Below are 57,671 nucleotides of genomic sequence, written 5' to 3' on the forward strand. Positions count from 1 at the left end.
TCTTGTTGAACGTTTGCAGTTGCCAGACCGCAAACTGTTTTAACAAATCAAAAGGGGTTTTTATAACTGGCTCAAAGCTGAAAGCTTTACGGAACCTCCAGCCTAGCTGGAGGTTTTCTGTGCATAAGAAAAAGGCCGCCGAAACGGCCTTCCGTTTTCTGCTGTGCTCTGGTGAATCTAAAAATTATTGCATAGTTTACAATAAGAAATAGAACCATCAGCGCGGGGATTTTCATTTACATAATAGCATCTTATACACATTATCACTCCTTTGATAAGGCAGATTAGTCCGCCGTTGCCTCCACACACTCCTCTGGCTGAGCTATCAACTCATCGACTTCGGTCATGTCTTTGATGTCACTGGCTGGCATATTGATACGCAAATCGATCCAGCGGCCGTCCGGGATGTCCATAGGATCGCCAGCCACAATCGCGGCAGTATCGATATCGAAGCGACGCTTACTGACAGACACCGTGATTTTCCCGTCGTGATCAACTTCGGTAGCAACAAAGCACAGACGGTTGCCGTTGACATCCTGCGGGATCTCGACCGTCCAGCCTTCCAGCGAGAAGCCCAGCGAACCGGTTACTTCATACACACCGGTTGCGACTTTAACGGCGGTGACACCTGTCGCTTCCGGGTTCACCGCAACCAAACCAGACAGAGTGAAGCCATCCAGGAAGTCCGACTGCATTTTGTATGGGTGATTGGTCAAACGGGCGATCGGTGAGGCTTTTTTAATAAAGCCATTGGCATCCACCGAGGTATTGCCCGTGTGCCACATCGCGACCCACGAACCCCAGCCACTCGGTGCACGGACACGAGTGCGGAGATCAATGGTGTTAACCCCTTGTCTTGCGCACATTGTCCAACGGGATGCACCATCAAATCCAAATTGGAATCCAGCCCAAGGAGCGGTAGCGTCTGGCCCTCCAGTGGCATTTGTACTTGCACGCCATAACTGGTTAGCACTAACCGCTTCTATATCAGATATCGCCGGTGATGTGGTTCCTAGCCAGCCTCCTGCACCGACCGCAAGAGCGCCAACATCGGCCGCTGTGGGTTTATTCTTTTCGCTATACAGTCTATTCCACGTAGGAGCAGTTATTTCATTAATAGAGACACCAATATAGGCATCACCAGTTCCATAATTTAGCAGGATGCCACCATAGCCACCTTCAGTGTCCCTTTTGCCCAGAACATTCCAGTAAGTGTAGGTATTAGCCAAAGCAGGAGGTTTGTTTGTACTGACGGCGTTGAGTAACGAACTATATCCAACGGGTTTTGACCAATCTTCTATTGCAGTAAACGTTTTACCTCCGGTTGAGGTTTTACCTATATTGGTGGCGTTATCAACAAAGGTATTTGCAGTAAGTTTGGATTCTATGACGACGTTACCAGTATCCAATGCCACCCTAAAAGGTCTAAGACTATTATAGGAGCCGTATTCGTCTTTATTATTAGTGAGCATTAAATACAAATTGTTCGTGTCTTGTCGCCAAAAAGAGCCATACCCACCTTGTACCAGCCTGTAAGTATTTGGGGCGGTTGCCTGGATTTCTCCTGAAACTTTTATCCCTCCCTCTATATTCTGGATTCCTCCAAGCGTCCTCGAAACATAGTCTCCCTGCATTTTTGACATACTCGCTACGGTAACACTCGTGCCATCTGGCGCAGTCAGCGTGACATCGCCGCTACCAGTCAGAATGGACTGCCAGCCATCAAGTTGACTTTGATAATCAGACAGTTGGCTCGCCAGGCGCCGGGCAAAATCGGGCACTGAATCAATATAGGTTGTAATGATTGCATACGCCTGAGCCGTCACCGTAGTCCCAGTGAAGGCATCAACCAGCGTCAGTTGGGTATTGCTCTGCACGGACGCAATTTCATACATCACCACCGTGCCCGCAGCCGGGAGCAACAGCATCTGACCGGGGCCAACACCCTGTTTGGCGTCTGCCCATTTGGTTCCTGTTCCGGTGACAACTTTACTGCTTTTTGTCGCGGCAATCGTGCCTGTTCTATACCACATACGTTTTGCTCCAGATGGCAAAAACCCGCACATGGCGGGTTTGAGTGAGGGGGTGAAATAATTATTTAGATAGCGGGTTCAGGCGGCGTTTCATCAACATCAGTCACCTCTTCAACGTCGTTGACTGGCATATAGATACGCAAATCAATCCAACGACCATCCGGGATATCGATCGGATCGCCGTTCTCATAACCTTCTTTAACGTTCCGTGCAAATACTGGCGCATCAGGATGGGTTCGATGATAGGTTTTAATTAAAATATCCCCTGATGCCTCAACGTCGTAATCCACCCAAATAAGTGGCTGTTTGTTTTTATCTTCCGGGATCGATATACCGCCATCGTTCCCTCCCCAAAGTGCATCTGCGTTAAAGCCGAGCATGCCGCTTAAACGATAAATACCCCGACCAACGCGCGCTGCTACGGTGCCCACTGCGCTCTCGTTATTTTCAATCACACCGTCGCCAAACAGTTTGATAATCGGAGAGGCCGGTTTTATATATCCATTCGTATCGACGGTGGTATTTCTGGTGGAATAAACCACCGATCCATTATGACGGAAACCGTTTATTGCATCGACTAAGCCTGCCCGCGTATTAACAAATACGCAAGGCTTACCGTGTGTAACACCGGAGGCTAATGATGTTGATACGTTTGGAACAAAACCGACGCCATACCATGAAACAAAGTTCATGTTGCACAATTCATTATAATTTGCGCCATCGGCACCGCGAATGATATATGATGCTGTACCGGTGTTAGGAATTGTTCCCGATTGAATATCAGTATATGACAGCGCCACTCGCCCAGGCTGTAAACCAATATGCGCCGCAATGATCCCTGTTTCCGTGAAAATATGTGTATAGGATTTTTTCCCAACACGCAAGTTCATTCTCCCTGATGGCTCAGTATATGCCAACGCTAATTCATCGGCATTGGCATCATTCATAAGAATGCCGCTGCTATTACCATTAAGATTTATTCTTCCATCAGGGGAGAGTGCGGCTAACTTATTTATCTCACCGAGGTTATTAACGATAAAGTAACCAAAGCCACCCGATCCATTTCCCTTATGACATATAAAATCAGTGCGACCAGTTCCAGCCTCATAGCCCCAGGACATGTAGGAACCTTGCGAGGTCGGAATAAAGCCACTTCCTAAACCAGATGCCTTTATTCCTGCTCCGTTAAACAGACGAGCCATTACATCGTTATTAAATGTAAAATGCCCATTTACTGGCTGAGTATCAATCAACGCGTTATGTATTGCCGTCAGTAATGCAAAAGTTGGAGCTGTAGTTTGCGTCTCACTCAGTGTTATGACATTTTTCCATAAAGATTGGAGTTGGCGAGCAGACTGTGTAACGTAAATATTGAATGAATAAGGATCTAACTTAACATAGAGGTCATAACTATTCGCAGTGGTTTCAATAATACCTGCATCAATGACTGCACTTTTACCAAAACGCGTCACTGAAAGATGCGCACGATTAAGCGTATTTACAACAGTATTTGTAGCATTACCCGTTCGCAGAATTAACGTTGCCCAACCATTTTGACCCGCGATACCGTTGTACCCAGCACCGCCATTAACTTCAAAGCGCATTGTCACACCACCTTGAGCCAGCGCTGTGATGCTTGCGATTTTTACCCAATTAGCGACATTAACGTTATTACCAATCATCCATTGAGCACTATCCAATTGAGAATAATAGGGGAGAGTTTCATCGATTGTTGTTTTATCCCCTTTTCCCGAATCTCTACGGAATATTACCTGACTGTTTCTATCAACACCGACGAATTCACTGGCTTTAGTTGCTGAATCTGTTGTGCGCCATATCATGGCATAACCCGACTCACCGCTGAATTGCGCGGAAGATGTTTCTCCGCTTACCGTAGTGCTGCCAGTGATTACACCTTTTGAATTGGGTACCGTAATAGCTTTTGCAAATGTAACCGGCCCCGCCACATTTTGTGCGGTGCTCTTTGTGGTAGAAAGATAGTCACCCTGCATTTTGTTCATTGTTGGCACACTAACAGACGTACCATCCGGCGCAGTCAGCGTGACATCGCCGGTACCGGTCAGAATGGACTGCCAGCCATCGAGTTGGCTTTGATAATCAGACAGTTGACTCGCCAGGCGCCGGGCAAAATCGGGCACTGAATCAATATAGGTTGTAACGATCGCATAAGCCTGAGCCGTCACCGTAGTCCCCGTGATGGCATCGACCAGCGTCAGTTGGGTATTGCTCTGCACAGACGCAATTTCATACATCACCACCGTACCCGCAGCCGGAAGTAACAGCATCTGACCGGGGCCAACACCCTGTTTGGCGTCAGCCCATTTGGTTCCTGTTCCAGTAACTATTTTACTGCTTTTTGTCGCGGCAATTGTGCCTGTTCTATACCACATAGGTTTTTCTCCAAATAAAAAACCCGCACGTGGCGGGCTTGAGTGAGGGTCTTCAATTAATTATTCAAACACCGAATTCAGAATCTTTATAGGGGAATTTAATAATTCTGACTACGCGTGAATTAACAGATTCAGAAATTGATAATACGCCATTGTTTACAATGGTTGTGTTACCATCCATTGTTACTGCCGCGCCAATCGGAATACCTACTATCATTCCTGCACTTACCTTCACATCCATTATAGGCCGCTCTGTAATTACGCCATCCTTAATATAGTGCTCCCATGGTAACGCATGGCCTTTTATAACATTTTTCCAACCATTAGCGTCAGCATCCTTTTGCATCATGCTTTCATCATTGGTAGTACAGGATGTTATTTTTCCTTCATCGTCATAACCAATATAACTGATAATCATCGTTTCATCCCTATAATAGATAATGTTCCAAAATTTAATGTGTAAGGGGTATCGAATGCTGTGAACTCAACCTTGATGTTAAAAGAACCCGATATATTAATAATAGCCGATAGTGTTACCGATGCATCCGCAATAGACTCATCTTGCGAATTCATAGTCAAAATACTCCCATTGACATATAGTCTGATTATTCCGCCTCTGGTTCCCTTGCCATAATGTTTTGCTGCATTATAAATAATTAGTACAGGAATATTTTCACTACCTATCCAAGGAGTCATCTCGAGGCAACTTACAGCAACATTCTTGACGCCATCAATATGGCCATGTGTCGTTCCAACAGGCACCGTTACTGATGCTCCCGCTAGTTTTAATGTCGTTATTTCTGCATCTCTTATTTTTGCAGATGTTATCGCCCCGTCTCTTATCTTGGCACTTTCAATCGAGGCATCGGCAAGAAAACCCGACTTGATAAATACCTGACCATTATCAATGGTAAACGGTGTGGATACCTGACCGTTGTTGGCATTAATTACTGAGAAGCGATCAGCCTGAACAACAAACTGACTTTTCCCATCAGGTTCTATCCCCAAGCCCAACCCGGCAACGTATTTATTTCCTCCCGATGTGGTGTTGACTTTAAGATTCCACGACGCCGAGATTTTGCCCTCCATCGTGGCCTGCGCTTTGCTGACCTGCTGCACCGCAGCGGAGTTCTCGCCCACAGACGCCGTTACGCTATCGATGCGCTGACCCAATGCCGTGTCGCCATTTGCCCGCGCGGTCTGCTCACTGGTGATGGCCGTGCTGGTTTGCCCGACGGTGGTTTGCAGGCCATCGATACGGGTTGCCAATGCACCATCGCCATCCGCCACCGTTTTCTTCAGCGTGGTGATATCAGCTGCTGCCGTGTCGGTTTTTGCCGACACCGTGTCGATACGCTGAGACAAGGCGCTATCGGCGGTGACTCTGGCTGTCTCCTCCGTTTTCAGTGCGGCGACGGTTGTCGCCAGGGACGAAGTGGTGGTGCTGATGCGCTGGGAAAGCGCCTCATCCGCCGATGCGGTGGTTTGCTTCAGGTCGCTGATCTGCCCGGAAGCCGCGTCATATTTCACCTGCAACGTTTGCAGAACGCTGGCCTGCGCCTGCTGCGCGTCGGCCTGGGCTTTCTGCTCGTTGGTGACGCTGGCGAACGACTTACGTGTGGTTTTGTCGCGGTCGGCAAGATTGAGGGCGTTCTCGATCGTGGCCTCTGCGCTCAAATCCACGGACGCACTCAACTGGTCGATGCGGCTCGACTGTACGCTGTCATTGTCCGCCACCACCTGCGTCAACGTGTCGATACTGCCTTGCAGTCGCGTATCCCCGGTGGTTACTGCGGCGGAAATGCTATCGACACGTTTACCCAACGCAGAGTCCGCCTCGGTACGCGCTGTCGTTTCGGACTGAATCGCCACCACGTTACTGTCGGTGGTGGTTTTCAGTGAATCGACGCGTTTACCCAATGCGGTATCGGCATCGGCACGCGCAGTGGTTTCCGACTGGATCGCCACCGTGTTTTGCCCTGTCGTTGCCGACACGCTATCAATGCGCTGACCCAACGCCGTGTCGGCATTCGCCCGCGTCGTCTGCTCGCTGGTGAGAGCCGCGCTGGTCTGCCCGACAGTGGTTTGCAGGCCATCAATGCGGGTAGACAACGCACTGTCGCCATCTGCCACCGTTTTTTTCAGCGTGGTGATATCCGCTGCTGCCGTGTCGGTTTTTGCCGACAGCGTATCGACACGTTGAGACAACGCGCCGTCTGCGTTGGCCCTGGCTGTCTCCTCCGTTTTCAGTGCGGCGACGGTTGTCGCCAAAGACGAAGTAGTGGTGCTGATGCGCAGGGAAAGCGCTTCATCCGCCGACACGGTGGTTTGCTTCAGGTCGCTGATCTGCCCGGAAGCCGCGTCATATTTCACCTGCAACGTTTGCAGAACGCTGGCCTGCGCCTGCTGCGCGTCGGCCTGGGCTTTCTGCTCGTTGGTGACACTGGCGAAGGATTGGCGCAGGGTTTGGTCGCGTTCGGCAAGATTGAGGGCATTCTCGATCATGGCCTCTGCGCTCAAATCCACGGACGCACTCAACTGGTCGATGCGGCTCGACTGTACGCTGTCATTGTCTGCCACCACCTGAGTCAGCGTGTCGATACTGCCTTGCAGTCGCGTATCCCCGGTGGTTACTGCGGCGGAAACGCTATCGACACGTTTACCCAATGCGGAGTCCGCCTCGGTACGCGCTGTCGTTTCGGACTGAATCGCCGCCACGTTACTGTCGGTGGTGGTTTTCAGTGAATCGACGCGTTTACCCAATGCGGTATCGGCATCAGCACGCGCAGTGGTTTCCGACTGGATCGCCACTGTGTTTTGCCCTGTCGTTGCCGACACGCTATCAATGCGCTGACCCAGCGCCGTGTCGGCATTCGCCCGCGTCGTCTGCTCGCTGGTGAGAGCTGCGCTGGTCTGCCCGACAGTGGTTTGCAGGCCATCGATGCGGGTAGACAACGCACTGTCGCCATCTGCCAACGTTTTTTTCAGCGTGGTGATATCCGCTGCTGCCGTGTCGGTTTTTGCCGACAGCGTATCGACACGTTTACCCAGCGCAGAGTCAGCATCCGTGCGTGCCGTAATTTCGGTTTGAATAGCGGCAGAATTGTTGCTGGTATCCGCAGAGACAGCATCAATCCGTTTACCCAGCGCACTGTCGGCATCGGCGCGCGTGGTTTTCTCAGAAAGAATGGATGCCGCGTTCTCAGCGACACTCGCCGAAACGTCGCTGATATCCGCAGCCAACGCCTCATCAACACTGACCATTGTCTGCTGCAAATGGCTTATCTTGCCTTCAGCGTCGGATTTATTGCCATCCACCGTGGATCTCAACTGTTGCAGCGATTGCGCCGTCGCTGCTTTCTCCGTGGCAACCGTCTGGCGAACTTCGGTAATTTGCGCCTGCTGACCATTAAAATCGGCGGTCAGTTGCAGAACATCCTGAGCGATCGCCTGCTGGCCATCCACGATGAGGCTTTGCGCGCGAATAATCTCGGCATCGCAGGTTTTGCGCTCGGTCTTCTCCGTGTTCAAACCCAGCGCGTTTTCAATAATGGCCTCTGCGGCAGAGTCCAGATTGGAATGCGCCAGATTTACCGATGCAATCAGCTCCGTGCGGGCATTGGCAAGATCCGTTTCTACCTGAACAACACTCTCTGCCAATTTTTTATCCGTGGCATCGAGTTGTATTCTGGCATCGGTCAGCGCCTGATTGGCCGCATCGGCACGTTTACCCAACGCCAGCGCCGCGGCTTCTGAGTTCGCAATTTCGGCGCTTAACTTTTTATCTGTTTCAGTCACACGGTCTGACAATGCCTTGTCAGATGCCTCAAGTTGCGTTCTGGCATCGACAAGCGCCTGATTGGCCGCATCAACGCGATCGCCAAGCAGTTTTTCCGCCTGCTCAAGCTCTTTGCGTGCGTCTTCCAACTGTTCCAGCGTGGCGGAGTTGTCGATCTTCTCCAGCAACGCCTTCGCCAGTTCGGTCTCGCCAATCTCTCCCGCCAGATAGTCCAGAATCAGATTGGCATCTGAACTGGCGCTGCCTTGCGTCCATGCCGTCCACGGCCCCTGATTACCCAACCGGTCAACAATGCGGGCTTTGAACCATATCACCCGCCCTGCCGCCAGCCCCGGTACCGTATGGGAATTTTGCGGATAGGCGTAATCGCCGTAATGCACAGCGGCCTCGTCGCTGGCAATGGAATTCGACCAGACTTCGACTTTCTGCGTATCTTCTGCGCCTTGCGGGAACAGCCAATCCAGCGTGATACCAAACACAATCGCGCTGGCGGTAAATGAAGCCAGCGCGGGAGGCGCACCGTTTTTCCCTGACAGGACTTTTTCTGCGGCATTGGCCCACACGGATGAGGCACCGGCAGGGTTAATTGCACGAACGCGAGCCTGATAGCGTCCCGCATAGACGCCGTCGACTTCAAAGCTGGCCGTCGATGAACGTTGGACGGCGATCCAGTTGCCGTTATCCCGACGCCATTCCGCTTCATACGCAATGGCATTCGGCGCGACACGCCAGGAAACGCGCATCGTCGTTACCGTCAACCCCTGGGCGACTTTCGAATTACTGGAAATCACTACATTGGTTGGCGCTTGCTGGGCACCGGGTGGAATGACGGAGATCGGGCGTTCATCGATGCGCGCACCGTTATCGATGCGCGCGTATTTGTCCGGATCGTGCTCAACGGCGCTGACGTCAAAGGTATTGTCATCGTTGTATTTGATGCCGGTAACGCGGTACTGCTGAATGGCCAGATCGTTGGCGTCAACCGACCACGCGGATTCCACCGCCGGAATTTCGCTGTAGGCAACGCTGACCGTCACCACGTTGCCGTTAATGGCCGTCACCGTCCGCGCTTCAGCTTTTCCGCTCGGAAGGTTCAGAATCAGCCGATCGCTCTGTTTCGCATTCGCGACGCGATCCAGCGTAATGTTCTTGCCGTTAACCGCTTTGATTCGACCGCCAATGACTTTACCGGCGACGTCTTCGTTGGCGATGCCGATGATATAGCCGGGCATTGGGATCATGCCGTCCAGGCCGACGCTGAAATTTGTCAGCCCGTCTTTACTGTTGCTCAGTAATGCCCAACGGCCGCGACGGTTGGCTTCAGTCTGACGCGTACAGCCGATCGCGGTTAAATCAACGTTATTGATGCCATAGCGGCGAACCAGAGAGTTATCTGAAACGGCTTCAATTTCATCTTGATAATGATTAATCGGATTTGACCAACTGACCATCGCCGTCGAAAAACGGTTCTTTTGGCTACCGCCAGCGCGGTTAAATTTACCGTTAATCACGTTTGAGCGGTTATAGATGTAATCAACATCCCTTGGCATATCCGCGAGGGCGGATAACTGATTGTTGCCCCAATAGGTCATCCCGCGGAATATCGCGGCGAAGTCCCGCAGTACGGTAAATGCCTGCTCACGCGACTGGACATACATATCACAGAGGAAACGTGGCTCCATGCCTGCGCCACCACGCCCGTCAGGAACCAGTTGATCGCAATACTGGGCGATGCGGTACAGCTCCCATTTATCCACCTGTGTCGAGTCAATTTTCTCGCCGAGACCAAATAGATCATTCAGTACCAGATCGTAAAATACCCACGCCGGGTTATTGGAATAGGCCCATTTAAAGGTGCCATCCCATATTCCCGCATATCCACGCGTTTCTGGATTATAGGTTGTCGGAATGCGGATAATACGGCCACGCGGCTTACAGCTGATCTTTGGAATGTTCTGGAACTGCTTCGCGTCAAATTCAACAAATAACAGCGCGGTATTCGGATAACGCAATTTCGCATCGATCACATCGGTAATCGACTGAATATTCATTTTATCCGTAAGGCGACTGGTCGTTGAATCCTCGGTGATACGTCGGGCGCGGATCTGCCAACCCGTGGTGGCTTTCGGCAGATCGATACGGTGCGAACGCTCGTACAACGAGGACGTTTTACCGTCAACCGCGGTTTTGAGCATTTCCTGATACGCGCCGCCATCTGTTGCCACATCAACGGCATAGTCCACGCGTGCGCCATTGACGTCGCCGTTCTCTTCCTGCATCTGAATTGCAGGCCAGGCAAAACGCAGCCGCACCGCCGACAATTGCGTATTATTGATTGCGCGGATCCACGGACGTTCCTTGGTCAACTCAACGCCAATGTTGACTTCGTTCTCTACACTCGGGATCCCTTGAATATACTCCTGCGCCTGGGTGCCGGCACGAAACTCCCATTTCAGGCCGGGGAAGTTTTCATTGCCGTTCGCATCCAGAATCGCCGTGCCGTCCAGAAGAATATCTTTTCCGGACAAATTTCCGGCGAACTCGCCATTTCCCAGCGCAATCAAGATTTTCGTTCTGGCCGTTGATTGCAGACTGTCCGGCGATTCAACCGGAACGTGTGCGCTTCCACCACCGCCTTTGCGGCCGCCTATAAGTTTCCGTGCCATATTTCACCCATTAAAAAAGGCCGTCCGATGGACGACCTTATTGAAACAAAGAGGTTTTACTGCTGTTCTTCCGCGTAAATCCCCGCTGAAATAACCGCCCCGCCGATTTCCCGTTGCCCATACAGCACGCCAACCGGGTTGCCTTGCGCCGTGGTATTTACCGGGCCACCAAATGCATAGGAGGGTTTGTTATCGGGATCCTGCCCCATGGAGAGCCCTTTGGGTTGCGGTGATAGCATCTGCATGACGCCCCCCATCACCATCGAAACACCCGTCATTAAAGCCATTGAGGCCCATGTACTGGCGGCAATTGCAGCAAAGCTACCCATACTGATTATTGTCGCCGCAATAAGCACAGCTCCCAATACAATTTGAAACATACCGGCGCGCTTGTTACCGGAAATAACTGGCGCAATACGAATGTCTTGCGTGCCTGAATTGTCTTTGAGCTCCTCCAGGCCGATATTTCGCTTGCCTTTAAACACGGCGTAAACCAGTCCACGTTGCTTCGAGGTCATCATGAAATGTTCAAAACCAGGGAGGATAATAGAAAGCGCCCTGATTGCTTCTCTGGGAGAGTTAACCGCCAGACGGTGAACCCGGCCAAACATCGCGCCGAGCTGCCCATATAAGCGAATGGTGTTTAATTCGTTAGTTTTCATAGCCATCAGAATAAATCCTTATGCCGCACGATTTTCAGTGTTCTTTCAAGCCAATAGCCGCCGTAGGGCGTGCGATTGCTAAGATGTCCATACAGATGGTGCAGCAGCATCCCATCTTCCACCAGAATGCCCGCATGATTGGCGACGGGTGCGGAGACCTGCATAATCGCCATATCCCCTTTTTGGGTAGCCCCGGTGAATTCGCGGAATCCGCATTCGAACCAGTTATCCATATAGAAGTTTTTCTTGCCGTCCTCCCACCAGGGATAATCCACGCGATAATCTTTCAGTTCTATGCCATGCGTTTGCCGGAAGTAGCTCATGATCAGTCCCCAGCAATCAGCATAACCGAGCAAGAACTGGCGCCCCACCAGCGGCCGCTCGCCCCGGGGTTGAATAGTGCGCAAATCACCCTCCGGCCAGCTTACGATATGCCAGGGCAAGGCCGAGTCATCGCATTCAGCCATGTCCTTCTCGCTCGGTTGCGTCGTGGCGTCCGGGTGACTATGCACGATGGCGGCGATGGTTCCCCAATCCTCCACGTTGGCATAGTCCTCTGGCGCGATCGTGAAGCCATAGCGCGGGCCACGCTTTTCGTCAGCATTGTCGGGCAGGATATTTCGGCAGGGAAAATAGCGCTCAACGCGGGATTTTTGCGCCACTAACCCACAACACTCCTGCGGATAGCACTGTTTTGCGTGCGCCATGATCGCCTGCAGGGTTTTATTTCTCATGGTGTTACCTCTTGATCAGTGCTGACCCCGGAAATCCGCCGAAGTCGAGTTGCTCATTCTCCCCGAAGCGCCGGTTGCACGACGACAGCAAGCCCGCACAGACATCGCGACTGGGATCGTCCGTTGGCTTGTCATCCAGCGTAAAAGAGCCATTCTGCCCGGCGTAAGCGCAGCCCTTGCCGGTGCGATACCAGCCGCGCATGGCCCAGGTGCAAAGGGAATGAATTTGCCGGGTGGGGATCATCAGACCCTCCAAATCCGCCGGACTTGAAAGCGTGAACTCAACCACTTCGTTGTTTTCACTGCTTTTACTGTCGATGTAGAAGACCTGAATAAACTCCTGATTAGGGTCGGCTTCGGGATTGCCCTCGGGAAAGTTCGCCCCGTCGAGGTAGTGTTTGAACGTTTCATGGATCGTGACTTTCGCCTGAACCATGTCGTTGAAATGAATGCACAGCGCGGTAATCGAGCCGTTCAGATTGGCTACGCTTAATTTTGGCTGCGCACTCTGACCATCGCTGGACATTTCCAGCCCTTCAATCTGGCATGGCCATGCGCTGTATTCTTCCCCTTGCCACCAAATTGATTTTGCCAAAAGCTTGCTGTCATCACCGCCTGCGGCAGCGATTTCTTCAGGCGTATGCGGGATCGTATCGCCATGAAAACGAAGTATTCCGGCATCAAATTTATTGCCGTCAATTTCGTACAGGCGAATGCGATTTCCCGGCTCTAACTTTTGCAGGTCTGCATTCATTGTCATGTTATTTACTCATTACTAGGGGTGGTAGGCTTGTTCGAAGGAGGCTGAAACCGTCATGACACGCCCGCCGTAGGGTGAGGCTTTGATAGAGTCGGGTAAAACCCGATAGAGGCCAGGCTCACCATACGGCGGCGTCCAGATAAATGATTTAATAGTGTGGGTGCGGAAAAACGTCAGGATCGGTAACATCTCCTGCTCTTTCCCGTTGAACATTAACGGCCACGTCTGCGTTTCAGGGTTGATGCCATCGCCAACAACCTGCTTATAGCCATCGCCGAACTGCGCCGTTCTGACGCGCTGATCGTAGGTCCCTTCCGGCATTCCCTGCGTTGGCCAACTGAATGTGTCAAGTGCCATGCTTTTCTCCGGGCATAAAAAAACCGCCGAAGCGGTTTTGATTGACTAGAACTGGTTAACTTTACGCCAATGATTTTATCTGGATATAAAGTCCTGTTTAACTGCGTGTTAAGAACTTATCGCTGGTACTGGAAGTTCCACAGCATACCACCTGGCCGGATCGCGGCAGCGATGCCTTCCCTTATCGAGCTGTCGATGACTTGCTGATAGATAGCGCCCAAGCCGTTATTTTTTGACTCGTCAGATTTCGATTGCGTGTCGCCGTCCTGCTTGACGATGACCGTCGTTTGGAAGGTCTGATTTCCACCCGATCCGCCGCCAAAAGAGGGAACGGAGGCTGCGATGCCGGGATCGGTGACCAGTCCGCCATTGGCGTAACCTTTTGCTGATTCCATCAAGGCATAAAGATTATTGACGCCGATTTTGCTCGTCGCCTCTTTGGTCATGACGAATTCACCGCGGTGCACAATGCCTGCTGGCTGATATTTACCGCCATTACCGGTATAGCCACCTTCATCCCAGAAAGAGTATTGTCCTGACGACCCTGACGATCCGGATAAGAAAGATGAAAAGCCAAATTCACCACCACCGCCACCGCCACCGCCAGATGTACTTGCGCCTCCTGAAGATCCCGAAATCCACTTCATCATGGACTGGATTGCATAAGCAATTAACAACTGGTTGATGATTTGCAGAATCGACTTCAGGAAATTGACCGTAAACTCTTTGACGTTGGCGGTGCCGGTTGTGACCAGATCGTAAGCCATTGTCGAAAGGCCGTTGAATGTTGTTTGCGCTAGCGTAGACGTTGCACTGAACACATCCAGGGACGTCTCGGCAAACTGCCTGATGCCATTTTCCAAGCCGCCGACCCAGTCACCACTCCTCTTATCTTCGGCATCAAAGCCAGCTTGCAGCATTTCACGCGCTTTGGTGTACTCTGCCGTGAGTTCAGTTATGCGCTTGGGATCGGTAATGCCTTCTCTCTTGCTCTCATAATCATTGCGAAGATCTTCTTTCTGCCTCTCGCGCTGCACTCCCCTGGACGTTAAATTAGCGGTTCTTTCAGCAAAATCATTGCGGGAACTAAAATCTTTTGTCTTTTCCTGCATTGCTTTCGTTGCTTGGGTTTCAGCTTTTAATGCGGCTTCGCGTTCCCTGGTGGCTGTATTATCCAGTTGCTTCGGAACTGCATTTGCAGTTGTTGTCGTGGGTTTGCGCTGATTAACTGAATTTTGCTTCGCATAATTTTCGTTTTCGCGGCGGATCGATTCATCTTTCACCTCTTTAGAGGCATTACTATTTCGTATGTCCGCAAGTTTTCGCTGATGTTTTTCCTCGGCAGTCTCGTATCGCTTTTTCAGTTGCTGATCGGCTTGAAACTGTCTTTTCTTGATGGTTTCCTCGTCCTGCGCCTGCTTTTCAAGAGCATTGATCTTATCAAGAGTATACTTCTGCTCCTGAAGCGCTTCGTACTCTGCTCTCGCTTTATTAGCGGTGTTAATCGCTTCATTACGCTGTCTTTCTAAATGTTGATTACCCAATTCATCAATATGTTTGCCTCGGCCATACCCCTTTGTGTCAGGCTGTGGCATGTTATCCACGACTTTCTGGGCGTTCTCCGCCCTTTTCCTTGCTTCTTCGACACGTTCCCCCAAGGGATCGGCACGCCCAATATCAATAAAAGCATCTTTAGCTTCCGCCATGACCTTTTTGGCATCTGCCATAGTTTCAGTAATACTTTTCCAGACGCTCTCCAACGCTCCGAGATTTTCCACGCTCTTTTCTGAGCCACTTTTTATAGATTCAGCGTAAGCATCCATTGCTACGCGCGCCGCGGCGGTAGTATTTCCTGATGCTTCCAATGTCGCAATTTGTTCAAGCTGCGATGCAGTCAGGAAATGGATTTGCTGATCTAACGCCTGAGCCGCTCTTAACGGATCCTGTTGAAGGCGCTGAAAGTTTGCAATAGTCGTATCAACTGATTGACCTGTCGCTTCTTCCATTGTCATCGCTGCAAGAGTGACACTTTGCAATTGAGCGGAATCAAAAGACCCGGTGCCGACAACTTTCGCCAAAACCGCAGACGCTTCACTCTGTGTGCCGATGTTTTCACCGATCTGCCTTGACATTGCTATCAACTGGCTGGCTGATTGACTCGCATAGCCACCTGTCAGTTTTAATTGCTTGCTGAATTCCTCGCTTTCTTTCGACGCCAAAGAATAAGCAGTGCCTAAAAGACCAATTCCAGCAGCAACTGCTGCCACAGGCGCGAAAGCAGCTCCCATAAAGCGAGTCAGCATGCCTGTTGCCTGTCTGATATTGTCAAATCCACCCTTAAGCTCATTGCCCTGCGCAACAAGATCCATAAAGGACGATGAGCCTGAATTAACGGATGCCATCGCCTGAGCAATCTGCGCTGGCAGTTCGCTCATTGCCTGTGAAAATCGATCAATACTTTGTGCCGCTCTTTCAGAGGCTTCCGCTTGCGCCTCCATTCCCGCTGCCAACAGCGATAGTGTTGCTATGTCTGTCATTTCAATCGCTCCGTTTATGAATTATTGCCAAAGCAACGCGTTCCATTATCCGAATGTCTTCAAAAACGGCCGCCGTATTCTCTATATCCATCATGCTCATCACCTGCGGCAAACAGCCGTAATCCAGACCCGTCGGGCCATTCATTCCTATACGCCATTGCGTGGACATGGCACGGAAAAGCAGAAAGGAGGGCCACACGTCGGGTGTTATTTCGATGATCACATCGTCGTAATCGCTGGGAAACATTCCTATGGCGGCAAGTTCATTGACAGTAGGTTCAGGGGTATAGAGAGCAGTGGCGACCTCAGTTAGTTTTTTTCGCGGGCGCCCAACATTTCTTCGTAATAGGCTTCGATTACAGCTTTCTGCGCCTGTGGATAGTTGCTAAATAACAAGCTGAGGTTTTCCTGATTAAATTCATCCGGTAATGCCCAGGCTTCAACAATTTCCATCACCAGCATTTTACCGGTCATGCCCTCTTGTTTTTCCAGATCGGAAAGTTCTTCAAGAGCTTTATGGCGAAAGGAAAACGTAACGATGCCGGGTTCTTGTCCAGCACGCGGAATAGTGACATTCTTTTTGAAAATAGGATTAGGTTTCAGAGCAAACTTGGTAGCCATAATAGATGATTCCATTTTAAAATGTTATTAAATTGGTGGGTGCCAGTTTATAAAAAAACTATTGGACCAGCAGATGCTGGCCCATAGAAATAAAGTGCAGGCAGGGATTTATTAAGGTGCTGGCACGGTTTCGAGTGGTTTATAGAAAGTCATGCCCGGCGACTGCATATTCAGAATCACAGAAACCGTTTCAATGGCGTTAACCGCAGTCACTGGCGTTTGGTTGAATGAAACGCTGGCACACCAGTAACGATTCTCCTTGGCTTTCGGTACGTACATTTTCGCGGCCAGGAAATCACCACTCTTGTCTGCCGCACGCAGGATAGGATAAATCGGCAAACTCGAATCATGTGCCAACGTGAAGGTCTGAGTTTGCGCTGATTTGAAGGTGTCCAGATTGCGCTGACGGTTGTCAGAGAGGAATTGCACCTGGATATTCTGCTGTTCACCGCCCGCATTCGCCACTTCGGTAATTTGCGGCAGCTCGGCCCAGGAAACAATTTTGCGTAATGAACCGCCACCGGCACCTGGGGCATAAGTGCCGGTATCGGTAGTGTTGATATCTTCCAGCGTCAGCGTGCTGCCTGCCACGACTGAAATTCGCGCCACGATATTATCCAGTGAAGACCAACCAGAAGAGAGTTGAATAATATCGCCGACTTTCAGCGTATGGGCCGCGCTGGTTGTCACCACCGCACTGGCGGCATTGGAAATGCCTGAAACAATCAATTTAGTGTCATATGCAGAGGCGATGTGAACAGTTGCGCCATTAGGTAATGCGTATCCCATGGATAATTCCTTATTTTTGAACAAAAAAAACCGCCGGATGGCGGTATGTATAAATGGATGAGTGATCGACATTTCACGTCAATTCCCGCCCATTCTGAAGTAGTGTCAGCCTGATCATTCAGGCCGACACTGGATTTTGTGAAAATCGCAGACTGCCTGTATGTCTAGCGCACCCTCTCGAACAGCCCCACGCCCATTCCCGGAATAAATGATGCCGCGCGCCATACCCCGTCAGGCGTCGAGCCCGCAGCATTCCCGGCAAGATCGCAAGGCACCAGATAACTGGCGCTCACCGTCGTTCCCGGCAGGAGTGAACTGGTGGTCATGTTTTTCAAGATGGCGACATCACCCGCATCAAAAAGGCTGGTGATATTGGTAAATGAAGCGAGTCCATCGATATCGATTGCACCCGACAATTCGATTCCCCGGACTTTATTGCTGGTATCTACTTGATAAACAAAGGTCTGCGAACCATTGACACCCAAGGTAAATACCTTGACCGATGAGATATCGTTACGTTGTCCTTGCAGCTCAAACGTGGCACCGGGATTGAAAAGTTTAACGGTGCTTGTTGAAAAATCGGTCATCCCCGCGGTTTTGATCGGGTAGACAACCTGTGCATTCCCGTCGGTGATATCGCCCCTGACATCGAAATGGCAGTTGATCGATGCGCCGGTCTGATATTCCCCCGCAATGACATCAATACATGCCGCGCCATCGGCCCTGCTGGGTGAAGTAAACCTCACGCCAGAGAGATAACTGGCATCATTTGATATCCGGATAAAATGTTTATGCGCTGCCCACTGATCCAGTACGCACAGCCCGCCGAACATCACGAAATTCCTGAAGGAGTCCGCGACATCAATGACATGCACCGCCGGGAATACATTTGATGAAGTACAGGATTCAAATTTATTATTCATCAGGAAAAACGAATGGTTAAAATCTTGCGATTTTATTGCCCCACGTTGGAGATCTTCGAAGTGGCAATGGGTAATTCTGACGGCGTTACAGTTATCTGCATCACGGACAAAACATAATGCATGCTGATAAACCGTCTCCGTCCAACTGGGATCGTTGCCGCCAGACTGTATTTTGCAATTCAGGAAATCACCGTCCCATAAATCAACCGCATAAACAGCCCGCCGACCAAAGCGATAGAACCAGACATTACTGACGTGGAAATCAAACCCCACGCCGTAGAGGTGCATTAAATCGCGTTTGGACCAGGTCGTTGAAGAGACGTCAGACGCCGATCCAGAGAGAGTCAGATCCCTGAGTGTAAAATTTTGGGTGCGCGTTTTATGGCTATCGTAGTCTGATTTTTTAACCACAATACCCGGATCATTGGTTGTGGCGTCAAAGTAGAGGTGCGTATTCCCCATCCCCTGCCCGGTAATGAATAAATCGTCACCTTGATTTATGACCCAGGTACCGGAAACCTTTATTGTGCCGTTCGGAAGTGTGATTGAAGATTTACGATTTGCGGCGGCGGTTGAGAGCAAGTTTAATTTTTGTGTCGCATCGCCAGAAAGAATATTGCCAGCCCACAACCCTTGTATCCCTGACGATAAATCGCGGGACCAACCGCCGGAACTGTTTACCCGGAAAAACGTCACGCTGTCATCAATTAATGAAGAGCTGTTTAACCAAAAGAGTTCCCCGCCCCCGGTTCCCTCTCCCACCTGATACTCGTTGAGCAGTATTTTTTGATTTACCGTCCCGACGATCTGTCTCAATGCATTGATGTCAGGGCATTGACCAATATATTTAAACCCGTCTGATGATTGAATATCCTCTATTAACACCATAACACCCTCGATTCTTAATATTATCTGATGAGCTTTTTGTATTATCTTTTCATTGATGAGCGGAATGACGAGAGGCTTCTATCGACCGGATGGCCTGTTTGTCCAAATTACAATTCTCTATTGTTTCAAGAAGCCGATCGTTCCAGATAACACTGGCGCCATACGTAAATGGCTGCTCGGGAAGTGGCGGAATACAGTTAGCGGTCAGGTTGGCCGGAATAGGCACCACTGGCAATGGAACGTATTTGATTCGCTCGGTTGAACAACCCATCAGCGATATTCCTATCAATAACGTCATCATTGCAGGCAGATTTTGCCAGAACGGTTTTATAGACCACGCGCACCTTATCGCTGGTTGTGGCATTTTGTTGCTTTGCATTCTGGGTGCTCCGCGCAATATCGTTGAACAGGTCGATAGAGGTGATAACGTTACTGGTGATGTTTTCCGCACTTTCCCGGTCGGCCTTTGCCTGCTCCGCAAGCCGGGATGCATCGGCAGCCTGACCCTGGTAGTAAATCGCCACCATCGCCAGCAGCGTCGCTACCACCAGCAAAGAGGTTACCGTTTTCATGGATAATCCTTTGCCCGCAGTTGGAAGTGCGGCCCATCTTTTAGCGTCGTCCAGTTACCGCCCCATTCCGTTGCGATATTCAATTCTTCCGACGCCTGTTTAAATGCCTCGGCGATTTGCCGGTAATATTTCATCTCCCAACTGCCCGCTGGCGTTGGGTAAGCGAAAACGTCAATCGCATGGCCGGTAATATGTCGGCTATTCATCGTCTGACTTTTACCTGCCTCAACGAGTAATGTCTGTCTTTCCCTGGTGCGAAGTCCTTCAGTAATGCCAAAATCAACGGTTGAAATCTGCAATGCCCGGCGTACCACCTTCTCTAAATGAGGATGAATACCGCTAAGATTCTTCTCACTCCGCTGACTGAATTTAAATGTGCTCATGTGTTATCCCGGATTGATTATTTTCATGACGTTGCCCTGCGCACGAACGACCGCAATACACAGGGCAACGTTAATAAATGTCTCTGACCAGTCGGTGTTTAAATATTCCCCGGAGAGAATACGTATCGGCACAGCCACAGACGCGACGATTAGCGCCCATGCAAAACACGATGCCAGGGGCCTGTAAGTTAACGAGCCGCGCTGGAAAACCATTAATTGCATCGCCATAACGGCGCAGGCCATTGCATCAATAAGAAGTAGAACGTTATTTTCCGCCATCCCCGTGTCCTCTCAGTTTTTTGATCAACTTAACGGGGTCACCTGATTCCTTACTTATGAACATCAATAAACGCACGGCGACGGCGGAAGCAACCACCGCCCCCAAGGGGGCCTCAGCGACGATAACGTCAGGCGTGAAATAATTGATAATTGATGTGACGAAATCCGCTGAGACTATCCCTACGAGAAAAGAAATCAGAAAGAGGCATACGCGCCGAAGGATCGATATATCCGCAGATGAAAGGACATAAATCACGGCGCCACCAAACGCCCCGATAACGATGCCTGAATTGATCCCGGGTGCGAGGCCGATTATGGTTACCCCACCTAATATATATGTCGCTGCGCCGGTACCCGTAGATACAGGTTCACCCATTTGCGTACTCCTTTGCTCGCTCAGCGAACGCCGGGCGTTGATTGTAAAAAAGATAAAGGGTTAGCGCTCAGCCACTGAGAAATAAGGGTTGAGTTTCAGATGATTGGCTGGCGCTAAAAACGGAAAAGGCCGCCCGAAGGCAGCCTTTTATAAAGATGCGAAAAATGAGTTAAGTCGATGTGATATTACCCGGCAGTCGTAAGGAACCGCCCGGTTATATGTCGAAATGCCGTCAAGCCGCTGGGCTAATAGAAGCCAGGAGGAATACTCGAGGCAATAAAAAACCCGCTCATGTTGGCGGGTTTTTTGAATTTAGTTGTTTCGCAGATAACTGGATGACTGCTTTCGAATACAGAAAAGCTATCTTATACGCTCATCTTATATTTTTCGGTCAAATTGTCAAAGTTTTTTTCTCTGTTTTCGAAATATTTTTTTTACAGGCATCATTGAGTGCCGGATAAAGCATTAATTCAGCGGTTGTCAGCCAGGTATCTATCCGCCGCTGGCACGTACTGAGTGACAGTTCTGGATGAGCGAATTGCATATCCACAGCCATTGGAGTTTTCTTTTTCCCGGTGATATACCGCACCTTAATGATGTCGATCAGACCCGGCGTATCAGCGAACACCTTACCAATCACCGAATCGATCAGTAGAGCTTCCGCATCGGTACAGTAGAACAGGCTACTGTGGGTTTTTTGGTTATTGAGATCGCCGAAATAGCTGAATAGCTCTTCACGCGAGATGCCCGCTTTCTCCAAATCCCTTATCGCCGCATTCAGTGCGGTTTTACTGAGCGTTTCTTGCGCGAGTAACCGCGCGAATACGCCGCGAACGGTGCCGGACTTGCTGATGCGCGACCAGCGCCCCCACATTTTTAATTTGCCCTGAAGCCAGATGGATTCCAGAGTTTTAAGCCGAAGCTCACCAGGTTTGCTGCAGGTGGTTGGATAAATCATAGTGCCCCCTCTGATTTCACTCTTTCTGCTATGCAAAGCACACTCCCGGCGTGGTAAAGCCCGGCAGTATCCGAATCTGGGTTGTGGATTTGGCGATCGCGCTCGTTGTCCGGCTGCGAAGCGCGAAAACCAAGAGTAGGAGGGGAAAAATGATGACGGTGACATGCCGGAATGCGCGCCAACGTGAAGTCGGGGCATAACGCGCTGACAGGCGGCAATGTCGTCGATAAATTTTCGCTGGCAACTGAAGTTGCCAGTACCCGTATTTCAGTGGGTTTACGTACAAATAAATACTGCGCCATGGGGATTTTTCCTGTTAGCGCAGCAGTTGTTCAGGTATTGGCTGTTCAGACCAATGCGGGGATTATATCCTGCTTTCCTGTGGGGCGACAACTGTATAACCCGCTGATTTTGCTAATTCTATAAACCCTTTCAGTGTTGCGATATGGTCTTCCGGCTTCAGCATTTGCATACTAATCACCTGCCCCTCTTCATACCGAATGACTACACTTCCGGTTACTGGGAGATGGCTTTTTAAATCATCGGGTTCCATTGCGTCAGCACTCCTAAATCAAGTCTTACAACTTCAAGGTGACGAGCACGAAGCTGTAGATGGAAGCCTTAAATTTTCAGTAAAAACTCTTCATGACTGCTATCCGTGCCATAAAAAGCCCCAAAAATACTGTATGTATAAACAGTAATTCAATGAGACATAATTTGCAATAATACTTATCAAGGCTACCGATGAAGATTCAGTAAGTAACCTTAAGGTTACCGTGGTATGACCGTACACATTAATAGGGATTTGCTAGAAATAGCTCTGAATACCTTCTGGTTTTCTTCTCTTTTACAGGTTCGGTTTTGCTCAGTCGTTCCGCGTGCGCCTGATCGACAGGCATGAAGTGCCCCTCCTGGAAACTGCGGTAAACCGTGCCAAGTGGGCCATTCCTGTTTTTGGTGATGATGATTTCCGTGATGCCTTTCGCCGGGGTGTCAGGGTTATAAACCTCATCGCGGTAAAGCATGGCGATAATGTCGGCGTCAGCTTCGATCTCGCCGGAGTTTTTCAGATCGGCATTCATCGGCCTTTTATTCATTCGCGTTTCTACTGTACGTGACAGTTGGCTGAGTACGATTGAGGGAACGCGGATTCGTTTTGAAAGCGATTTCAATTTTTTCGTTACGCTACCGACTTTCAAGTCATAACGTTCGTCACCCGGCAAGTTCACCAGTCCCAGATAATCCACGAACACCGCAGCCAGCTCTGGATGCTCGCGCTTATGGTTTTCAGTGGTCATACATATTTGATCGGCGGTCAAGTTACTGGCATCCACGATCCAGATGGGGCGCCCGGCGATTTCCCTAATCCCCGAGTCAAACCGCCCCCAGTCTTCATCAGTGAATTCCTGCGGGTATTTCAATTTGCTGACGGAGATTGATCCGGCGTTGGCCACCTGGCGCTCAGCAATCTGGATGGCAGCCATTTCCATGCTGAACAGCAAAACGCCACCGTTGCGGTCGGTGATTTTCTCCATCAGATGCAGTGCCAACGCGGTTTTGCCCATGGACGGACGCGCGCCAATGAACATCAAATCCGTGTGATCAATACCGCCTGTTATGCTATCCAGTTCCGCAATGCCGGTTTGCAACGTGCGATATGATCCATCACCGTTCAGGCGCTGTTGCAGGCGATCCACGATGTCCGGCAGCAATGCATCAATATGGACAGGACTGAGCGCCGACGCTGATGTCTCAAGGGATTGCAACCCATCACGCAGCGTGGCGATGGACTTGAGGGCGTCGTCCTGATTACGCGAGGAAACAACGCACTTCAGCGCGTCAGCGGCCATCTGCTGGAAATTGCGGATAACCTGTGCACGTTTCACCATTTGCACATAGCTAACCAGCCCTGCTTTCGCCCAAACGTAACGAGGCGCGCTCAAGATCACCGCTTCGTAGTCGTTGCCAAGGCGTTCAATCAGCACCAGGCCATCCAGATTTCCAGCACCATGCGCGAGCTGTTTCATTTCACGCCAGATATTGCGGTAGACCCCAATCGAAAAGGCATTCTCTGGCAGATCAATCAGCGCCTCAAAAGTGTCGGCATCCAGACCGCGAAGCAGGACCGCACCAATTACCGCGCCCTCCAGTTCTTCAGTCGTCATTGCGCCACCCGCTGACTTTCCCAATCGAACGCCAGCACCACCGCGCTTTCCATCACACGATCCATCGCCCGGTAGCCGATAAATCCTTCAATTTCCTGCACCGTGAAGTTACTTATCAGGATAATCGGCTTCATCTGTTCGTACCGTATATTTATGATTTCAGAGACAATCAGTCGCTCTGAGTCGGTGCCGGACTGCATGCCAACTTCATCGATCACCAGCAAATCCACATCACTGTAAAAACCCAGTACGTCGTATTCTGTTCGTGCCGCATTGGGCCGCCAGGTATCCCGCACAGCCCGGATGATCCGCTGGGCGGTGGTCAGGTAGACATCAGCGTCGTAACGTTCAAAAAGCGCCCGCATAATGCCGACTGACAAGTGTGTTTTCCCGGTTCCGACCTGCCCACAAAACAACAGATTTGACCCCGTAGCCTGGAGTGCGGGCCATTCATCCACAAAACGCTGGCAGATGGCCAGATTGTCTTTCGCGTGCTGATTAACCGTTTTGAAATTTACCAATGACGATTCACTGAACCGTTTGGCGACACCGCTGTAGGTGGTAAGGATCTCGGTTACGGTTTTGGGATCATCCATCGGCAGATTCTCCCTTGGGGGTTTTCCAGCCAATCAGCGTTTCGAAATTCCGTCCGCGCAGGTCATCGACAGTATCTTTCGGTCTCCCAGGGGATTGAGAAACTGCAATCGCCCAGCTATTTTCGTACTCCCTGCGCGTGCCAAAAAAACGGCTCCCCTGCATGACATACACCGTTCCACCCAGTCCCTTGGCCTGGCAATAATCCGCGTAACGAATCATTCCAGACAACAGGTGATCGGCAGGTACGCCTTCTTTGCGCCGGGCATTCCAGCTGTTGAAGGCGGCTTGCTTGGAGTTGTTGCCCTCCCGTTGCGGATAGATTGCCCACAGGGTTTCAAATGCATCGGGGTAACTTTTTTTCTTTCCCTCGCTTTCTTCCGCTGTATCACCATCAGTTCCAGTGACTGGATCAATGACTGGATCTAAAGAGTGATTGGTTCTGGGTGCAGCATTTGCACCCATCGTGGGTGCAGGAGTTACACCAATGGGTGCAGGAGCTACACCAGAGGGTGCAGGAGTTACACCAGCGGATGCAGGAGTTACACCAGGAAATGCAGGGACGACGCCAGAGGGTGCAGGATTTTCACCCCTCTTTTTTAACATAAGATAGTAGATATTTGAGCGATTAAGGCCATTTGCCGCTTTGCGCTCTTCCACGCGCAGCAAGCCATCTTTTACCAATTGTTTAATGTGGTTTTGTACCGATCTTTCGGAGATCTCACACTGTTGCGCGACATAGCGTATTGCTGGCCAGCACTCGCCCTGATCGCTGGCGTTATCAGCCAGTTTGACCAGTACCAATTTGCGCAGCGGGTTTCCGACTTTGAGTTTCATGGCTTGTACCATCAGATCCATACTCATATTCAGACCCCCAGCAGTTCAGCGAGGGCCGTAATGGCGCGCTGGTATTCTTCGGCTGACATTTCAACGTCATGCAACTGAGCTTTATGCTGTTCGTACAACTCCCAGATACTGAGTGACGCTGAGCGCCGCTCTTCGTAAATGGACACAATATTTTCGATAGTTACAGGCTGTGCATTAAGGTAGAACCCATTCCTGTAAGTAATTCGATCGGGAGAATTAAGCATGATCTTGCCTCTTTCTTGCTATGCGGTGGTCACCCGCAAATATGATGCTTGTACCATAGCCGCCGTTTATGAGTCTTTTTTGGACAACCATAGTGACATGTCGGGGTCATCGGGAAGAATTGCGTTAATTGCTCCGGCAAACTCCCGAATAGCACTGGAAACCCTTTTCATTTGCGTCTCCTATCGCAAGAAGTTGTTTTTTTCATCAGCTTTTGTTCTGACCAGATGTTACGCTGCACCTGATGGATACAGCTCTGTCTTGTCATGTGTTGGCTCGTACCCGAGCATGTTTTTACGCTCCAATCTCTAACATTTGTAGAAAATTATAACTTAACAAAAGCTAAGTCAAATTAATTTATATTAACCGGATGGACATGACATCACTTAGTGACCGCATTAAGTTGCGTAGAACCGAACTGAAGATCTCCCAGCAGAAGCTTGCCGACTCTGTGAAGGTTTCCCACGTCACCGTATACAAGTGGGAGAATGGTGATACCGAGCCAAAAGGTAAAAATCTTTTTCTTTTGAGCAAAGTGCTCAGATGTAGCCCGACGTGGCTGCTGTACGGCGACGAAGATCAAACCCCTCTTCCTGCTGATGAATTGTCAATAGACCTGGATGAAAGGCAAAGAAAATTGTTAGAACTCTTTGATTCCCTTCCAGAATCTGAGAAAGACCGTCATTTGTCAGAACTTGAGGAAAAGGTAAATGGCTTCAACGCTTTGTTCGAAGAGTTACTTTTTGCACGAAAAAACTCAAAGAAAAAACAATAACTTTATCAAACGGTTAAAGTCGCACCTATAGTTAACTTAACTTTTTGGTGCTTTTTTTATTGACCACAAACTTATCTTTAGTTAAGTTTATCTGTGACAACTACTCACTTACACTGCAGCGGTTGTTCAGGTTAAACGTTCTGACAGTTCGGAAAGACGAACAAAAAACAGCATTATGAGACAATCAAACGGCCATTTTGCCAACGCGGTAAATGGCTTAAAGAAAGATTGAGAGGCAGCCCTATGACTATATTTGCATTTGTAGCTGGGATGGTAATCGGAAGTTGCGCTGGCGTTCTCGCCGCATCTTTGAGCTGCACGGCATCGGGTGATGATTAAGGCGGTTGTGGGGCTGAACAAGTACCCAGAATGGAACTTAACCCCATGCAGCTATCAAATTCCAGGCATAAAAAAACCGCCTCTCGGCGGTCACGACATTACTGCTATTGCTTTGATTATTCTTGGTTCTTTTCCGTGGTACCCGGGACGGGACTTGAACCCGTACAGCCATAAGCCGAGGGATTTTAAATCCCTTGTGTCTACCGATTCCACCACCCGGGCTTCGGAAAATTGGAGGCGCGTTCCGGAGTCGAACCGGACTAGGCGGATTTGCAATCCGCTACATAACCGCTTTGTTAACGCGCCTTGAATTCTGTGCCCTTTCAGGCTTAAGCTCGTAAAAATTTACCAACTTACTAATTTGGAGCGGGAAACGAGACTCGAACTCGCGACCCCGACCTTGGCAAGGTCGTGCTCTACCAACTGAGCTATTCCCGCTTTAATCAGAACTGACTGATTCTTTTGCACTCTTTCGGCGATTCATTGCTGCCGTCCGATGCGGTGCATTCTACTTACCTCTGCCACTGAGTCAATAAAATTATCAATGAAAAGGAATCGTTTGACGCTTTTTACGGCACTTTGATCAAGGTTCCAGCAAATCTTTGCGCGCTGCATTCAGATACTGGAACATCGACCAGAATGTCAGCACCGCGGCGATATATAATGCAACCACGCCCGCCCACACCACCATGCTCTCAGGACGCCACAATAATGCTACCAATGACATCATCTGTGCCGTGGTTTTCACCTTGCCAATCCACGATACCGCAACGCTGCTGCGCTTGCCGACTTCCGCCATCCATTCGCGTAATGCGGAAATAATGATCTCGCGGGCGATCATCGTGGCTGCCGGTAAGGTAATCCACCAGGAGTGAAAATGCTCAGACACCAGCACCAGGGCGATCGCAACCAGCACTTTATCCGCCACCGGGTCAAGGAATGCCCCGAAACGCGTTGTTTGTTTCCAACGGCGTGCAAGAAAGCCATCAAACCAGTCAGTTACGGCCGCGACGACAAAAATTAACGCGCACACCATCGGGGCCCAAACGAACGGCAGATAGAACGCCAGAACGAAGAAAGGGATCAGCACTATACGAAACAGGGTGAGGCAAGTCGGTATATTAAATTGCATGGCGCTCGGCTAACTATCTGGCTAGTGTGGTTATTATGAGTATGTTGCTACATTGCCCCTAGTGTTTCAATGCATTGTAGATCTTTTCTGCCAATGCTTGTGAAATACCCGGCACTTTTGCAATTTCCTCGATGCTGGCATTAAGTAAAGGTTGCAGCCCACCCATATATTTCAGCAATACCTGACGCCGCTTAGGCCCAACACCTTCAATAAGTTCAAGCGCACTGGTGTTACGTACTTTTGCCCGTTTCTGACGATGCCCGGTAATTGCATGGTTGTGGGAATCATCGCGGATATGCTGAATCAGATGCAGTGCCGGTGAGTCGGGAGGAAGTGAAATCCCCTCACCTTCCGGCACAAAGAACAACGTCTCCAGTCCGGCTTTACGATCGGCTCCCTTCGCAATGCCGATCAACAGCGGTTTGGTTTTATCCCAACTGACATCAAGCGATTTGAAGACATCGATCGCCATCCCAAGTTGGCCTTTACCGCCATCGATGAAAATAACGTCCGGGATCTTTTTGTCTTCTAAAGCCTTGCCGTAACGGCGTTTCAGCACCTGCGTCATTGCTGCATAATCATCACCTGGAGTGATGCCGGTAATATTATAGCGGCGGTATTCGGATCTCACCGGACCGTTCGCATCAAATACCACGCAAGACGCGACCGTCTGTTCGCCCATGGTGTGGCTGATGTCGAAACACTCCATGCGATTTATTTCTGTCAGATTGAGTGTTTTGGTCAACTCGGCCAAACGCTGATGAATCGTGGACTGCTGAGACAACCTGGTGGCCAGCGCCGTGGTGGCATTGGTTCTTGCGAGCTTGAGGTAGCGGGCACGATCGCCACGCGGTTTGGTCTGGATGGCAATCTTGCGCCCGGCCAACTCGCTCAATGACTCAGCCAACAGATCTTTTTCCTGCAAGGCAAAATCAAGCAGGATTTCACCAGGCAACGTGCGCGCCTGACTGCCTTGCAGATAAAATTGCCCAACAAACGTTTGCACCACTTCGCCTAAATCGGTACCGCCTGGAATTTTTGGGAAATAACTCCGGCTGCCCAATACTTTGCCCTGGCGGATAAACAGAACATGCAGACAGGCCATTCCGGCATCAAACGCAACGCCGATGACGTCCAGATCGTCACTGTCGCCGGTGACGAACTGCCGCTCAGTGACCCGCCTTACGGCCTGGATTTGATCGCGAATCCGCGCAGCCTCTTCAAAATGCAGATTTTTACTGGCTTGTTCCATTCTCTCAATAAGTTGATTGAGCACCTGCTGATCTTTACCAGCAAGAAACAGGCGAACATAGTCGACCTGCTGTTTGTACTCTTCTTCGCTGACCAATCCAGAGACACAAGGTCCCAGACAGCGGCCAATCTGATATTGCAGGCATGGGCGAGAGCGGTTTCTGTAGACACTGTTTTCGCATTGGCGAACAGGAAACAGCTTTTGCAGCAACGCCAGGGTTTCCCGCACGGCATATGAGTTCGGGAAAGGACCGAAATATTCGCCCTTGGCGTGTTTGGCACCGCGATGAATGGCAATGCGCGGATGATTGTCAGCGCTGAGAAAAATCAGCGGGTACGATTTATCATCACGCAACAATACGTTATAGCGCGGCTGATAAAGCTTGATGTAGTTGTGCTCAAGCAGCAACGCCTCTGTCTCGGTATGGGTTACCGTGACATCTATCTGCTCAATATTTTTAACCAGATTTTCAGTCTTGCGACTGCTGACCTGCGTGCGGAAATAGCTCGCCAGCCGCTTCTTGAGATCTTTCGCCTTACCGACGTAAATCACTGTACCGGTGGTATCATACATCCTATACACACCGGGCTGACTGGTAACGGTATTGAGGAATGCTTTTGAATCGAAACGATCAGTCACTGCTAGGTAAATTCTCCGTATTGAACAACCCGTGGCGAATAGCCAGATGGGTCAATTCAACATCACCGCTAATATTTAATTTACTAAACATGCGATAACGATAACTGTTGACGGTCTTGGGGCTGAGATTGAGTTGTTCAGAAATCTCGTTGACTTTCTGCCCCTTCGTAATCATCAACATGATCTGCAGCTCACGTTCCGAAAGGCAACCGAACGGAGTTTCTGCCTGGGGTTCCAACTGACTCAACGCCATCTGCTGGGCGATATCCGAAGCAATATAACGCTGACCCGTGTTAACAACACGGATTGCGTTGATGACTTCCTGGGGCGCAGCACCTTTACTGAGATAGCCAGACGCACCTGCCTGCATGACTTTAGCCGGAAGTGGGTTTTCAGTATAGATCGTCAGCATGATAACTTTGATGTCGGGCGAGTAGCGCACAATTTTGCGCGTGGCTTCCAAACCGCCGATACCCGGCATATTCATGTCCATCAAGACAACATCAACGTCATGGCTTCGGCACCACTTAACGGCATCTTCACCGCATTGCGCCTCGCCTACGACCTTAATACTTCTTGTATCTTCAAGAATGCGTCGTATCCCTGCGCGCACCAGTTCGTGGTCATCAACAAGAAGAACGCTAATCAAAGAGAATTCTCCAAAAAAAGGGAGTAACACAGTCAGCAATTGTTCACTGAGTGAGATCTTACTTGGTTTTAACCAAATAATGAACACAGGTTAGCGTACAAATTACAAAGCTTCTGAGGCAGAGCACGAGAAATTAGCATCTGCTAGCAGCGACAGCATTAAACGTAATAAAGAGGATTGACTGAAGGAATATCTTACCCACAGCACGTATGAATCATATTACTGCAACTCGGAGGGCTTGACCAATAAACCCTGTAAAAAAACTTACTGATTTTTAAAGACGTAATGATACTCATCACACTGTTACTTATAACGTTAACCTATCACGGCACGTTAGTATCTCCGTTACAGGCATGGGAATTTTCGTTGCCCATGGCAAATGCACTTTTTTAAACACGCATATCTCCTCCAAAAATAGATGGGAATTCGGTTATTCCTGCTAATTACTCTCGTTCACGCAAAATCTTTTAGGTAAAAAAACACTTTATTGGCGCAAACATGCCAAATATATACTCTAAATAATTCGAGTTACGAAAAAGTGACAAGACGACGACTCCTCTGACGCAGTGGAAATGGCAGCAACCCGTACCTGGAATGTGAAGTAGAACGCTGATTGATGAAATACAAGACTTTATATTTTTGGCGACGAATATGTTTAGTATGCTTTACAAAGAGCCCATATTGATGAGTTCATTAGCGTGCAGACTAGATCGACAGGCGTCGCAATTACTGTGATATAATCCTTTAACTATCTGATAATGCACCAAAGTGATTGTCTGCTTTATGCACAAATTCGGAAGTTGCGCGCAATGACGACTTCCCTGGGAGAAAAAATGAGCAATATCGATTTTACAACTGCAGCCAACCCTGAAACCCTGGCTACCGAAGTGGCCTGCCTGAAAGCCACAGTTACATTGATGCTAAAGGCGATGGGTCAGGCCGATGCGGGTAAGATCGTCATGAATCTGGAAAAGTTTACTGCCCAGATCGAAGACGAAAAACAGGCTGAAATATTCAAAAACACGCTTCAACAAATCAAGTTCGCTTACCGCCAGTAAGTTGTGCGCGCAGAGATAATCCCAACGGGGTTATCTCTTCCAACCATCATCAACGTTTTCCACAAGCCTTTTCATTTTCCTTCGTCACATCACATTCACTCCAGAACCTCCCCCACACATCCGCTCAAGAAAGAATGCGGGCAAAAATGGGTCTGGCGGATTTATTCTGCTAAGGTCTATTCACACACTTTTCAACCAGAGGTGCGATCATGAGTAATGAAGAAAACCAAGAAGTCAGGGTCAGCGACGGGTTGGCTAAAATGCATGAAGCCGCGAATTTGCTTACCGAAGAAGAGATTAAGCAAAAAGCCGAAGAAGCCAAACAGGCGGTGGAAGACGCCAAACGAGCGCGGAATCACCAATAGCGGCAGGATAGGACAACATTAAGGATGCCGATGCAAGTGAACCTGCTGGTATGGCGTCTATCATGTTACACGTTGACTGTAGAGACTGCGCGCAGCCTCTGCAGAAAGGAGGCGCTACTGCGGTTTATAGATGCTGCGGTAATGCGCTAATCTTCTTTTGAAGAATGCTTTGTGGTCTTCCGGCACTTTGGTTTCAACAGCATCACAATCAATTTTTTTCTTCTGACTTTCCATAAAGGCAACTGTTGAGGCAGCGAAATCGACGCTGGTATGACAATACGCTGAGACAAGTTTTTCTAGGTTTGACATTTCTCCTCTCCTTTTTGCTGGTTGTCCTTCGAGTAAACCTACACGCACAATTCGTATTGATCTGAGGTATGCGTGCTTATTTTTTGTTCTACTGTAAAAATGTACTCACTTTGTGATCAAATACGCATTTCTATGTAATCAACTATGCTAGCTCCGCAGACTTAGGTGATATCTTTTGATCAACACAAATAGGATAGGTAATCCCCGGTCAAAATGCCAAGGAGAGTCCAATTTTTTACTAACAAAATCATTAACCTAATCAATATAATTTCTTTAAGCGCATGTTTATCACGCAGAAATAGGTCCAATCGAATTTTTTAGTAGGTCATTTCCCTTACAGTTTCGTCATAGATATAGGGAAAATAGCGCATAGAGAAGGCAACTGAAAATCATATTCATTACGTTCCTTTCACAATTTAACCACTGAATTTGCGCATAAAATTCTTATATGACCCAAAATGTGACAACGCATGGATGTTGATAAAAACAGTATTGACATACAAATTGAAAGGGGTAAGTTAGATATCAGCACAGACGGCAACGGTAATAACTTTTGATAAGTCTGTGTTGTACCAAGAAATGCGATGAAGGCCACGTAGTTGTTACCAGTAAATTCGCGATTGGGGTTTTGAGAAATTATTGAGTTACAGGTATCGCGACAGTAGTCAGGCCATGAAATAGTCAGTGCAATCGCATAACGGGTGTAATTGAAAATACGCGATGATGTAATGCCTTGTTATTAAAGTGAATATTCGCGATGTGGGTAATCTTGCATTGAATGAGTATATCGCGAAGAAAGTAAGGCCACGTTACAAAAGTATATATCGCGATGGGTGATGTACACGTTAGTTGGTTTCTTAAAACTAACTAATTCAAAAATGTGTTGGGATGTTTCTTAGTTCAGTAAATATATCGGAGGAAATTGTTCGCTATAAATACTTAATGTTTCCCTTTATCAACATGTACATCTTTTGGAGCCAGTAGTAAAAAAGTAAGTTATTAATGTTAAACACGAAAAATGTAAGTCCCTAAAAGCCCTGGCTTAAAACGTCAGGGCTTTTTCATTATGGTACCCATACCTCGCAATACCCACCTTTGAATATTCTATCCTGGAAAATCACCTTATATGGCGCAATAGAAAATACAGAAAGGAGTTATCACTTTGTTGAAATTGACGTTTTCTTGATTTTTTATCGGAAGTTGGAAGAATGGGAACGTAACTTATTGCTTTTGCAGATTTTGTTGGTGGGTCGTGCAGGGTTCGAACCTGCGACCAATTGATTAAGAGTCAACTGCTCTACCAACTGAGCTAACGACCCAACGGCGTGGATTATTCTCCTCTAAGGTCATCATGTCAAACTGTTAGTGTCACTTTTTTTATCACCCCACTCATTTTGAGCTGTGACGTAAATCACATTGTCGCCTTTATCTATTTTTGTTAGCCTTCCCCACTCGCGAAATAATTATCCCGCCGCATGAATGCCATGTAAAAATAAGTATACAAAGCGTCCAGATAAAAAATCGATAATGTTATAAAAACATTACCAATTAACATTAATATTACACTATCTTACTGTAACCCCCACGTTCCGGGGCGGTAAGCAAAAAAGAGCCATATAGAGCTCAACATCACACACCTTAAAAACAGGATGAATGATCACATGGTTGACCAATCAAGAGACGTTACCGGCGTCGAAGATAAAAGTGACGAGAATCTTCGGCGCAATCTGAATAATCGCCATATCCAGCTAATCGCTATCGGTGGTGCCATCGGTACCGGTCTGTTTATGGGGTCGGGAAAAACCATTAGTCTCGCAGGACCCTCAATCATTTTCGTATACATGATCATCGGCTTTATGCTGTTTTTTGTGATGCGCGCAATGGGTGAACTGCTGCTGTCTAATCTTGAATACAAATCTTTCAGCGACTTTGCGGCTGACCTCCTCGGGCCCTGGGCGGGATATTTCACCGGTTGGACGTATTGGTTCTGCTGGGTGGTAACCGGAATTGCCGATGTCGTGGCGATAACCGCTTATGCCCAGTTCTGGTTTCCCGGGCTGTCGCAATGGATCGCCTCCCTGCTCTGCGTTTTAGTGTTGCTAAGCCTGAATCTTGCCACGGTAAAAATGTTTGGTGAGATGGAGTTCTGGTTTGCCATGATCAAAATTGTCGCCATCGTCGCGTTGATTGCGGCAGGCATGGTGCTGGTGATGATCAGTTTTGAGTCACCGTCTGGCAGCGTCGCGTCATTCAGCAATTTGTGGAATAACGGCGGAATGTTCCCCAAAGGGATCGGCGGATTCTTTGCGGGCTTCCAGATAGCGGTGTTCGCCTTTGTCGGCATCGAACTGGTAGGCACCACCGCCGCAGAAACCAAAGACCCGGAGAAAGTGCTGCCACGCGCAATTAACTCCATCCCGATTCGCATCATCATGTTCTACGTTTTCTCGCTGATCATGATCATGTCAGTCACCCCGTGGAGTTCGGTAGTAGCCGACAAGAGCCCGTTCGTTGAGCTGTTTGTTCTGGTTGGCTTACCAGCTGCCGCGAGCGTGATCAACTTTGTGGTGCTGACCTCCGCCGCCTCCTCCGCCAATAGCGGCGTATTTTCTACCAGCCGCATGCTGTTTGGTTTGGCTCAGGAAGGCAATGCCCCGAAAAGTTTTGGCCGCTTGTCGCGTTACGCAGTGCCCTCGACCGGTTTGACCTTCTCGTGTATCTGCCTGCTTGGTGGTGTGGTGCTTATCTACCTGATCCCCAACGTAATGACGGTATTTACGCTGGTGACCACGGTATCGGCCATTCTGTTTATGTTCGTCTGGACCATTATTCTCTGCTCTTATCTGGTCTACCGTAAACAACGCCCACATCTGCACGCAAAATCGATCTACAAAATGCCGTTGGGGATTTTCATGTGCTGGGTATGTATGGCGTTCTTTGTATTTGTATTGGTACTGCTGACCTTGCAGGAAGATACCCGCCAGGCATTGATTGTCACGCCGCTGTGGTTTGTGGTGCTTGGCATCTGCTATATCTTCGTGCGTAGAAACAGAGCCACCGCCTAATGATCTGCGCCGCCGGGTTATCTGCCCGGCGGCTCACTGTTGTTAGCAATACCTGTTTAGCAATATCTGTTAGCAATACCTGTTAGCAATACCTGTTAGCAATACCTTGCCGGATTACCCGGTATACCCGTCCGAGGAAGCCGCCGGTTTTTTTCTTTTCAGTCGCAGTTCACTGACAATGACGCCCATCACAATAAGCGCACCGCCGAACAGCCCGATCGCGGGCAGGATTTCCCCGGCAATACGCCCAACAATCCCCGCCCACACCGGCTCTCCGGCGTAAATCAGCGTCGCCCGGGTCGGCGATATACTTTTCTGAGCCCAGTTCATGGTGACCTGAATCAGGGCGGTGGCGATCCCCAGCCCCAATACAATAATGAGCAGCGTGCCTGAGAACGCAGGCACTGATTCGCCGGTCGGAATCATCATGAAAAATGCCAGAATCGACGCGGATGCCAACTGAATAATGGTCACTCTCCTGACGTTCACTTTTCCGGCATAAGCACTGATAAGAATAATTTCTGCCGCAATCGCCAACGCACTGAACAACGTGATGATTTCACCTGTACTGAATACCAACGAGCTGTCATCCGGCCCGGCCAGCAATACCAACCCAATGAAAGCCAACAGCACGCCAATCATCGACATTATGCCCGGTGGGCGGCGCAGGAAAATCCATTGCAGCAGTGGAACGATGGGGACATACATCGCCGTGATGAATGCCGACTTGCTGCTGCTGATGGTTTGTAATCCCACCGTCTGCAAACCGTAGCCAAGCATAATTGCAATACCGACAAAACACCCGGCTTTGACCTCATACCAGGTCAACCCGCGCAATACGGGCAGCGAAAAGAGCAGCAAAACCAGCGTCGCCATCCCAAAACGCACGCCGACAAAGAAGAAGGGTCCAGTAAATTGCAAAGCGTAATGAACCACCAGAAATGTGCAGCCCCAAACAACGGTAATAAACAGCAGCACGACTTCCTGGATTTTCATACGGAAAAACAGACGGGAGAATAAGGATGTTTTGATCGCAGACACAGGCTAACCTCAAGCAAAAAGTGCCATATGATGCACAGGTCATCCTGTCCGAGTCAAAGTCAGCGGAACAATCCGCAGTATTGCCGACTTTGCCCTTACTATAAATGAGGGAAATTGTGATGCCGGAAAATCGCTTTTCCCGCAAGAGTTTCATAGGGGCACAAGCCCCTCAGGATTTGGTCGTTTTAGGGATTCTTTGTCGTTAAAAATCAATCGTCCGTAGGCACTTCCAGCAGATCTTCAAGCGGCGGCTGTATTCCTTCCGAAATATAATCCTTCGCGTCCATGACTATCTCATTCCCCTGAGCGTCTAGCACCAAAACGTGTTTGATGGAGCCATCAAATAATATTTCACGATGTATTCCTTGCTGCTGACTCATATCGTTTCCTCCTGTTTTTTAAGTCTCTTCAATATAGATCAACATGTTAAGTTTAGTCCGGGCGTGGAAATTTGCATGGCTGGTTAATGACTCTTTTTGCCCGTTAGTATGGAGTGTCTGTTTTGTGGATCGAGACGATACAAATAATTGGCAGATAATCGATAAAAAACACCCCCTCCAATGGCATCCAAATCATGACCAAAAATGTTTCCGAAATGTTACAAAAACATCAATTTGGCTTAAGTGAAATTTCCCCGACGTCATTAGAGAGCGCAGTTTTTGCCCGCCACAAGATGGCTGCATTATGCACACCACGTACAACATCTAGGTGAACTCCCCCGCTCCTCGCTTTTAATCCGACACTTACCTCACTTCGTCGCCTTGCGCCTAAAAAAAGCAGAAACATTTACCTCTAATCAGCGTTTATTTTTTACCAAGTTGGCGTAATTTAATGGTTATTTTTATTTATCAAACCTTTCATTGCGCCTATTTGCATATCAATGGGATTAATCTTAAAAGATGATTTTTATTTTTTTTAATTGGTAATCCCGCTTAAGGCGAAATAATATTCCTCATAACAGATCCCAGTTACGTTCCAACAATGCGGGCTGCTGTTAATCACTGGAGTTAAATTCCATGAATATTGCTTACGTAGTCATCACATTCACCTTGATCGTCATTTCGGCGTTCGCGCTTTATAAACATTTTAAATCGTCAAGGAATCGGACTTTATTTCGCCATCGCAATCGTCGGCACTGATTTTTTATGTTTCCGAACGCTGAGCAATGCACATCATAGCGCGACTATTCTTGTACTTATCTCACTTCCCCCAGCAAAAACCTCTTAGTTTCTAATGGTTACCATTTTGCACCAGACGTGCCTTTTGCACCCTGCGGCTTATTATCTTAAGCCGCTCCTTGACTATTGTTAATTTCCTTTCTTTATCAATAACCTCTTTATCATTTCTCTCATTAATTTAAACTACGCTTTACTGGCAATATGTATTCCATCATTTCGCGCTATTGAAGGAGATCCCACATTGGACGCAAGCACAATCAACACCCTTTTTGTCATTGGTGCCGTGTTGGTCGGGGCTAGCATTCTGCTTAGTTCGCTCTCTTCAAAATTAGGCATACCTATTCTGGTCATATTTTTAGCCATCGGTATGTTGGCTGGCATCGATGGTATTGGTGGTATCGCATTTAATAATTATCCCCTCGCCTATTTGGTCAGCAACCTCGCGCTTGCGGTGATTCTGCTTGATGGCGGCATGCGCACACGGGCCGCCTCATTTCGTGTTGCCCTAGGCCCGGCGTTGTCGCTGGCGACGGTTGGCGTGGTGATTACGGCGGGTCTTACCGGATTGGCGGCGGCCTGGCTTTTCGACGTCAATATCATTGAGGGGTTGCTGATTGGGGCGATTATTGGTTCAACGGATGCCGCGGCGGTATTTTCACTGATTGGCGGCAAAGGTTTGAATGAGCGCGTCAGTGCCACGCTCGAAATCGAGTCCGGTAGCAACGATCCGATGGCGGTGTTTCTGATTGTTACTTTAATAGAGATGATCAGCCAGGGTCAGCACGGCCTGAGCTGGATGTTTATTGTTGATATCATCCGGCAATTTGGGCTCGGTGTTGCTTTTGGTTTATCAGGCGGTTGGCTTCTGCAACAATTGATCAACCGCATTCCGCTCGCCAATGGACTCTATCCCCTGTTGGCGGTCAGCGGTGGAATATTGATATTCGGCCTGACAACGTTGCTTGAGGGTAGCGGTATTCTGGCCGTGTTTCTGTGCGGGTTGATGCTCGGTAATCTGCCTATCCGCAACCGTCACGGCATACTGCAAACCTTTGACGGACTGGCATGGCTGAGTCAAATCGGCATGTTCCTGGTACTCGGTCTGTTGCTTACGCCGAGCGAATTACTGCCGATAGCCGTTGCTGCCTTGATCCTTTCCATGTGGATGATATTTTTTGCCCGCCCGCTGTCGGTTTTTGTTGGCTTGTTGCCTTTTCGCAACTTCACCTTGCGTGAGCGGTTTTTCATTTCCTGGGTTGGGCTTCGCGGGGCAGTTCCGGTGATCCTTGCCGTCTTCCCGATGATGGCGGGCATACCGCACGCCAATCTTTTTTTTAATGTGGCATTCTTTGTTGTGCTGGTCTCACTGCTCTTGCAAGGCACCTCGCTCACCTATGCGGCAAAAAAGGCTCGGGTGATTATCCCACCGCAACCAACTCCAATTTCACGGATTGGCCTGGATATTGATCCCGAGAATCAATGGGAGCAGTTCATCTATAAACTCGGATCGGAGAAGTGGTGCATCGGCGCAGCGGTGCGCGATCTTAAAATGCCGCCCAAAACCCGTATCGCGGCACTATTCCGTGGTAAAGAGATTCTGCACCCCAGTCGCAATACGCGGCTCAGAGAGGGGGATGTTCTGTGTGTCATTGGCCGTGAAGCTGATTTGCCGGAGCTGGGGAAATTGTTCAGCCACATGCCGACCGTTCCGACTGACGAACGTTTCTTTGGTGATTTCATCCTGCAAGCCGATGCAAAAATCGGCGCCATTGCGCAACAGTATGGCCTCAGTCTGGACGACAAGATTGATAGTGAACTGACGTTGGGACACTTTATGATTCAGTTGTTGGGAGGCGAACCGGTGATCGGCGATCATATTGAATGGGAAGGATTAACCTGGACCATCGCTGAAATGGACGGCAGCAAAGTCAATAAAGTGGGTGTACGTATCATGCGTTTTGACAACTGAGGAAATCACCGCGAAATTGCGGCTATCAATGGATCGCGGTCTGCGAATAATGAAAACAGACGGAATTTTACGTTAAATCGTTACCGTAGCGAACACAGACGCGCGAACTACGGTAACGGGGCTCTAGGCCATAATGCGGTTATTTTTCAATAGCCTGTTGCCAATCAAGAACCTATCGGCATTCAAATTGGCATTAAGGCTGTTTGGCCTGCGGATCCTGATCGTATTCTGCACAGGTTTGGAAACCTTTATTCATCACGTGACCGGTTTCATTGAAGCTCACGAAATAGGTTTGAGCTTTACCATCACGCGGCGCTACAGCATAAGTCTCACACGTCCCTTTTGCGTGCACCAACGTCGCGGTAGTTGAAGGTGGTCCCGCAATTTGTCTAACCTGCTCACGCGTCATCCCGACTTTAACGTCACTGACAACGGGTTCAGCCACATAGCTACTGGCACGATCATAAGCGGTACAACCAGATAAAATCGAAATTGAGACCGCGCCCGCAGCCATTAACATCAACATTTTTTTATTCATGACTTCTACCTCTTGAAGTGCTTTATGTCCTTTAAGACTAGAAGAGAACGATTTTTTTGCCAACTTTATGATTATCCTGATGATAGCCCGCCAGGCTTAATATTTTGCGATGCGGTAACCTTTTACAGGCCAGAATACCCCTACCAAAAGAAGGGAAATATCGCTGTGATGCGCTTCACACCTGCTTTGTTTCATTCAGCAGATGTTTCTCCCATGCATGCCGCCAATGAGCGGCTGAGTAGAGGAAAACAGTGAAAATTAATTGAAAGCAATTCATTAAAATGTGATTTGCGTAGCATTTAATTGATGTCTAACTGGAAGGAATCCGCTCTCGTTGCTGAGCTTAATCTTTATGGCGAAACAATGATGTGAGTTGAGGTAATGATGGAAATCGTTCATATACACAAGCCCTGCAAAGGGGTGCCAAACAGCCCTCTCCCGTTGCTGATCTATCGTAAAGTTATTGAAGCTGATACGAAGGATGTCGCAGAAAGCCTTGAACATCTTTTCGCAAAAAATGACTGGCCACCTCATTGGCGTTCCTCGGTCTATCCTTTCACCCATTTTCATACCACAACCCATGAAGTGGTCGGCGTTTATGTCGGTAGCGCCGAGTTACAGCTGGGGGGTGACAATGGGAAAGTGTATCGGGTGGAGGTGGGTGACGTCATTTTGATTCCCGCTGGGGTCGGCCATAAATGCATTTCCGCCACGGATGATTTCATGCTGGTCGGGGCCTATCCGCCGGATTACAATCCAGACATATGTCGTGATCAGCCAGAAAAACTCAGTGAGCGTACAGAAGCGATTAAGCGAATTGAGTTGCCGCAAAGCGATCCGGTTTTGGGGCGGTCAGAGGGGTGCATCAAACAATGGCAAATTGCAGGAGCATAGTACGTTTATGGTGATGGTACGTTTAAAGGGGTAGTACATTTAAGGGTATCGAGCTTTTATGTATACGTACATGCAGAAGTATAAGGCTATAGTTCGGCATCGCGCGGTTTCATAAGAAATACGCACAGGATTTGTCATAGGAAAGACACCGCTACTCTTTGATATAGCAACTCTTTATATCCAAGTGTTGCGGGTTCTGACCTCTGACATCTGAATAGTAGGTCATCCCAAACAAGACCGACACAACAATCAGACAAGAAGCCAGTAACGCAATGAGCGCTATCAACTTGTTGTCATCTACGCGATTACTCTCCATGGCGTTTTCCTCCCTAGCTTATGAACTTACGTTACCCATAACATGATGATAATAGTAAGAATAATTAACATACAAGACAAGACCGCCAGCACCGCAACAGCGAACTGCGCATCGTCAAGCGTCTCGTGATGACCTCTGAATGAGGTACCGCCGGATCGTTTTTTCACAAAATCTCATTTATGGATGACATAACTCCGAGGAGTTATTAAATGTCAGAAACCTATCCTGCTTTCACAGCTAGCCATCCATACGACCTAACTTGACTCTCGCAACTATTGGCATGAACAATGATAGACACTTTGCTCCATGGGATCCAACACACTTAAGATTATTCTCATATCTTAAGTCTATTCCGAGATCTTACGCCAGCACTTCTCACCGCATGTTACGGTAATATATAAGTAATAATTATGGCTAAAAGACGACCTAATGAGAGAACACAAAAAAAACCCTGCTAATTAGCAGGGCCTATATTTTCTGTAAATAAACATTCTTATATTTATCATAGTAACTTGATATGATAATTACCGCACAAACTTCGAACAGCTCCCGGCGCTTATCTCCAGTTGTCATATTGCAAGTCAGCTCTCTGACGAGTTATTCGTATGAAAGAAACCAGGTTTCGTCCAGTGGATTAATCCTAAATTATTGGGATTTTAAATTACGTGATGTCGATCAATATAATGCTTAAATTTTTGCACTCTGCTATTAATCTCGATCTTGATCACACTAAAATGTATAGTTCTTGTTCAAATACTTTAATTTTCGGATATAACTAAAATAAAAGCGTTTAAAGATGTATGGTTGCTGCATTGTGGTGCAATTAATGGTGATGATTTCTACAAAATTTTCAAATTTTTCAAATTTTCTGCAACAATCTATTCTTATTTAACCTCACGGTCCCGCGGGGAAAAGTAAATTCTTCAATTCTTCATCGGCGGACTGCTGTTTATTTTGCTTGTCAGTCAAATTGGCCTGGGCAGAAAGTTCGATGGCCGAGGCTTCATTCAACCATGACGTCGCTCGCTCAACCTGCCTCTCAGCGGCATGCTTTCTCGCCATTGCCTGATCCTCCGCCCGCTGTTGCGCCCTGAGTTCGTCGCTGGCACAGCCACTTAACGAACAGATAATGAGCGTTGCCAAGAGTGTAAATTTGCATTTGTTCATTTTTTTCCCCTGGTGGAAACTAATTCCCCACATAAATTAGCAGGCAATGTGCTGTGTTTTTTAAATGCCCTATGCGTAAAAATGCAAGGTCTCTATAAATATATGGGCAACATCTGCGGGTTGTCGGTCGTCTTTTGCACATCTCTCGGGCATAAAATAATACGAGACCAATCCTCGCAATTAAAAACACATTTCCGGCGTTGAACTTTCTGCCCTCTTTTTAACCAGCACAATGTGTGTAATAAACGTTGCAAACGTTAAGAAATCGTTTAGCTGTGTAAATGCGTATAATTCCTATAGTCGACGGCATTTTTCGGGAATAACGTAGCATTACCTGACTGTCAGGTAGGGAGTCATCATTATGAAAAAAATCCTCATGGTGTTAGTCGTTGCGCTGTCATTCCCGCTATTCAGCCACGCTGAGGTTGAACTCGGCATTAATGTTCCGGGAATTTCATTGCATATTGGCGATCAAGATCGCCGGGGTTATTACTGGGATGGCGATTACTGGCGCGATCCTGGCTGGTGGTCGCATCATAGAAAAGAACGCGGACGTTGGGTCTGGATCGACGAACCCCGTTATTATGATGGTCCGCCACCCCGTCATTGGCGTGAGCCGCCCCGCTATTATCGCGAAGGGCACCCACACTGGCGCCACCATGACGGTCGAGATCGTGGACGTGGACGCGGTCATGACCGTGGCCCTGGACGTGGTCCAGGTTGGTGAGCCGGGTTTTTATTGGTGCAGAAATGACGGCTTGATTAAGAAAAATGGCCCGATGCAGAAACGGCACCGGGTCAAATTGTGATCCGCCCTGCGTTTTTAAGCAGATGATAGCAAAGCTATTGTGCGGCGGTTCGTGCTGTGCTTTATTGGTACCACATTAAATCATCTGACTTATAGGTTTCCCGTGACTCATCATAACCCGTTAACTTCGACTCTACTAAGCTGCCAGCACACTACTGCTGCAGTCGTCGTCGTACGTGTGGTGGTGGTGGTCGGCACCGCGCCGTAACGGGACTGAGTCAATCCAAATTCTCAAACCCCGCCGGCGCAAACCGGCGGGGTTTCTGTATTTATAGACCCCCCGCCTGATGCGCGCCGGCTTCACGAAAGGAAGTTCGTATGCGATACACGGGAGCTCAGTTAATAGTTCATCTGCTGGAGCAGCAAGGTATTACCACCGTCGCCGGTATTCCAGGCGGCGCGGCACTGCCTCTTTATGATGCTTTGGGAGCCAGCAAAAAGATTCATCACGTTCTGGCGCGTCATGAGCAAGGCGCCGGATTTATAGCACAGGGAATGGCACGCGTGACTGGTCGCGCTGCAGTATGTATCTCATCGAGCGGACCGGGCGCCACAAATCTGGTTACCCCTATCGCAGACGCCAAGCTGGATTCAATTCCCCTTGTCTGTCTGACCGGGCAAGTCCCTTCTTCCATGATCGGCACCGACTCTTTCCAGGAAGTGGATACCTACGGCATCTCTATTCCTGTCACCAAGTACAACCATCTGGTGCGGCACGTCAGCGAATTACCCTACATCATTCCGGAAGCGTTCCGAATCGCCGAATCTGGCCGCCCTGGCCCGGTGTGGATCGATATTCCCAAGGATGTACAACTCGCAGAAATCGAGCTGGACGAGTTGCCTGCTGTAGCCTGTGCTGACCAACCCCCTGCGGTCAACAGCGCGTTGGTTGCCCAGGCAGCAGCACTGATCAATCAGGCCAAGCGCCCCATCCTCTATATGGGAGGCGGCATCGTCATGGCGGACGCCCATTTGCAGGCGCTGCAATTGGCTGAGACCGCCAATCTGCCGACGACCATGACCCTGATGGCGTTGGGATGTATGCGCAGCGAGCATCCTTTGTGTTTGGGGATGCTGGGGATGCATGCGACACGCAGCACCAACTTTATTTTGCAGCAGTCAGATTTGCTGGTGGTGCTGGGAGCCCGGTTTGATGACCGTGCGATTGGCAAAACAGAACAATTCTGTCCGAATGCAAAAATCATCCACGTAGATATCGACCCTTCTGAACTCGGTAAAATCAAGCGACCCGATATTTCGATTCACGGCGACGTTGGTCTGGTCTTGCAGCAACTGCTGCCATTGATTGAATCCCAACCGCGTGCCGACTGGTTGCAACAGGTTCGTGATTTGCGGCGCGAATTCCCGGTCATTATGCCGGATGCCAACAATCCTTTATGCCACTACGGTATCGTCCGCGCCTGTGGCGAAATTCTGGGTGAAGAAGCGATTGTCACCACCGATGTGGGCCAGCATCAGATGTGGGTGGCGCAGGCTTATCCGTTCCGCCGTCCGCGACAATGGTTAACCTCAGGCGGCCTGGGCACCATGGGTTTTGGTCTTCCTGCCGCATTGGGTGCCGCGTTGGCGGAACCGCAGCGGAAAGTCGTCTGTTTTTCGGGTGATGGCAGCCTGATGATGAACATTCAGGAAATGGCCACCGCCGTTGAGGAAGGGGTCGATGTCAAAATTGTTGTCCTGAACAACTGCGCATTGGGGCTGGTCCACCAGCAGCAAACCTTGTTCTATAAAGAACGTATTTTTGCTGCGACCTATCAGCGCCAAACGGATTTCCTGAAAATCGCTGCCGGTTTTGGTTTGGATACCTGCGATCTGAACAATGCCGCCGATCCGATGGCTGCGTTACGCGCCGCGTTGCTGCGTCCCGGCCCTTGCCTGATCCATCTGCACATTGACGTGAACGAAAAAGTGTACCCCATTGTACCGCCGGGCTGTGCCAACATCGAAATGATCGGAGAATAAGAGATGCAAGAAATTAACGAAACAAACCAGGTCGTTCTCGAATTATCGGTACGTAACCACCCTGGCCTTATGTCACACGTTTGCGGATTGTTTGCCCGCCGCGCTTTCAACGTTGAAGGGATTCTGTGTATGCCGCTTACCGGTGGCAAGGAGAGCCGCATTTGGTTGCTGGTGCAAAACGACGATCGTCTGGTGCAGATGATTAGCCAGTTGGAGAAGCTTCAGGACGTGCTGCAAGTGCGGCGTCATGGTGCCGATATTGGCGTTTTCGAACAGCTACAGGGCTTTTTCCACTGATTTTTCTGCCCATTACCCTGAGGCGCATTGCGCCTCAGGGTAAGTCAGGAGTAATAATAAGTAATGTTAACGTTGCCGTAGGCCATCTGGATACCTGCGCCGGTGCAGGCATACCTGATCAAATCTTCGTTACGGATCAATGCCTGTCACCGATCACTCGAAAAATATGCGTTAATTTTCCACAGGATAATCCTCCGCCCCAGCGCCGGGCATATGTCGGAAATGATGGCTTGCGCAGTAAAGGCGGATAATATTGTCGCAAAAACAGCTCATCATCCATCATCCTGCTGGAAGCGACTATTAAGTTCTATTGGCTGATGTATTGAATGGCACTCGCCGAAGGGTATAGTGCTGTTTGACCCTACGGAATACTGCACATAATCCGATGTGTATCGCAGAGGAACCAAGCAGCCATGTACGATATCCTGTCCACTGATTTACCTGAATTGACAGCCATCCGCAGAGAAATTCATGCCCATCCGGAAGCGGCCTTCGAAGAGCGCCGCACCGCCAATATCGTTGCCAGTTATCTGCGCGCCTGCAATCTGGATGAAGTGCATGAGAACATCGGGCAGACCGGTGTTGTTGGCGTTATCCGCGGCCAGCGCCCCGGCAGAAGCATCGCCTTCCGTGCCGATATGGACGCGCTGCGCATGCGTGAAGAGAACGATCCTGCCGCCTGTGAGCATATTTCGACCGTCGCCGATCGCTTTCACGGCTGCGGTCACGACGGGCATACCACCATGCTGCTCGGCGCAGCGAAATATCTCGCCAGACACCGTGACTTTGCCGGTACGCTGATTTTGATCTTTCAGCCAGCGGAAGAAGACCTGACCGGGGCCAGGGCAATGCTCAATGACGGGCTGCTGGAGAAATTCCCTTTTGAGGAAATTTACGGCCTGCACAACTTCCCCGGCGTGCCGAAGGGCGAGTTTTACGTCAATCAGGGTGCCACCCTTTCCGCCAGCGATACGTTCAATATCGTGGTTCAGGGCAAAGGCGGACACGGTGCGGTACCTGAACTGACCATCGATCCGATCGTCATGGCCGCACGTCTGATTGCCGATTTCCAGACCATCGTCAGCCGCAACGTCAGTCCGCATCAGGCGGCGACGCTGAGTTTCGGCACGGTGCAAGGCGGCACGGCCCCGAATATTATCCCTGATTCGCTGACCCTCTCCGGTACGGTACGCACCTATGACGCTGGCATCAGGGAAAAGGTTAAAGAGCGGATGCAGACCCTCGCGCAGGCTGTCGCGCTCGGTTTTGGTGGCAAGGTCGACCTGACCTTCTGCAACGGCTGCCCGCCACTGGTCAATGACAAGGCGCTGGCCGCCGAAACCGTGGCCGGATTAAATGCGCTGCTCCCCGGCCATGCCAATCATCTGGTCAATGCCCCGAAAGGCCCTTCCGAGGATTTTGCTTTCTATCTGGCCCACGTCAAGGGCGTTTTCGCGTTCCTCGGTCAGGGCGATACGCCGATGTGCCACCATCCCCAATACGATTTCGACGATAGTATTATTCCGCTTGGGGTCGCCTACTGGATCTCCATTGCGCAGAACCGTCTGGAGTATCGACCCGCATAACCTGTAACAGCGAACCGCAGACAAGGATGACAGCATGAGTGAATCACTCAATGCCCAGAAAGGGGCACGCCGGCGCGCAGTAATCTCGTCGGTATCAGGAAATGCACTTGAGTTTTATGACACCACTGTTTATGCCTTTTTTACCATTTATTTCGCCGGACACTTCTTTCCGGCGGAAGATGCCTTAACGTCGCAGATTTACGCCTACTTCGTGTTTGGCATCAGCTATCTGGTGCGCCCCCTCGGGGGCATTCTGCTCTCGGTCTATGCGGACAGAATCGGTCGCAAGCCGCTGATTGTCTTGCTGATGATTGTGATGGCGCTGACCACCGGTTGTATTGGCCTGCTGCCCACCTATGCGCAAATCGGCATGGCGGCACCCATTCTGCTGATCGCCATCCGCCTGTTGCAGGCCGTCGCCGTGGGAGGACTGTTCTCCAGTACCACCGCGTTTTTGATGGAGTTCGCCCCACCGGATCGACGCGGTTTTTACGCCAGTATGCAGATGATGGCGCAGGCGCTGTCGCCGATTCTCGCCAATCTGGTGGCACTGAGCCTGCTGTATCTGGTCGGCAGGGACGCGGTCATCGACGTCTGGTGGCGCCTGCCTTTCCTGCTGGGTTTCCTGACGCTGCCGCTGGGCTACTACATTCACAAACACGTCAATGAATCACCGGATTTTACCCAGTATGTTGCGCAGGCGGCCAGGCGGAAAACCTCATCGGCCCCGCAACCGCTCTCCATGTCGCAGACGCTGAAACAGTGGACGCTGGTGCGGCAGATCGTTTGCTGTGTGGGGGTCATTACCGTGGGCACGGTTTCGTTCTTCGGCGTGAATATTTATCTGCCGGGTTATGTACAAACGCTGCTGGGGCTGGCTGATACCCAGCGCACCTGGCTGGCGCTGACGGCTCCGGCCTGCGCCGCTGTCAGCGTGCTGATTGGCGGGGGGCTGTCGGATCGGATTGGCCGCAAGAATATGCTACAGCTCGGTATTGTGCTGTACGCGCTGGCGTTCTTTGGCCTGTTCTTCTATTTCTCCGGTGGCAACGCCAGCTACGGCTTCGCGCTGTTCGGCTTTGCGGTTCTCGGCTTCTGCATGGGACTGCACTGGGGAGCGGTGCCGATTTTGCTCGCGGAGTCATTCCCGATCCACGTGCGGGCAACGGCGATCGCCATCCCCTACAACTTGACGGTAGTGCTGTTTGGCGCGTTGACGCCGACCTATCTGAAGCTGTTTGAACGGATGTTCGGCAATACGCCCTACAACGTCCTGCTGTATATCGGCACCAGTATTGTCATCAGTTTGGTCGCCAGCACGTTTTGGCGTCCCGCCGATAAACTGGCATTAAAAACGACGTTGTAATACAGGGGTGGGGTTAACCGGGGGCAGATGTCCCCCGGTTAAAACATGCAAATTTAATTATCGATATCGACCTGGTAAAAGATGTGTTTACCAAAGGGGTCGATTTCATAACCTTTCACTTCTTTGCGTACCGGCTCAAAAATTGTCGAATGGGCAATCATCACCGCAGGCATCTGATCGTGCATCATCTGTTGCGCCTCTTTGTACAACGCCACACGTTCTTCACGGTCGGTGGTACTTTTCGCGTCGGCAATCAGCTTGTCGAACGGCTTGTAGCACCATTTCGCCGAGTTCGAGCCGCCGTTGGCAGAGGTACAGGTAAACAGTGGCCCGAAGAAGTTATCCGGATCGCCAGTTGCGGTAGTCCAGCCCATCAGCGCGGCCTGATGTTCGCCGTTTTTCACCCGCGTCAGGTATTCGCCCCACTCGAAGGTAACGATTTTGGCTTGCACACCAATTTTCGCCCAATCCGCCTGGATCATTTCCGCCATGCGCTTGGCATTCGGGTTATACGGACGCTGTACCGGCATTGCCCACAAGTCGATGCTGATCCCATCAGCAAACCCTGCCTCTTTGAGCAGCGCCCGCGCTTTTTCCAGATCGAAGTCATAGTCTTTCAGATCGCTATCCGCACTCCATACGCCCGGTGGCAGCAGGTTTTTTGCCTCTATTCCGGCGCCATTGAATACGGCTTCAATGATGGCCGGTTTGTTGATCGCCATCGCCAGCGCCTGACGAACCTTGACATTATCCAGCGGCGCTTTCTGCGTATTCAGGGCGAGGAAGCCGATATTCAGTCCCGCTTTGCTCATCAGGTTGATATCAGGATTGGCTTTCATGCGCGGTAAATCGGCCGGATTGGGGAATGGCATAACCTGGCATTCGTTTTTCTCCAGCTTGGCGTAACGTACAGAAGCGTCTGGCGTGATGCTGAATATCAGGCGGTCAATCTTCGACTTGCCGCGCCAGTACTCCGGAAAGGCGGTATATAAAATGCGCGAATCTTTCTGATACTGGGTAAGTTTAAACGGTCCGGTTCCAATCGGGTCCATATCCACGCGTTCCGGCGTGCCTGCTTTCAACATGGCAGTGGCGTATTCATCTGAAAGAATAGAGGCAAAATACCACGCCAGATCGGCGACGAACGGTGTTTCCGGCTGGGAGAGCGTAAAGCGCACCGTGTAATCATCCACCTTATCGATGGCGGTGATCAGGCTACCGAACTCCAGACTTTCAAAGTTGGAATAGGTGCCTTTCGACACATTGTGATAGGGATGATTCGCATCCTTTTGGCGCATAAACGAGAAAATCACATCGTCAGCGTTAAAGTCCCGCGTGGGGGTAAAATATTTATTGCTCTGGAATTTCACGCCCTTGCGCAGATGGAAGGTGTAGGTCTTGCCGTCTTCGCTAATGTCCCAGCTTTCCGCCAGACTCGGTATCAGCTCGGTGGTCCCTACCGTGAAATCAACCAGCCTGTTATAGACCGGGACTGCGCTGGCATCCACGCTGGTACCGGAAGTATAAAGTTGCGGGTTAAAGTTCTCCGGCGATCCCTCTGAGCAGTAGACCAGCGTTTTCGCCGCAACGGTGGAACTGAGAGTCAGCGCGGCGAGTGCCAGAGCCAGTGGTGTGAATTTACTTCCCATAGCGTTTCCTTTGTTTTGCTTATCCTGAGGGATTGAACAATGATACTTGCGCTGTCATAAATAACATTAAATTTGTATTGCAAGCACCTGAAAACACAAATAAAGAAGGATTCACTCCCTCCTCTCCACCAGCCAGTCAATTCACCTGACAATGGTTCGGATGGCATTCTTTAGCGCGGCCTATGGACGAGATTCTGATGGAAAAAATGGGAACCGACATTGCGATCTTGCGGCGTTCGCTCAGTTGCCCAACCCGCGCGTTTCGTCCGCGAGGGTATCCAGCGTGAAATTGACGTGTTGTCAGTAATAAAATATTACTTGATTTATTTATTCGTGGAATTAATTATTCCTGACCAGCAAATACGATCAGAGGCAGTCATGAAAATCGATTTATCTACTCTCGTCACCGAGAGTCGCAACGCGGCCAGCGAAAATATAGATACCTTGCCCACACTTGATATGCTTAAAGTTATTAATAATGAAGATCAAAAGGTAGCCCTCGCCGTTGAGCGTGTTCTGCCACAGGTGGCGCAGGCAGTAGACAGCATCAGTGCGGCCTTTACCCGTGGTGGCCGGTTAATCTATTGCGGGGCTGGCACCTCTGGACGGCTGGGTATTCTGGATGCCAGCGAGTGCCCGCCTACGTTTGGCACACCGCGCGGGCAGGTGATCGGCCTGATTGCGGGCGGGCACACGGCCATTTTGCAGGCCGTGGAAAATGCCGAAGACAACGTGGCGCAAGGGGAACAGGATCTGCGTGATCTTGCTTTCAATGCCAACGATGTGCTGGTTGGCATCGCTGCCAGCGGACGGACGCCTTACGTCATCGGGGCGATGAATTATGCCCGCTCTCAAGGTGCCACGGTGGTGTCCCTCACCTGTAACCAGAACAGTGCAATGAGCCAAATCGCCGATATTGCCATCGCACCCGTGGTTGGCGGTGAAGTGGTGACCGGTTCATCGCGTCTGAAAGCCGCAACGGCACAAAAACTGGTACTCAATATGCTGACCACCGGTTCGATGATTCGCATCGGCAAAGTTTACGGCAACCTGATGGTGGACGTTGAAGCCACCAATGCCAAACTGGTCCAACGGCAAATTAATATTGTCATGCAAGCGACAGGGTGCAGCCACCCGCGCGCCGTCGAAGCCCTGAATGCCTGCGGGAAACACTGTAAAACGGCGATCGTCATGATCCTGGCCAATCTTTCAGCTGATGAGGCCAGCACGCTTCTCAAACACCATAATGGTTTTATCCGCGCAGCCTTGGCAGAAACAGGACGGCAATCCGATGGCGAAAATCACTGAAGCAATGATCGAACAGATTCTGGGGTATGTCGGCGGTAGCGCTAATATCGCTGTTTGCGGCAACTGCATGACGCGGCTGCGGCTAACCCTGAGAGACCGCGAGCAGGTCGAACTCGATGCGCTGAAAAGGATCGCGGGCGTGATGGGGGTGATTGAGGGGGACGATCAGTTGCAAATCGTTCTCGGTCCCGGCAAGGCACAGACCGCAGCAGAGATGATGAATGCTATGCTGAACCGCGCCGAACCAGGCAGTGCGAGTGTTGGTGCGGATGCGGGCGCGGGTACGGCCAGGGATCTTGGCACGATTTCGTCAGAGAATAAGAAACAGCTTAAATCGAAGCAGAACAGCGCCGTTCATCACTTTTTTACCAAATTTGCCACCATCTTCACCCCACTTATCCCCGGATTTATCGCCGCAGGATTACTGTTGGGGATCGCGACCCTGCTCGAGCAGAGTCTGGTTCTCGGTGCCGAATCCCCCAGTGCCTGGCTAGTCAGCCTCATTGGCTACATGAAAGTATTCAGCAAAGGTCTGTTTGCCTTCCTGAGTATTCTCATTGGTCATAATGCGCAAAAAGCGTTTGGCGGCACCGGGGTGAACGGGGCCATTATTGCCTCGCTGTTTGTGCTCGGCTACGTACCTGACGCCAAGGTAGGGTATTACTCGGGTATTGATAATTTCTTTGGTCTACCCATCGATCCCCGGGGCAGCATTATTGGCGTGCTGATCTCTACCATTTTGGGAGCCTGGGTCGAACGGACGGTACGCAAATTCATTCCCGACAATCTGGATATGATACTGACCTCGGTCATTACCCTGCTGATTATGGGAGCGGTGACGTTTGTGGTGATTATGCCGATCGGGGGGGAGCTGTTTAAAGGCATGTCGTGGCTGTTTTTACACCTGAATGGCAATCCGTTCGGCAGCGCCATTCTGGCTGGTTTGTTCCTGTTGGCGGTCATGTTTGGTATTCATCAGGGATTTGTACCGGTCTATTTCGCCTTGATGGATGCGCAGGGATTTAACTCCCTGTTCCCGATTCTCGCCATGGCTGGCGGAGGCCAGGTGGGAGCCGCCATGGCACTTTACGCCAGGGCGAAAGCCGATTCCGTGTTACGCATCCAGATTAAGGGAGCCATTATTCCGGGCATCCTTGGGATTGGTGAACCGCTGATTTACGGCGTCACCCTACCGAGAGTAAAACCCTTCATCACCGCCTGTTTCGGCGGTGCCGTTGGCGGGTTCTTCATCGGGCTGATTGCTTATCTCGGATTACCCGTTGGTCTGAATACGGTCTTTGGCCCCTCTGGCATCGTATCTATTCCGCTGATGACCTCGGCACAGGGCATCTACGCCGGGATCGCGGTCTATGTTGGCGGGTTATTGGTGTCCTATACTGCTGGTTTCATTATAACCTGGCTCTTCGGCAGCAAAGACGTCGATTTGAGTTGATGTCTATATAGGCCATCAGGAAAGGCAAAGGATGGGGTTGTGAAAAATACCGCGATCGTGATCTACGGTCGCTAAAAGAAATGAACCCCACGAAAAAGTGGGGTTTATCAGTAGCCTGAAACCAGAGGTGGTTTCTCCTATCTACTTTCCAAGTTATCTACTTTCCAAGTTTTCTGCGATTCGCCTAAGGTATTCGTTATTCTTGAAAGCAATCATAATGCACTCAAAGAAAACTCTCGACACTACAGCGAAGAAAATCAGGGCGAATGCCTCCCCTACTTTGCCTTGAAATAAACAATAGATTGCCGCACCGAGAAAAAGCAATAAGTTAATAATATATAAGACATTTATTATTTTGGGTGTTATAAGGCGGTCGAAATTGAACATGCTGGATTTCCTATCCAAAAAGTAAGAGGAGCCATTTTAAAATTATTCATCTTTAACAACAAGACTCATTCACACCCGTGATGCTGGCAGGATGTGGAGCAACGACATGTCGGCAATGGAAAGGGTTCATATACTACTTCTGCAGCAAAAGCAGAACCCTGGCTTACTATCACTGGCTATTTGCAACAGTGCCCTCAATTTACGTTCAGATAGGCTCCATGCCGTTGTTGATTTTTGCCTCTGTAGCCGCAGGCGATGCAAGGAAGTTCAGTAATACCTCCACGGCGGCTTGCTGATTGGTGTTAAGGGGGACTCCTGCTGAAAAACGCGTCATTATCTGGATATCAGCGGGCAAAGGCCCAAGTATGGTAATCCCTTTTAGAGGAAGCAGTTCACTGAGTTGCTGGAATCCAAGTTCCACTTCCCCCTTGGCAACCAGAGAACCGACAGGGACTCCAGGTGGAATCTTTACAATCCGACCTTTGATTTGATCCGCAATTCCCCAGCGCTCGAAAAGCCCAGCCAGGTATACGCCACTCGGGCCCGTCGAATAACCGATCGTTTTGGCCGCCAAAACGGCCTGTTTTACCGCAGCCTCACTGCTAACATCAATAATCTGCGCCCCTTCTTTCACCGCAATAGCCACGCCTGACTTAACCAGATCAATGCGGCTATCGGGTAAAATTTTGCCTGAGTCAATCAGCTTATCGATCGCAGTGGCAGACAGGATCACCACGTCAAAAGCTTCACCAGCCTCTACACGTTTGGCGGCATCCACTCCCCCCACCGACTCGAGCTTGATCTTGTATTTTGATTGTTGCTCAAATTGCTCAATAAGTTCGGCCAAGAGTTGTCGAGTGGCCATCGAAGAAATGATCCGTAGGGTTACAGGCTCGTCGGACGGAACATCTGTTGGTGCCGCAATTACCTGGCTGACCATACTCATACAGAGGCCCGATACAATCACGTTAGAATATTTCATGACGAAGTCTCCACGACTAAATTGCCCAAAGGGCCTGCCACCAAAAACAGGATGACCTTGTCTCCAGTGGCGAATGACGTTTAAATTGGCAGAATAAATAGGTTGGCAAACACGATTACTTAACAAAACCCAGTAATTCCCACCAAACATAACCGACAGTCATTGTCACAATAAAACATACCATCGCGATGACCGCCCCAGATACCCACCACTGTTTTACGTTGTTATAGCCAGCACCAAAGATGATCGGGGCTGAACCACCGCCATAATGTGTCAACGCACCACCGTAAGAGTTCGTTGCCGCCAGGACGAGTGCCAGAGCCATAGGATCGGCACCCGCAACTTTCCCTACGGTAAGGAACACGGGAAGCATGGCAATGGCATATGAACTGGCAGAGGCAAAGAAATAACGAATAATAATACTGAGTAAGCCAATGATTGTTAAAGCAATGTAGGGATTGTGGCCAAAGTCGACACTGTTCTGTATCAAATCCGCCAGCCAATCAAACACTTTTTCTTTACTCAGCGCACTTGCCAGCCCAATGATACCGCCAAACCAAAGCAACGTATTCCAAGCCCCCTTGTTTTGAAGAACATCATCCCACTTGATAACACCTAGCAAAATACACAGTGCCATCGCCATGATTGCAACCGCAGTCGCATCGATTTTGAGCGTGATGCCAAACAATTGCCCAAGGATGGAAGGCAGCGCCCAACCAAGAAGAGCTGAAATAAAGATACCCACTAAAAGCTTTTCATTGCGCGTTATCGGCCCCAGTTCGGCCAAACCTTCATCCGCAATTTTTTTGTTATCTACTTTGGTTAACTCTGGCTTATCAAGATAATAGCCAACAGCGGGAACAATAAGCAGTAATACCAAGCCTGGAACTACCATGGCCAGAGCCCAAACGCCCCAGTCAAGATGAATGTCCAGAATTTTGGCGGCGAAATCAGCAGCCAATAGGTTTGGCGCCATCGCAGTTATAAACATAAAACTGCTGACCTTCATGACAAAGTAGATATTGGACATCAAATACGAGCCCGCTTTCTTTGCCGACTCACCGGGTTCTGACCCCAGAGCTTTTACTACCGACAGGATGATAGGAAATACAATCCCCCCGCTTCTCGCCGTATTCGAAGGTGTCACAGGAGAAATAACAAACTCTAAAAATGCGGTCACATACCCGAGCCTAAGCGTGGTGCCGCCACAGAAACGGATCATGTGAAATGCAATACGCCGCCCTAATCCAGTTTTAACAAATGAGATACTAATGCCAAATGCAGCAAATACTAACCAGACCGTTGATGTAGCATATCCGACCAGGATTTGACCGGTGTTATTAAGGAAAAAACCCGCAAACCCTACGACGCCCAATAAAACTACCGCTTCAGAATACGGCTTTAAAATAAGGCCACAAATAGCAGCCAGATAAAATCCGGTCAGACGCCATGATGACTCTGTCAACCCTTCAGGTGGTGGAATAAACCAGATGACCAGCGGTATCATTACTAAGACACACAACTTCCATATCTTATTTTTCATGCTGTAGCTTCCCCTTTTCGAGGTGTTGGAATACTTAAACTTACTGGCATTCGATAGACGTAAATATCATTATTGGTGGTAGGTTTAATAAACCGCTTAGCCTTTACCTTTCGAATAGGCACGCCATCCGCTAACGGATAAAAAGTATATTTATGCTTATGGCTTTAAATCGTTAAGGCTATTAAAATAACGCAGCCCTTTTTGCGCCAATGACTCACGCATTTGATAAATATCCAGCCCGAGTTCACCGTTAGCCAGACGCTGGCGCTTGCCTATTTCCAGATCCACCCGTGTCTGCGCGGCATCTGCGATCGTAGTGGCCTGTTCCCCTGGCACAATTACAACACCATCATCGTCTGCCACGACAATATCGCCGGGGTTGACCAACTGACCAGCGCAGATCACCGGGACATTAACCGAGCCAAGCGTGGCTTTCACCGTACCTTGTGCCCAAACCGCACTCGACCAGACAGGGAAATTCATTTCACGCAGCGTCTGGCTATCACGTATGCCGATATCGCCAACCAATGCCACCACACCGCGTGCCTGTAATGAGGTGGCGAGCAGGTCACCAAAAAAGCCGTCATGGCAACCGGAGGTGGGTGCCACCAGCAGTACATCGCCAGGTTGACACTGCTCTACGGCCACATGGAACATCCAGTTATCGCCCGGCGTAACCAATACCGTAACCGCATTGCCAGCAATACTGCGCCCTTGCTGGATAGGTTTAATACGCACATCAAGTAATCCCTGGCGCAGTTGTGCTTCATGCACTGTCGCCACACCATATTCAGCGAAGCGTTGTAATAAAGCGTGTTCCGCTCGTTCAATATGTGTGACTACCACCCCTTTCATGTTAACCAGGTTCATGACATATCCTCCGTTACGCGAGGAAAGAGGCTTTGATAACCTTCCCCATGGATGATGTTCTGGGTACTGGCAATACCGATGTTACGCTTAGCTTGCACCCCGCGTTGTAACGCCACGCGCGTGTAGTATTCCCACAAATGCTCCTGACCAGCCATGCATTGAATGGCGGCATATTTTTTATCCCATACTGACGTGATATCCAGCAATACGTCAGGTTTCCAGCCGCACTGTTCCGGCTGATGCGGCTCGAAGCAGTACACCGGTGGGGCACCGATGATGGGCTCACCTGGCCGATACCCTTCCGCCTGAGCGATAATGCGAGCTTCTTGAGTCAGGCTGGCCGCCAGAGGATGGTCGTAGTTGTAGGGATCTGCCAGCGAATGGGTGAGGACAAAATGGGGTTGTATTCGACGGAATACGTCCGCCAGACGGAACAGGCTTTCTTTATCCGCGCGTAGCGGATAGTCACCCATATCGAAAAATTCAATGCTGGCACCAAGCACATTTGCCGCCGCTTCAGCTTCAGTGTGGCGGCTTGCCTTTACTATTTCTTCCGTCATGTTGCCTTTACGCCATAATTTGGCGGACTCACCACGTTCGCCGTAAGAGAGGCAGACAATATGAACTTGATAACCTCGTTCGACATGCAAAGCGATAGCCCCACCGGCACGCCAGACAAAATCTGCCGAATGGGCGCTGACCACCAGGGCGGTTTTTTGTGGAATAATTGCCATATCGTTTTCCTTTTTTTGACTGTTTTAACTGCTTGGGATTCTGGCATGGCTTAATTAAGGGCAAATAGTGAGTTTTATTGCCCGAGCGACAAATTTTATTTATGCTGAAAAAATAAAATAAAATAACGCGGTGAAATATGCGAAAGAAGGATGAGCATAACTCAATAAAAATTATGCAAATAAGGGCATTTTGCATGACGGCTGAACAGGGGGCGGCGTCCTTGGCGGCGCTCAATTTATTTCGCACTCAGTCAGCCATCACTCGTTCTATTCGTGATCTTGAACACACATTAGCCATCTCGTTATTTGAACGTCACGCAAAAGGAATGCTGTTAACCGATTTGGGAAAACTCATTCTCCCACGAGCCCGTTCTGCCATGGCGGAGTTGACTCGGGTCCCGGCACTTCTGCGCCGGTTGCAAC

General features: G+C 49.6%; 54 protein-coding genes, 4 tRNA genes and 1 pseudogene (1 of these 59 running past the window's edge). 14 read left to right on the forward strand and 45 right to left on the reverse strand.

Translation table 11 applies throughout. The features are described from left to right. Positions 1–284: 284 nt before the first annotated feature. The 26 genes and pseudogenes from DRI82_RS18950 to DRI82_RS19060 form a co-directional block, all read right to left on the reverse strand. On the reverse strand, positions 285–2,033 hold the full coding sequence (locus DRI82_RS18950; protein WP_114195477.1) for a phage tail fiber protein: 1,749 nt from the start codon (positions 2,031–2,033) through the stop codon (positions 285–287). 65 nt (positions 2,034–2,098) lie between these two features. Further along, on the reverse strand, positions 2,099–3,235 hold the full coding sequence (locus DRI82_RS24860; protein ID WP_484068169.1) for a phage tail fiber protein: 1,137 nt from the start codon (positions 3,233–3,235) through the stop codon (positions 2,099–2,101). A 1,273-nt stretch (positions 3,236–4,508) separates the two neighbouring features. After that, a complete protein-coding gene (locus DRI82_RS18960; RefSeq protein ID WP_114195479.1) occupies positions 4,509–4,862 on the reverse strand; it encodes a hypothetical protein in 354 nt (117 codons plus the stop codon). Next, on the reverse strand, positions 4,859–7,708 hold the full coding sequence (locus tag DRI82_RS24575) for a phage tail tip fiber protein (protein ID WP_342768549.1): 2,850 nt from the start codon (positions 7,706–7,708) through the stop codon (positions 4,859–4,861). The genes DRI82_RS18960 and DRI82_RS24575 overlap by 4 nt, the downstream gene beginning before the upstream one ends. Before the next feature lie 468 nt (positions 7,709–8,176). After that, positions 8,177–10,909, reverse strand: a pseudogene (locus DRI82_RS24415) (TipJ family phage tail tip protein); the annotation flags it as partial. 56 nt (positions 10,910–10,965) lie between these two features. Then, positions 10,966–11,577, reverse strand: a complete 612-nt coding sequence (locus DRI82_RS18970) for a tail assembly protein (protein ID WP_114195481.1) — start codon at positions 11,575–11,577, stop codon at positions 10,966–10,968. After that, positions 11,577–12,305, reverse strand: coding sequence for a C40 family peptidase (locus DRI82_RS18975; RefSeq protein WP_114195482.1), 729 nt, complete (start codon positions 12,303–12,305; stop codon positions 11,577–11,579). Before DRI82_RS18975 ends, DRI82_RS18970 begins: the two co-directional genes overlap by 1 nt. Before the next feature lie 4 nt (positions 12,306–12,309). After that, the gene (locus tag DRI82_RS18980) at positions 12,310–13,065 is read right to left on the reverse strand and encodes a phage minor tail protein L (protein ID WP_114195483.1); all 756 of its coding nucleotides are present in this window, start codon (positions 13,063–13,065) and stop codon (positions 12,310–12,312) included. 15 nt (positions 13,066–13,080) lie between these two features. Continuing rightward, positions 13,081–13,422: a phage tail protein gene (locus DRI82_RS18985; RefSeq protein ID WP_114195484.1), complete on the reverse strand. Its 342-nt coding sequence runs from the start codon at positions 13,420–13,422 to the stop codon at positions 13,081–13,083. 116 nt (positions 13,423–13,538) lie between these two features. Beyond that, entirely contained in the window at positions 13,539–15,959 is a 2,421-nt protein-coding gene (locus DRI82_RS18990; RefSeq protein ID WP_114195485.1) for a phage tail tape measure protein, read from the reverse strand. 1 nt (position 15,960) lies between these two features. Further along, positions 15,961–16,206 (reverse strand): DUF1799 domain-containing protein, encoded by a 246-nt coding sequence (locus DRI82_RS18995; RefSeq protein ID WP_114195486.1) that lies wholly within the window; start codon positions 16,204–16,206, stop codon positions 15,961–15,963. Positions 16,207–16,268: 62 nt separating this feature from the next. Further along, complete coding sequence (locus tag DRI82_RS19000; protein WP_114195487.1) at positions 16,269–16,580, reverse strand: phage tail assembly chaperone; 312 nt, start codon at positions 16,578–16,580, stop codon at positions 16,269–16,271. 111 nt (positions 16,581–16,691) lie between these two features. After that, positions 16,692–17,369, reverse strand: a complete 678-nt coding sequence (locus DRI82_RS19005; RefSeq protein WP_114195488.1) for a phage tail protein — start codon at positions 17,367–17,369, stop codon at positions 16,692–16,694. Between the two features lie 164 nt (positions 17,370–17,533). Beyond that, positions 17,534–19,180, reverse strand: a complete 1,647-nt coding sequence (locus DRI82_RS19010; protein WP_114195489.1) for a hypothetical protein — start codon at positions 19,178–19,180, stop codon at positions 17,534–17,536. A gap of 49 nt (positions 19,181–19,229) precedes the next feature. Then, entirely contained in the window at positions 19,230–19,481 is a 252-nt protein-coding gene (lysC, locus tag DRI82_RS24780; RefSeq protein ID WP_114195540.1) for an Rz1-like lysis system protein LysC, read from the reverse strand. Continuing rightward, entirely contained in the window at positions 19,378–19,752 is a 375-nt protein-coding gene (locus DRI82_RS23900; RefSeq protein ID WP_157968100.1) for a hypothetical protein, read from the reverse strand. Before DRI82_RS23900 ends, lysC begins: the two co-directional genes overlap by 104 nt. Continuing rightward, positions 19,749–20,135, reverse strand: a complete 387-nt coding sequence (locus DRI82_RS19020; RefSeq protein WP_114195490.1) for a M15 family metallopeptidase — start codon at positions 20,133–20,135, stop codon at positions 19,749–19,751. Before DRI82_RS19020 ends, DRI82_RS23900 begins: the two co-directional genes overlap by 4 nt. A 3-nt stretch (positions 20,136–20,138) precedes the next feature. Continuing rightward, positions 20,139–20,414 (reverse strand): phage holin family protein, encoded by a 276-nt coding sequence (locus DRI82_RS19025; RefSeq protein ID WP_114195491.1) that lies wholly within the window; start codon positions 20,412–20,414, stop codon positions 20,139–20,141. Continuing rightward, complete coding sequence (locus tag DRI82_RS19030) at positions 20,401–20,790, reverse strand: putative holin (protein WP_114195492.1); 390 nt, start codon at positions 20,788–20,790, stop codon at positions 20,401–20,403. The genes DRI82_RS19025 and DRI82_RS19030 overlap by 14 nt, the downstream gene beginning before the upstream one ends. A 391-nt stretch (positions 20,791–21,181) precedes the next feature. Next, positions 21,182–21,748: a DUF1133 family protein gene (locus DRI82_RS19035; RefSeq protein WP_114195493.1), complete on the reverse strand. Its 567-nt coding sequence runs from the start codon at positions 21,746–21,748 to the stop codon at positions 21,182–21,184. Beyond that, positions 21,745–22,050: a hypothetical protein gene (locus DRI82_RS23905; RefSeq protein WP_157968101.1), complete on the reverse strand. Its 306-nt coding sequence runs from the start codon at positions 22,048–22,050 to the stop codon at positions 21,745–21,747. Before DRI82_RS23905 ends, DRI82_RS19035 begins: the two co-directional genes overlap by 4 nt. Before the next feature lie 62 nt (positions 22,051–22,112). Then, a complete protein-coding gene (locus DRI82_RS19040; protein ID WP_114195494.1) occupies positions 22,113–22,301 on the reverse strand; it encodes a hypothetical protein in 189 nt (62 codons plus the stop codon). 241 nt (positions 22,302–22,542) lie between these two features. Continuing rightward, positions 22,543–23,913, reverse strand: a complete 1,371-nt coding sequence (locus DRI82_RS19045; protein ID WP_114195495.1) for a replicative DNA helicase — start codon at positions 23,911–23,913, stop codon at positions 22,543–22,545. Continuing rightward, positions 23,910–24,509: an ATP-binding protein gene (locus DRI82_RS19050; protein ID WP_114195496.1), complete on the reverse strand. Its 600-nt coding sequence runs from the start codon at positions 24,507–24,509 to the stop codon at positions 23,910–23,912. Before DRI82_RS19050 ends, DRI82_RS19045 begins: the two co-directional genes overlap by 4 nt. Continuing rightward, on the reverse strand, positions 24,502–25,371 hold the full coding sequence (locus DRI82_RS19055) for a helix-turn-helix domain-containing protein (protein ID WP_114195497.1): 870 nt from the start codon (positions 25,369–25,371) through the stop codon (positions 24,502–24,504). Before DRI82_RS19055 ends, DRI82_RS19050 begins: the two co-directional genes overlap by 8 nt. Positions 25,372–25,373: 2 nt before the next feature. Beyond that, on the reverse strand, positions 25,374–25,598 hold the full coding sequence (locus tag DRI82_RS19060; protein WP_114195498.1) for a hypothetical protein: 225 nt from the start codon (positions 25,596–25,598) through the stop codon (positions 25,374–25,376). A gap of 368 nt (positions 25,599–25,966) precedes the next feature. Between DRI82_RS19060 and DRI82_RS19065 the strand changes: the two genes are divergently transcribed. Beyond that, positions 25,967–26,371: a helix-turn-helix domain-containing protein gene (locus tag DRI82_RS19065; RefSeq protein WP_114195499.1), complete on the forward strand. Its 405-nt coding sequence runs from the start codon at positions 25,967–25,969 to the stop codon at positions 26,369–26,371. A 475-nt stretch (positions 26,372–26,846) separates the two neighbouring features. Here DRI82_RS19065 and DRI82_RS19070 read toward each other — a convergent pair. The 6 genes from DRI82_RS19070 to uvrY all read right to left on the reverse strand — a co-directional run bounded on the left by DRI82_RS19070 (position 26,847) and on the right by uvrY (position 30,382). After that, positions 26,847–26,932: transfer RNA gene (locus DRI82_RS19070), tRNA-Leu, on the reverse strand. 10 nt (positions 26,933–26,942) lie between these two features. Next, positions 26,943–27,016, reverse strand: a tRNA-Cys gene (locus tag DRI82_RS19075). Between the two features lie 56 nt (positions 27,017–27,072). Further along, positions 27,073–27,148: transfer RNA gene (locus DRI82_RS19080), tRNA-Gly, on the reverse strand. A 145-nt stretch (positions 27,149–27,293) separates the two neighbouring features. Then, the gene (gene pgsA, locus DRI82_RS19085) at positions 27,294–27,842 is read right to left on the reverse strand and encodes a CDP-diacylglycerol--glycerol-3-phosphate 3-phosphatidyltransferase (protein ID WP_114195500.1); all 549 of its coding nucleotides are present in this window, start codon (positions 27,840–27,842) and stop codon (positions 27,294–27,296) included. Between the two features lie 58 nt (positions 27,843–27,900). Beyond that, positions 27,901–29,733, reverse strand: a complete 1,833-nt coding sequence (gene uvrC, locus DRI82_RS19090; protein WP_114195501.1) for an excinuclease ABC subunit UvrC — start codon at positions 29,731–29,733, stop codon at positions 27,901–27,903. Next, positions 29,726–30,382 (reverse strand): UvrY/SirA/GacA family response regulator transcription factor, encoded by a 657-nt coding sequence (gene uvrY, locus DRI82_RS19095; protein WP_114195502.1) that lies wholly within the window; start codon positions 30,380–30,382, stop codon positions 29,726–29,728. Before uvrY ends, uvrC begins: the two co-directional genes overlap by 8 nt. Positions 30,383–31,215: 833 nt before the next feature. On the opposite strand from uvrY, the gene DRI82_RS19100 reads away from it, so the two are divergent. Both DRI82_RS19100 and DRI82_RS24080 read left to right on the forward strand, forming a co-directional pair. Then, positions 31,216–31,440 carry a DUF2594 family protein gene (locus tag DRI82_RS19100; RefSeq protein ID WP_114195503.1) on the forward strand — a complete coding sequence of 75 codons (225 nt, stop codon included), beginning with the start codon at positions 31,216–31,218 and terminating at the stop codon, positions 31,438–31,440. A gap of 209 nt (positions 31,441–31,649) precedes the next feature. Then, positions 31,650–31,805 carry a hypothetical protein gene (locus DRI82_RS24080; RefSeq protein WP_170138735.1) on the forward strand — a complete coding sequence of 52 codons (156 nt, stop codon included), beginning with the start codon at positions 31,650–31,652 and terminating at the stop codon, positions 31,803–31,805. 114 nt (positions 31,806–31,919) lie between these two features. Here the strand turns inward: DRI82_RS24080 and DRI82_RS19105 are convergent, their stop codons facing one another. Continuing rightward, positions 31,920–32,114, reverse strand: coding sequence for a DNA polymerase III subunit theta (locus DRI82_RS19105; protein WP_114195504.1), 195 nt, complete (start codon positions 32,112–32,114; stop codon positions 31,920–31,922). A gap of 1,243 nt (positions 32,115–33,357) precedes the next feature. Next, positions 33,358–33,433, reverse strand: a tRNA-Lys gene (locus DRI82_RS19110). Between the two features lie 342 nt (positions 33,434–33,775). Between DRI82_RS19110 and cycA the strand changes: the two genes are divergently transcribed. Then, entirely contained in the window at positions 33,776–35,179 is a 1,404-nt protein-coding gene (cycA, locus tag DRI82_RS19115) for a D-serine/D-alanine/glycine transporter (protein WP_114195505.1), read from the forward strand. A 114-nt stretch (positions 35,180–35,293) separates the two neighbouring features. On the opposite strand, the gene DRI82_RS19120 is transcribed toward cycA, so the two are convergent. Both DRI82_RS19120 and DRI82_RS24085 read right to left on the reverse strand, forming a co-directional pair. Then, positions 35,294–36,220, reverse strand: coding sequence for a DMT family transporter (locus DRI82_RS19120; protein ID WP_114195506.1), 927 nt, complete (start codon positions 36,218–36,220; stop codon positions 35,294–35,296). A 209-nt stretch (positions 36,221–36,429) separates the two neighbouring features. Next, the gene (locus DRI82_RS24085) at positions 36,430–36,600 is read right to left on the reverse strand and encodes a hypothetical protein (RefSeq protein WP_170138736.1); all 171 of its coding nucleotides are present in this window, start codon (positions 36,598–36,600) and stop codon (positions 36,430–36,432) included. A gap of 1,039 nt (positions 36,601–37,639) precedes the next feature. On the opposite strand from DRI82_RS24085, the gene DRI82_RS19125 reads away from it, so the two are divergent. Beyond that, the gene (locus tag DRI82_RS19125; protein ID WP_114195507.1) at positions 37,640–39,367 is read left to right on the forward strand and encodes a potassium/proton antiporter; all 1,728 of its coding nucleotides are present in this window, start codon (positions 37,640–37,642) and stop codon (positions 39,365–39,367) included. A gap of 193 nt (positions 39,368–39,560) precedes the next feature. Here the strand turns inward: DRI82_RS19125 and osmE are convergent, their stop codons facing one another. Beyond that, entirely contained in the window at positions 39,561–39,905 is a 345-nt protein-coding gene (osmE, locus tag DRI82_RS19130; RefSeq protein WP_114195508.1) for an osmotically-inducible lipoprotein OsmE, read from the reverse strand. A gap of 381 nt (positions 39,906–40,286) precedes the next feature. Here osmE and DRI82_RS19135 point away from each other — a divergent pair, with 381 nt between their 5' ends. Beyond that, complete coding sequence (locus tag DRI82_RS19135) at positions 40,287–40,799, forward strand: cupin domain-containing protein (RefSeq protein ID WP_245956881.1); 513 nt, start codon at positions 40,287–40,289, stop codon at positions 40,797–40,799. Positions 40,800–40,950: 151 nt separating this feature from the next. Here the strand turns inward: DRI82_RS19135 and DRI82_RS24090 are convergent, their stop codons facing one another. Both DRI82_RS24090 and DRI82_RS19140 read right to left on the reverse strand, forming a co-directional pair. Next, complete coding sequence (locus DRI82_RS24090; protein WP_170138737.1) at positions 40,951–41,115, reverse strand: hypothetical protein; 165 nt, start codon at positions 41,113–41,115, stop codon at positions 40,951–40,953. Positions 41,116–42,009: 894 nt separating this feature from the next. Continuing rightward, complete coding sequence (locus DRI82_RS19140; protein ID WP_114195510.1) at positions 42,010–42,282, reverse strand: hypothetical protein; 273 nt, start codon at positions 42,280–42,282, stop codon at positions 42,010–42,012. Between the two features lie 361 nt (positions 42,283–42,643). On the opposite strand from DRI82_RS19140, the gene DRI82_RS19145 reads away from it, so the two are divergent. The 5 genes from DRI82_RS19145 (at position 42,644) to DRI82_RS19170 (ending at position 48,322) form a co-directional block, all read left to right on the forward strand. Then, the gene (locus DRI82_RS19145; protein ID WP_114195511.1) at positions 42,644–43,009 is read left to right on the forward strand and encodes a DUF2502 domain-containing protein; all 366 of its coding nucleotides are present in this window, start codon (positions 42,644–42,646) and stop codon (positions 43,007–43,009) included. A 399-nt stretch (positions 43,010–43,408) separates the two neighbouring features. Beyond that, positions 43,409–45,073, forward strand: a complete 1,665-nt coding sequence (gene ilvB, locus DRI82_RS19155) for an acetolactate synthase large subunit (protein ID WP_114195513.1) — start codon at positions 43,409–43,411, stop codon at positions 45,071–45,073. Between the two features lie 3 nt (positions 45,074–45,076). Next, complete coding sequence (ilvN, locus tag DRI82_RS19160; RefSeq protein WP_114195514.1) at positions 45,077–45,370, forward strand: acetolactate synthase small subunit; 294 nt, start codon at positions 45,077–45,079, stop codon at positions 45,368–45,370. Between the two features lie 413 nt (positions 45,371–45,783). Next, positions 45,784–46,956, forward strand: coding sequence for an amidohydrolase (locus DRI82_RS19165; RefSeq protein WP_114195515.1), 1,173 nt, complete (start codon positions 45,784–45,786; stop codon positions 46,954–46,956). A 34-nt stretch (positions 46,957–46,990) separates the two neighbouring features. Then, positions 46,991–48,322: an MFS transporter gene (locus DRI82_RS19170; RefSeq protein ID WP_114195516.1), complete on the forward strand. Its 1,332-nt coding sequence runs from the start codon at positions 46,991–46,993 to the stop codon at positions 48,320–48,322. A gap of 53 nt (positions 48,323–48,375) precedes the next feature. Here DRI82_RS19170 and DRI82_RS19175 read toward each other — a convergent pair whose 3' ends face one another. Then, the gene (locus DRI82_RS19175; RefSeq protein ID WP_114195517.1) at positions 48,376–49,971 is read right to left on the reverse strand and encodes an ABC transporter substrate-binding protein; all 1,596 of its coding nucleotides are present in this window, start codon (positions 49,969–49,971) and stop codon (positions 48,376–48,378) included. 378 nt (positions 49,972–50,349) lie between these two features. On the opposite strand from DRI82_RS19175, the gene murQ reads away from it, so the two are divergent. Further along, entirely contained in the window at positions 50,350–51,279 is a 930-nt protein-coding gene (murQ, locus tag DRI82_RS19180; protein ID WP_114195541.1) for an N-acetylmuramic acid 6-phosphate etherase, read from the forward strand. Further along, entirely contained in the window at positions 51,263–52,732 is a 1,470-nt protein-coding gene (gene murP, locus DRI82_RS19185; RefSeq protein WP_114195518.1) for a PTS N-acetylmuramic acid transporter subunit IIBC, read from the forward strand. Before murQ ends, murP begins: the two co-directional genes overlap by 17 nt. Positions 52,733–52,885: 153 nt before the next feature. Here murP and DRI82_RS24615 read toward each other — a convergent pair whose 3' ends face one another. The 5 genes from DRI82_RS24615 to DRI82_RS19210 all read right to left on the reverse strand — a co-directional run bounded on the left by DRI82_RS24615 (position 52,886) and on the right by DRI82_RS19210 (position 57,248). Next, on the reverse strand, positions 52,886–53,119 hold the full coding sequence (locus DRI82_RS24615; protein ID WP_114195519.1) for a DUF4282 domain-containing protein: 234 nt from the start codon (positions 53,117–53,119) through the stop codon (positions 52,886–52,888). Between the two features lie 205 nt (positions 53,120–53,324). Then, the gene (locus DRI82_RS19195) at positions 53,325–54,101 is read right to left on the reverse strand and encodes a substrate-binding domain-containing protein (RefSeq protein WP_114195520.1); all 777 of its coding nucleotides are present in this window, start codon (positions 54,099–54,101) and stop codon (positions 53,325–53,327) included. A 115-nt stretch (positions 54,102–54,216) separates the two neighbouring features. Next, a complete protein-coding gene (locus DRI82_RS19200) occupies positions 54,217–55,644 on the reverse strand; it encodes an anion permease (protein WP_114195521.1) in 1,428 nt (475 codons plus the stop codon). A gap of 156 nt (positions 55,645–55,800) precedes the next feature. Further along, positions 55,801–56,514 carry a 4-carboxy-4-hydroxy-2-oxoadipate aldolase/oxaloacetate decarboxylase gene (locus DRI82_RS19205; protein ID WP_114195522.1) on the reverse strand — a complete coding sequence of 238 codons (714 nt, stop codon included), beginning with the start codon at positions 56,512–56,514 and terminating at the stop codon, positions 55,801–55,803. Then, on the reverse strand, positions 56,511–57,248 hold the full coding sequence (locus tag DRI82_RS19210) for a PIG-L deacetylase family protein (protein ID WP_114195523.1): 738 nt from the start codon (positions 57,246–57,248) through the stop codon (positions 56,511–56,513). Before DRI82_RS19210 ends, DRI82_RS19205 begins: the two co-directional genes overlap by 4 nt. A gap of 137 nt (positions 57,249–57,385) precedes the next feature. On the opposite strand from DRI82_RS19210, the gene DRI82_RS19215 reads away from it, so the two are divergent. Continuing rightward, a protein-coding gene (locus DRI82_RS19215; protein WP_114195524.1) for a LysR family transcriptional regulator crosses the window boundary here: on the forward strand, positions 57,386–57,671 show its 5' end (the start). It continues 968 nt past the right edge of the window; the window shows 286 of its 1,254 coding nt (coding positions 1–286); its start codon is at positions 57,386–57,388; its stop codon lies off the right edge, out of view.

The organism is Edaphovirga cremea (genome assembly GCF_003332275.1).
GTDB classification, from domain to species: Bacteria; Pseudomonadota; Gammaproteobacteria; order Enterobacterales; family Enterobacteriaceae; genus Edaphovirga; species Edaphovirga cremea.

Bases quoted from the DNA above. Each gene is read 5' to 3' on its own strand.
- DRI82_RS19175 (WP_114195517.1), bottom strand. From the start codon at position 49,971: ATGGGAAGTAAATTCACACCACTGGCTCTGGCACTCGCCGCGCTGACT.
- DRI82_RS19100 (WP_114195503.1), top strand. From the start codon at position 31,216: ATGAGCAATATCGATTTTACAACTGCAGCCAACCCTGAAACCCTGGCT.
- osmE (WP_114195508.1), bottom strand. From the start codon at position 39,905: ATGAATAAAAAAATGTTGATGTTAATGGCTGCGGGCGCGGTCTCAATT.
- DRI82_RS24860 (WP_484068169.1), bottom strand. From the start codon at position 3,235: ATGGCTCGTCTGTTTAACGGAGCAGGAATAAAGGCATCTGGTTTAGGA.
- DRI82_RS19200 (WP_114195521.1), bottom strand. From the start codon at position 55,644: ATGAAAAATAAGATATGGAAGTTGTGTGTCTTAGTAATGATACCGCTG.
- DRI82_RS19140 (WP_114195510.1), bottom strand. From the start codon at position 42,282: ATGAACAAATGCAAATTTACACTCTTGGCAACGCTCATTATCTGTTCG.
- DRI82_RS19010 (WP_114195489.1), bottom strand. From the start codon at position 19,180: ATGGTGTTAATAGAGGATATTCAATCATCAGACGGGTTTAAATATATT.
- DRI82_RS24575 (WP_342768549.1), bottom strand. From the start codon at position 7,708: ATGGTCAGTGTTGATGAGGCGTTGGCTGCGGATATCAGCGACGTTTCG.
- DRI82_RS19050 (WP_114195496.1), bottom strand. From the start codon at position 24,509: ATGGATGATCCCAAAACCGTAACCGAGATCCTTACCACCTACAGCGGT.
- ilvB (WP_114195513.1), top strand. From the start codon at position 43,409: ATGCGATACACGGGAGCTCAGTTAATAGTTCATCTGCTGGAGCAGCAA.
- DRI82_RS19210 (WP_114195523.1), bottom strand. From the start codon at position 57,248: ATGGCAATTATTCCACAAAAAACCGCCCTGGTGGTCAGCGCCCATTCG.
- DRI82_RS19145 (WP_114195511.1), top strand. From the start codon at position 42,644: ATGAAAAAAATCCTCATGGTGTTAGTCGTTGCGCTGTCATTCCCGCTA.
- murP (WP_114195518.1), top strand. From the start codon at position 51,263: ATGGCGAAAATCACTGAAGCAATGATCGAACAGATTCTGGGGTATGTC.
- DRI82_RS19165 (WP_114195515.1), top strand. From the start codon at position 45,784: ATGTACGATATCCTGTCCACTGATTTACCTGAATTGACAGCCATCCGC.
- DRI82_RS18975 (WP_114195482.1), bottom strand. From the start codon at position 12,305: ATGAGAAATAAAACCCTGCAGGCGATCATGGCGCACGCAAAACAGTGC.
- DRI82_RS19000 (WP_114195487.1), bottom strand. From the start codon at position 16,580: ATGGCTACCAAGTTTGCTCTGAAACCTAATCCTATTTTCAAAAAGAAT.
- DRI82_RS18960 (WP_114195479.1), bottom strand. From the start codon at position 4,862: ATGATTATCAGTTATATTGGTTATGACGATGAAGGAAAAATAACATCC.
- DRI82_RS23900 (WP_157968100.1), bottom strand. From the start codon at position 19,752: ATGAAAACGGTAACCTCTTTGCTGGTGGTAGCGACGCTGCTGGCGATG.
- lysC (WP_114195540.1), bottom strand. From the start codon at position 19,481: ATGATGACGTTATTGATAGGAATATCGCTGATGGGTTGTTCAACCGAG.
- DRI82_RS23905 (WP_157968101.1), bottom strand. From the start codon at position 22,050: ATGGCGCAGTATTTATTTGTACGTAAACCCACTGAAATACGGGTACTG.
- DRI82_RS18970 (WP_114195481.1), bottom strand. From the start codon at position 11,577: ATGGCTATGAAAACTAACGAATTAAACACCATTCGCTTATATGGGCAG.
- DRI82_RS18985 (WP_114195484.1), bottom strand. From the start codon at position 13,422: ATGGCACTTGACACATTCAGTTGGCCAACGCAGGGAATGCCGGAAGGG.
- DRI82_RS19040 (WP_114195494.1), bottom strand. From the start codon at position 22,301: ATGGAACCCGATGATTTAAAAAGCCATCTCCCAGTAACCGGAAGTGTA.
- DRI82_RS19205 (WP_114195522.1), bottom strand. From the start codon at position 56,514: ATGAACCTGGTTAACATGAAAGGGGTGGTAGTCACACATATTGAACGA.
- cycA (WP_114195505.1), top strand. From the start codon at position 33,776: ATGGTTGACCAATCAAGAGACGTTACCGGCGTCGAAGATAAAAGTGAC.
- DRI82_RS18950 (WP_114195477.1), bottom strand. From the start codon at position 2,033: ATGTGGTATAGAACAGGCACGATTGCCGCGACAAAAAGCAGTAAAGTT.
- DRI82_RS18980 (WP_114195483.1), bottom strand. From the start codon at position 13,065: ATGACAATGAATGCAGACCTGCAAAAGTTAGAGCCGGGAAATCGCATT.
- DRI82_RS19135 (WP_245956881.1), top strand. From the start codon at position 40,287: ATGATGGAAATCGTTCATATACACAAGCCCTGCAAAGGGGTGCCAAAC.
- DRI82_RS24615 (WP_114195519.1), bottom strand. From the start codon at position 53,119: ATGTTCAATTTCGACCGCCTTATAACACCCAAAATAATAAATGTCTTA.
- DRI82_RS19060 (WP_114195498.1), bottom strand. From the start codon at position 25,598: ATGCTTAATTCTCCCGATCGAATTACTTACAGGAATGGGTTCTACCTT.
- DRI82_RS19195 (WP_114195520.1), bottom strand. From the start codon at position 54,101: ATGAAATATTCTAACGTGATTGTATCGGGCCTCTGTATGAGTATGGTC.
- DRI82_RS24090 (WP_170138737.1), bottom strand. From the start codon at position 41,115: ATGGAGAGTAATCGCGTAGATGACAACAAGTTGATAGCGCTCATTGCG.
- DRI82_RS24085 (WP_170138736.1), bottom strand. From the start codon at position 36,600: ATGAGTCAGCAGCAAGGAATACATCGTGAAATATTATTTGATGGCTCC.
- DRI82_RS19170 (WP_114195516.1), top strand. From the start codon at position 46,991: ATGAGTGAATCACTCAATGCCCAGAAAGGGGCACGCCGGCGCGCAGTA.
- DRI82_RS18990 (WP_114195485.1), bottom strand. From the start codon at position 15,959: ATGACAGACATAGCAACACTATCGCTGTTGGCAGCGGGAATGGAGGCG.
- DRI82_RS19030 (WP_114195492.1), bottom strand. From the start codon at position 20,790: ATGGGTGAACCTGTATCTACGGGTACCGGCGCAGCGACATATATATTA.
- DRI82_RS19005 (WP_114195488.1), bottom strand. From the start codon at position 17,369: ATGGGATACGCATTACCTAATGGCGCAACTGTTCACATCGCCTCTGCA.
- DRI82_RS19035 (WP_114195493.1), bottom strand. From the start codon at position 21,748: ATGATTTATCCAACCACCTGCAGCAAACCTGGTGAGCTTCGGCTTAAA.
- DRI82_RS19045 (WP_114195495.1), bottom strand. From the start codon at position 23,913: ATGACGACTGAAGAACTGGAGGGCGCGGTAATTGGTGCGGTCCTGCTT.
- DRI82_RS24080 (WP_170138735.1), top strand. From the start codon at position 31,650: ATGAGTAATGAAGAAAACCAAGAAGTCAGGGTCAGCGACGGGTTGGCT.
- DRI82_RS19025 (WP_114195491.1), bottom strand. From the start codon at position 20,414: ATGGCGGAAAATAACGTTCTACTTCTTATTGATGCAATGGCCTGCGCC.
- DRI82_RS18995 (WP_114195486.1), bottom strand. From the start codon at position 16,206: ATGTTTCCCAGCGATTACGACGATGTGATCATCGAAATAACACCCGAC.
- DRI82_RS19105 (WP_114195504.1), bottom strand. From the start codon at position 32,114: ATGTCAAACCTAGAAAAACTTGTCTCAGCGTATTGTCATACCAGCGTC.
- DRI82_RS19020 (WP_114195490.1), bottom strand. From the start codon at position 20,135: ATGAGCACATTTAAATTCAGTCAGCGGAGTGAGAAGAATCTTAGCGGT.
- pgsA (WP_114195500.1), bottom strand. From the start codon at position 27,842: ATGCAATTTAATATACCGACTTGCCTCACCCTGTTTCGTATAGTGCTG.
- murQ (WP_114195541.1), top strand. From the start codon at position 50,350: ATGAAAATCGATTTATCTACTCTCGTCACCGAGAGTCGCAACGCGGCC.
- DRI82_RS19055 (WP_114195497.1), bottom strand. From the start codon at position 25,371: ATGAGTATGGATCTGATGGTACAAGCCATGAAACTCAAAGTCGGAAAC.
- DRI82_RS19065 (WP_114195499.1), top strand. From the start codon at position 25,967: ATGGACATGACATCACTTAGTGACCGCATTAAGTTGCGTAGAACCGAA.
- ilvN (WP_114195514.1), top strand. From the start codon at position 45,077: ATGCAAGAAATTAACGAAACAAACCAGGTCGTTCTCGAATTATCGGTA.